Genomic DNA, 57,671 nt, shown 5'->3' with positions numbered 1-57,671 from the left:
AGTCGGTGCGCGAGCAGGCCCAGTTCGCGGTGGAGGAGTGCGACGTCATCATCTTCGTGGTGGACGCGCGCGCGGGCATGACGACGGCGGACGAGGCCGTCGCCACCTACCTGCGCAAGGCGGGCAAGCCCGTCGTCGTCGCGGCCAACAAGCTGGACAACGAGTCCGGGCAGATGCAGTCGCTGGCCGGCGAGTTCTTCCGCCTGGGCCTGGGCGACGTGAACGCCATGTCCGCCGAGCACAACCTGGGCATGGGCGGACTGATGGACTCCGTGGTGTCCAAGCTCCCGGAGAAGCAGGAGGGCGAGGACGCCGAGGCGCCGCCGGACGACGGGAAGATCCGCGTGGCCATCATCGGCCGGCCCAACGTGGGCAAGAGCACCCTGGTCAACGCCATCCTCCAGGAGAAGCGCGTCGTCACCAGCGACGTCGCCGGCACCACGCGCGACCCCATCGACTCCGAGGTCACGTACAAGGGCACGCCGCTCATCCTCACGGACACGGCGGGCATCCGGCGCAAGAAGACCATCGCGCACCAGGTGGAGCAGTACTCCGTCATCGCGGCGCTGAAGGTGCTGGAGCGCAGCGACGTGGCGGTGCTCCTGATGGACGCCACGGAGCCCGCGGTGGACCAGGACGCGAAGCTCGCGGGCCTGTCCATGGACCGCGGCCGCGCGCTGGTCATCGTGGTGAACAAGTGGGACCTCATCGCGGAGGACAAGCGCCGCCAGGAGGCCTTCCGCGAGGACCTCAAGCTCGCGCTCAAGTTCGTGGGCTACGCGCCGGTCCTCTTCACGTCCGCCCTGCACGGCACCAAGGTGGAGAAGGTGGTGGACGTGGCGGTGGAGCTGGCGAAGCAGTTCCGCTTCCGGGCGCCCACCCCCCAGCTCAACAAGCTGCTGGACTACATGGTGGACAACAACCCGGCCCCCATCGTGAAGGGCAAGCCCCTGCGCCTGTACTACATCGCCCAGGTGGCGGCGGCGCCGCCCACGTTCGCCCTCACGTGCAACGAGCCGCAGGGCGTGCCGGACATGTACAAGCGGTACATCACCAACCAGATCCGCAAGACCTTCGATTTGCGGGTTCCCATCCGCCTGCTCTTCCGCGAGCGGCCAGGCAAGGCCAAGCGCGAGGCCCGAAAGAACCCGCACCTGGCGGGGAAGGGTGGCAAGAAGGGTGGGAAGCGCGCGGGGCGGGACTGACCGCGCTCGCGCGTTGACACTCGCGGCGGGCGCTCTTTACAGTGCGCCGCTTTCCCAGAGAGAAGAGCACCGTCGAGCCGGAGAGAGGTCCCTTCATCGTGGCCCAGCAGAAGACCGAGAAGATTCGCCAGCAGGAGCTTCGCCAGCCGGACGCCTTCCAGAAGGTGGGCGCGGAGGCGCGGGACTGGCTGATGCAGCGCCAGAAGTTCCTCGCCATCGGCGCGGGAGTGCTGGTGCTGGGCGCGGTGGGCGTGGCCATCGCCAGTGAGGTCTCCAAGCGCGGCGAGCAGACCGCCTCCATGGCCCTGGGCCAGGCGCTCACCGTCCTGGACCGCCCCGTGAAGGGCGTGGACCCGGTGGACCCGTCCGCCACGGAGCCCGCGTTCGACTCGGCGCAGGCCCGCGACGAGGAGGTCGTGAAGCAGCTGGCCGCCTTCCGCAAGGAGCACGGCGGCACGCGCTCGGCGACGACGGCCGCCCTGCCGCAGGGCAAGGCCGAGTTCCGGCTGGGCCGCAACGACGACGCGCTGGCCTCCCTGGACGCCTTCCTCAAGGGCGCCCCGGAGAACGACGCCCTGCGCGCCAGCGCCCTGGAGGGCCAGGGCTACGCCTACGAGGCCAAGGGCGACTACGCCAACGCCATCAACTCCTTCGAGGCGATGGAGAAGGCGGACAGCGGCGAGTACCTGGTCGGCATGGGCGCGTACCACAAGGCGCGCATGCTGATCCTCCAGGGGAAGAAGGACGAGGCCGCGCAGGTGCTGTCCAAGATCCCCACGGACCACCCGAACAGCGCGGCGGCCCGTCAGGCCACCGAGCGCATGGCGGTGCTGGCCGCGGAGGGCGTGAAGGTGCCCACCCCGGCGCCGCCGGCCACGGACGCGGGGGAGCCGTAGCGCACTCATGACCATGCGGCTCGCTCGGTGGAAGCGGTGGGTGGGAATGGTGGCCGGAGCGGGGCTCCTGGCCGGGTGTGCGACGGCGCCGTTGTACGGCAACCCGGAGCTGCCCGCGGCGCCCCGTCAGCCGCCGGTGGAGTTCTTCCAGGTGAACTGGTGGACGGGGCTCATCGACCAGGTCCCGCTGCTGGAGTACGCGCCGCGCGAGCCCGCCTCGCCGGTGTACGACCCGGAGAGCCGGAACGTCATCACGCAGACGCGTGACGGCTATGTCCGCGCGGTGGGCCCCGACGGGAGGCTGGCGTGGTCCTTCCAGACGGGGGGCCGGCCGCTCGCGGGCGGTCTGGCCAGCGAGGGCGTCATCTACCTGCCGGGCGGTGACGGCGTGCTGTACGCGCTGGACGGCCGCACCGGCGCGGTGAAGTGGAAGTACGCCACCAACGAGTCCCTGGCCACGGTGCCGGTGCTCGCGGACGGCCTGGTGCTGGTGGCCACGGACACCGACACGCTGTTCGCGGTGAAGGCCACGGACGGCGCGTGGGTGTGGCAGTACCGGCGCGATCCGCCGTCGGGCTTCACGGTCCGGGGCGCCTCGGCGCCGAGGGTGGACCAGGGCACGGCGTACATCGGCTTCTCCGACGGCTTCCTCGTGGCCCTCAAGGTCGACGACGGCGCGGTCGTCTGGGAGAAGTCCCTGTCGGGCTCGGGGACGGAGTTCCTGGACGTGGACACCACGCCGGCCATCGACTCGGCGGGGCGGCTGTACGTGGCCTCGTACAAGAATGGCCTGTACGCCCTGGAGGCGGACTCCGGCGCGGTCATCTGGAACGCCAGCGTGGGCGGCCTGACGTCGGTGCTCGCCCGGGGTGAGGTGGTGTTCGCCGCGGGCGACGGCCGCGTGGACGCCTACCTGGGGGAGACGGGAAAGCTCATCTGGTCGCTTCCCCTCAAGGACAGGACGGCGTTCGCTCCGGTGTTGGCCCGGGGAATGCTGCTGGTGCCCAACGAGCGAGCGCTGCTGTTCGTGGACCCCACGACGGGCCGGTCGCGCCTGTCCTGGAACCCGGGCACGGGCATCTCCGCGCCGCCGTTCGTGGTGGGCTCGCGCGTGTACGTGCTGTCCAACAACGCGTACCTGTACGCGCTGGACATGAACAAGGTGAAGAAGGGGCCGCGCGGGTGACGCGCGCCGTGCCCCGGACGGTGCGGGTGGTGGCGGCGCTGATTCCCCGGCCCGGTCCGGAAGACGGCGGGCCGCGGTACCTGGTCCAGCAGCGCCTTCCCGGCGGGAGCCGCGCGCTCCTCTGGGAGTTCCCCGGCGGCAAGGTGGAGGCGGGCGAGACGGACGAAGCGGCCCTCGCGCGCGAGTGTCGCGAGGAGCTGGACGTGGAGCTGTCCGTGGGCCGCCGCCTGTGGGAGGGCCGGCACACGTACCCGGACCTCACGGTGGAGCTGGTGCTGTTCGCGGCCACGCTGGTGTCCGGTGAGCCGAAGCCGCTGGGCGCGCACCAGCTGGCGTTCCACACGCCCACGGAGATGCAGGCGCTGCCGTTCTGCGAGGCGGACGTGCCGCTCCTGGACGACCTCCTGGCGGGAAGGCTGGGTGCGCTCGATTGATGCTGCGGCACACCTTCCAGCTCATCCCCGGCGTGGGGCCGTGGCGCGAGAAGGACCTCTGGTCCAAGGGCATCCGGACCTGGGATGACTTCCCGGACGGCGGCATCGTCATCAGCCGCAAGGCGGACACGGCGGCCCGCGAGCGCATCGCGGAGGCCCGCGCGGCCCTGGAGCGGAAGGACCTGAAGGAGCTGGCCCGGATGGTGCCGCCGCGCGAGCACTGGCGCCTGTTCCCGGAGTTCCAGGACGACGCCGTCTACTTCGACATCGAGACGGACGGCAGCCAGACGCAGGTGCCCACGGTGGTGAGCCTGTTCGACGCCGAAGGGCTGCATGTCTTCATCCTGGGCAGGAACATGGACGCGCTGCCGGACGCGATGGCGAAGCGGCGGCTGTGGGTGACGTTCAACGGCTCGTGCTTCGACGTGCCGGTGCTGAAGGAGTACTTCGGCGCGAGGCACTTCCCGGTGCCGGAGGCGCACATCGACCTGCGCTTCGTCACGCGGCGGCTGGGGATGGGCGGCGGGCTGAAGGAGATTGAGGACAAGCTGGGCGTGGGCCGGCCGCCGCACCTGAAGGGCGTGAATGGCTACGACGCGGTGCTGCTGTGGCGCGCGTACCTGCGGCGCGGGGACGTGGAGGCCCTGCGCTACCTGGTGGAGTACAACCTCTACGACTCGTTCCAGCTCCGGTCGCTGATGGACCTTTCGTACAACAAGGGCGCGGACGACCTGAACCTGGACGTCCCCCGGCTGAAGGTCTTCGAGCGCGGCGACCTGCTGTACGACGTGAGCCGGCTGCTCCTGGAGCTGGGCCCCACCGAGCGCGACCTGGACACGCTCGCGCGTGTGCGGGCCATGGAGCAGGACGCCTGAGCGGCCAGGTGGTCCCCTGGGTCGGCCGGCCACGGCCCGGCACCCCATGGGGCATTCCCAGCCGCCGCGTGGCACTCACCCGGGTGACGACCCTGCCGGTGACGGACGCGGAGTGGGCGGGCGACGGCTTCGTGCTGCCTCCCACGGAGGATGCCCTGGGGCTGGCCGTGGGGGCTCGAAGGCTGGCGGTGCTCGGGGCGCGGGAGGAGTGGCCGTCCGGGCGGGTGCTGGAGCTGCCCCGGACCGCGAGGCTCGTGGCGCTGCATCCATCGCTCCAGTGCGCGGCGGTGCTGGGGCCGGGGCGCATCGAGATGGTGGGCCGGGCGAGGGATGGGCGCCCGGTGGAGACGCCGGCGCGAGCGTGGACGCGGCCCACTCAGGCCATGGGGTTCGACGTCACCGGCGACGGCCTGTGGACGACCGGCCTGGAGGACGGGCGGGTCTGCGTGCGCGTCCTGGATGCCCGAACGTTATCGGACGTCGCGGGGACGGAGGCGGGGCTTGCGCTCGATACGCCGCGACAGGGGGAGGACGACCTGGACGGGCTGCACGAATGGATGCCGCATCCGCGCCTGCCAGTGATGGGCGTGGCGGTGAGCCAGGGGCAGGACGGGACGTGGCTGACCTTCGTGGAGCGGGGCGCGGCGGGGCTCGTGCGAGGCGCGATGGTGGCTTCGGTGGACGCGCCGTTCTATCCGGCGGGCTTCCTGCCGGACGGCTCGGGCTGCATCGGCGTGGGCGGCACGTGGGTGCGGCGCTGGACGTACCCGGAGGCCACGCTGGCGGCGGAGTTCGCGCTGCCGGAGGCCGGGACGCTGGCGACGGGCTACATGGGCCTGGTGATGGAACGGGCGGTGCTGGTGGCGGTGGAGGACCTGTTGGAGGCAGGCGAGTGGTACCTGCTTCAGCTGGACCCCGGCACGCTGCGGCCCGTGTGCGCGTGGGAGCTGCCGCTGTCCACGGAGGTCGTCACGTCGGTGCACCTGTTGCCCGGGGGCTTCCTGCTGTCACCGGAGGACGGGCAGCTCTGGCGGCTGCCCGCGGAGGTCGGCATGCCGCTGGAGGAGTCTCGCGGTTAGCTGCCCCCGAGCCGGGTCCAGGAGCGGATCAGCGCCTCGGAGGCACGCAGGACGTCGTCCTCTGACGTGCCACGGCCGAGCGTGAGTCGCACGGAGCCAAGCGCGTCCTCGGGGGGGATGCCCATGGCCAGGATGACCGCGGAGGCGCTCTCGTGGCCTTCGTGGCACGCGGAGCCCGTCGAGGCAGCGACCTCGGGGGCGCCATCGAGGACCGCGCTCCCGGAGGCTCGGGGGAAGCGGACGTTGAGCGTGTTGGGCAGGCGCAGCTCGCGGTGTCCGTTGAGCGCGAGGCCGGGCACCGCGTTCGCGAGTCGCGTGCCCAGGAGATCGCGGAGCCGCCTCATGCGCGCGGCCGTCGCATCCAGGTCGCGGCCCACGGCTTCGCACGCGGTGCCGAGCCCGACGATGGACGCGACGTTCTCTGTGCCTGGACGCAGCCCGCGTTCGTGGCTGGCGCCGAGCACGAAGGGAGCCAGCGGCGTGCCGCGCTTCACGTAGAGCGCGCCGACACCCTTGGGCGCGTAGAGCTTGTGCCCGGCGATGGAGAGCAGGTCGATGTCGAGCTCGTGCACCCGGACCGGCACCTTGCCGAGCGACTGGGCGGCATCGGTGTGGATCAGGGCGCCTGCCGCGTGGGCGAGCCTGGCGAGCTCGGAGACCGGCTGCAGGACGCCGGTCTCGTTGTTCGAGTGTATGACGGTGACGAGCGCGGTATCGCCATGGATGGCTTCGCGAGCCTCGTCGAGGCGGGCGCACCCGTCGGCATCGACACCGATTCGCGTCACGCGCCGTCCGTGCGATTCGAGCCATGAACAGGGCCGCGCCGTGGCCGGGTGTTCGATGCAGGTGGTGATGACATGGCGGTTCGATTCGGGCGCCTCCGTCACGCCGCGGATGGCGAGGTTGTTTGCTTCCGTGCCGCCGGAGGTGAAGACCACCTCATCCGCGTCGCAGCCGAGGAGGGCCGCGACCTGCTCGCGTGCCCGGGCGACCGCGCTCCGGGCCCGTGCACCGTACGCGTGGCTGCTCGAGGGGTTGCCGAAGTGCTCGCGCAGGTACGGGAGCATGGCGTCGACGACCTCAGGCAGGAGCGGCGTCGTCGCGTTGTGGTCCAGGTAGATGGGGTGGGGTGTCCGCAGGGGCTCCATGCCTCACATCCTCCGCTCAAATATCGAACTGCGTACGGGAGTTCGAACACGCTTGGAATGGGCGGCAGGGCTGTCTGTAAGGTTCGGCGTCATGAGCGATCCGAATTTCGTGAATCAAGGGCCCGGAGGAGTTCCACCGCCGCCGCAACAGACCGAGCCGCCCAAGGCTCCCTCTCGGGGCAAGGTCGCGGCCATCCTGATCGCCCTGATGGTCGTGGGCGTGGTGGCGTCGTACTTCGGCTTGAAGCGCCAGTCGGAGCCGCCTCCCGTGGTGACGGCTCCGCCGGTGGTGGACGCGGGCGTGGCGGAGGCGCCACCGGAGGTGTCACTGCCGGAGAGCGACGGCCGGATCCGCGACCTGGTGGGCAAGCTGTCGGTGGACCCGGAGCTGGCCCGGTGGCTCCAGGAGCGAGACCTGGCGCGCCGGTTCACGGCGTCCGTGAGCAACATCGCCGAGGGCGAGAGCCCCCGGACCTCGCTGTCGTTCATGGCGCCCGCGGGGGCGTTCCAGGTGGGCGCGGCCAGGGCGAACGGGCGCTCGGAGATCGCGCCGCTGAGCTACGCGCGCTACGACCTGGTGGCCCGGGTGCTGGGCTCGCTGGACGCGTCCGGCGCGGCGATGGTGTACCGGGAGCTGAAGCCGCTCATCAATCAGGCCTGGCGGGAGATCGCGCCGCCGGATCAGACCTTCGAAACGGCATTCGGCCGGGCCATCCAGCATCTGCTGGCGGTGCCGGTGCCCCAGGGACCGGTCGAGGTGGAGCCGAAGGGCGCGCTGTACGCCTATGCGTCGCCGGAGCTGGAAAGCCTCAGCAAGGCCCAGAAGCATCTGCTGCGGATGGGCCCGGGGAACATGCGGATCATCCAGGCGAAGCTGCGGGAGCTGCGCACGGCGCTGAACCTGCCGACCCCGGCGCCGGCGACGCATGAACCGTTGCCGGACCAGGCGCCGGGGCAGTCAGAAGCCCAGGAATGACGGCTACCTGGACTTCTTCTTCTTGCCGCCCTTGGCGGGGGGCGGCGCAGCCGGCTTGGGCTTTTCCTTGTCGCCGATGATCTGGAACGACGCCCGGAGGTCCTCGACGTCACGGCCGAGCGAGTCCTGGAAGGCCGAGCCCGTCTGGGCGTCCACGACCAGGGTGTACGAGTAGCCGGTCTTGAGCGGCTGCGGCAGGTGGATGCGGTAGACGAGGCCGTCGTCGGCCTCGGAGACGGAGTCGTCGGAGACCATGGCCCGGTCGGCTTCGTCCATCAGCCGGACGCGGTAGTTCTTGAGGCCCAGGTTGCTGCGGAGCTCCAGGTCGGAGGTGGGCTCCACGAGCGGTTTTTCCTCCAGGGCCAGGGGGATGAGCGCGGAGCCGCCATCCGGGGACTGGTACTGGAGCGTGAAGACCACGGCCTCGGGGCCCGCGTCCGGGGCCGCCGTGGCGCTGGTGACGCCGCCGTCCGCGGGAGCCTGGGTCGTCTTTTCGGGGCAGCCCGTCAGCAGGGCCGCGGTGAGGCCGCACAGCGCGGCGAGTCCGGTTCGTCGGAAGAGGCGCATGGTGCGGCAAGGTACGTTTCGGACACGGACTCGGGAAGCACGAGATTCCACCGCCCAGCGCGGAAGTTGATGGGTGACGGTGGCGCCTCGCTGACTGGGGGCCACGGCGCGAAGAGCGCCGCGGGCTGGTTGCGGGGCGCCCGGATGGGGACCTGGGCGGGCCGGGGAAGCGCCTGGAATCTCTGGGGAACCCATGGTCGAAACGTCTGATAAGAAGCGTGGGGTCAGAGCCCTCGACTTTTGCAAGTTTTCGGCGTAAAAAAGTGCCGATTTCGGCCCGGTTCTTACCACGGCGCGCACCATGAGCGGGAAGGGCGGACGCACGGTCCTCCCAAGCCGCGAAAGCTCGCCCAAGGACAGGGGCATCCAAAGCTTCAGGGGTCCATGGGGAGCGCTCTAGAGGGCTTCCCGGTTCCACCCAGGTCCCCGCCAGAAAACCGGCTTCGGTGTTCCACCACCGCTGCTGGTTAGTCCCCAGGGTTCGAGGCGCGTCCAACGCCTCACCCTGGGGCAGTAGTTTCCTACCGCCTGCCCCTAAGCTACGTCTCCGCCCAGGCAGAATTCAAGGGCGCGCGAAATTCCCGGCTTTCGCGGCGGCGCAATGCGCCCGCCAGGAAACAACTCGGCCCGCCACCTGGTGAGGGTGACGGGCCGCGTCGTTCCGCGTGCTGGATCGACCTCAACGGGGCGGTAGCGTTTCAATCCACGCCCCTGGGCCGGGGGCGGGGGCCTCTCCAAGGTCAGGCCCCTTACTGCCACTCAAGCGGCACACGCGGCGGCCGTCCGCCCGGGTAGCCGTCCATGTTCCAGTGGGTGGGACCGCAGCCAGGCGCGCCACGGTTCCGCTTCAACCCGCGCCTAGTGCAGCGTCACGTCCGACGCCTGCCATCCCGTTTCGAGGAGCAGCAGGAGGGCAGCGGCGCGGCTCGCCACCTTCGTCCCGGCCGGGGCGCCGCATGGGATGCGCTGCGCCCAGCCGATGCCCTGGGGGTGCTGCTCAACGCGGTAGAGCCCCTCGCGGTCCTCCACGATGATCGCCGCCTCACCGTCGAGCACGTAGACCGTGGGCAGCAGCCGGGCCGCGCGAGTCTCCGCCACCAGCTCGTTCGGTGTCGCGGGGGTGTCGTCGTCATCCATGGTCGCGCACTCCAGTGCCTGCGGCGCCTGCGCACCATCCCTCTTGTGGGGGAGGGGGCAACCTCCCACGTCTCCGCGCATTGCGCCTACTCAACTTCTTCGTATTGCAGTGATATCTGGTTTCGCATGTTAAGTGCGATTCGATGGATTGCCCCAGCGTTCGGCCTGGTGGTGGCCGCCGGATGTTCGACGGCCGCGCATGAGACGGGCCGGCGCACCACGGGTGACTACCTGGCGCAAGCTGCCGATACATGCCGCCCGGGAGACTTAAGCACCGTCTGCTGCCTCAAGAAGTTCAAGTCCGCGGAGGCCTGCGGGATGACTCAAAGCGAGGCCATCACGCTGATGCAGGGCGCTCGGGAACTCCAAAAGGCCGCCGAGAAGGACGACCCGGACGAAGGGTGGCGACAGCACTGCATCGACGTCTACACGCTGTGCGCGGGCCAAAAAAAGCCCAGGTGGACGGGCGACTGCAACGCGTGCATGGAGCGGTGCAAGGGGCAGCACGCATGGCCGTTCGAGATGTGCAAGCAAGGCAAGGATGGGCGAGGGTGATTCCGGGTGACTGGGACAGGGTGCGCGAACTGGGCGCCCAGCACGCGACCGACGCAGCTCTGCCGGTGACCGATGACCTGCGCGAGCTACTGATCCGCGTGGCGCCACAGGTAGCAATCAGCACCGCAGACGCGCAGCAGGCCCTGGCCGCGCCCACTACGGCAGCCGCGTTGCTCCGCGAAGTCGCTCAGCGCATTCGCGACGGGTCGCGCCGCCTGTCGCGTGCCCTGGTGGCATCGGCCAAGCTCAAGGACGCGGGAGACTTCGCCGGCGCGCGGAAAGTGCTCGAAGAGGTCGCGGCCGTCGAGGTGGTGCCGCTCTACCTCGAGCAGGTGCAGGCCGCCCTGGACTACGTAGACGAACCGGAAGACGACGCCTAGCGCAGCGCCTGGTGCTCCGCAACGACAACGCCCCCCAGGCTGTGCGGGCCTGGGGGGGCGTTGGTGCGGCGCGGAGTCGCTCCACAGTGATGGCGTCAGCCGCCCTTGTGCTGGCCCAGGTTGGACGGGAAGGGGACACCAGCCAGGCCGAACAGCGCGACCGCGCCCGCGAGCACCAGGCCGCGCACGGGTCCGTCCGCCAGCGTCTGCGCGAACTGCGCGAGGATGGTTGCCACCGCGAGGCAGGGCACCGCAACGCTCGCCTTCACGACGGGCGCGCCCGTCGTGATGCTGGGGATGGTCGTGGCCACGCCAGCAACTGCCGCGAGGACCATCGCCAGGACGCCCAGGGCCAGGTTGTAGGGCACGGGCAGGATGCCCGCCAGGAACGCGCCGACGCTGGCCAGGGTCGCGAAGACGGCCGCCATGCGCGCGGACACCAGGCCCTGGCGCGGCTCCTCCACCGGGACCTCCGTGGTGAGCGTGCCCATGGGCTCCGTCACTGGCTCCGCCGCCAGCTCGGGCACCGGCAGCGGCTTGAACGCGCGCAGCTCCACGGCGGGGCCGCTCTCCGTCGTCGTCATCACTTCCAGTTCTTCGTTCGCTTCGATGGGCTCGGGCATCGGGGCCTCTGGGGACTACGGGAAGGGGAGGGTGCTGCTACTTCGGCTGCGGGTGGACGTGCAGGGCGCGACCGAACCGCCGGAATGCGGCCTGCACCAGGGCGAACCGGCGGGCGGTCGTGTCGCGCAGCTCCACCACCTCGGCGCGCGTGTCCTCCAGCTCTCCACCCATCTTCTTGACGGTGCGCTCCAGCTTCGCGAGCCGCCGACGGACGACACGCGTCTGCGCCAGGAAGCCGGTCATGCCGGAGCCCACCGCCATGCCGACCATCTTCAACAGCTCGGCTGTCTCGGGGCTCAAGCGGCCACCCCCAGCACGCGCAAGGCGCGCTCGTAATACTTCTTGCGGTCCTCAAGCCCGTTGGTGCCGCCGTTCACCTTCTTCGTCATCCCCACCAGGTCGCGCGCATCGGCCAGGGGGTTGATGCTCTTGCTCGTCCAGTACCAGGACGCGACGCGGAACCCGACGGCGGGCGTCTTCGCCTGGTCGGGGTTGCCCTCCAGGTCCAGGCCGAGCGCCGCACCTGCGGCGCGGTAGTTCGCGCGGCCCGTCAGCTGGATGGGGCCGCGCCCCTTGTAGCGCGCGCCGTCCCCAGGCTGCGTGTTGCCCAGGTCCTTGCGACCCTCGTACGCGGTGCCGTCGGCAATCTCTTCCATCCACCGGAACTCGCCCGACTCGTGCGCGAGCTGCGCGAGGAAGCCCGCACGGCGGAGGGGCGTGTTGATCCCCGCCTCGTTCATCGCCTTCGCCAAAAGGGGCAGGTACTCCACCGCCTTCGCTTCCGCGAGGTTCGGCATGATGGCGCGGAGCTGCGCGAGCGTGAGGCCCGCCACCAGGTCCACCTTCGGACGCACCTTGTTCACGACCTTCGGGGCGCCCGCCGCAGCAACGGCAGTGAGCCCCAGCGCTTCAAGAATCATGGGAGCACCTTCTTCACCAGGCCAAAGCCCGGGATGCTGTTGAGGCCCAGGCCGATGAGGCCCAGGCCAAGGGGGACGCCCACGACCACCAGGCCAACCTTCGCCTTGGTGGACAGCGTGAACGTTTTCTTCGCGGACTCCGCCAGCTCTGCAACGTCCTTCTTCACTTCCTCCACCACCGCTTCAGCTTGCAGCTGCACTTCAGCCGCAGTGCCCTGGACGCCGTTCAGCAACGGCGATGCGTCCCAGAACGCGCCCAGCGCGGATGCGAGTTGGGAGCCGTACGCGTCGCCCAGCTCAAGCCATTCCTTCACCGGATAGGCCCGGCCGTTGTCGTTGGTGCCGCGCTCCGCCCAAGCGCGTTGGACCGTGGTCCAGCGCGCGTACTGCTCGCGGGCCGCCTTGACGGCCCCCATCTGCTGGCGCTGCGTGTCGGTGATTGCGAGGTCACGCACGGCGCCCACGGGCGTCCAACTCGGCAGCCACCCAATCACCGCGTCCACGGTGGTGATGGTGGCGATCCACCTCTCGCCCTCCTCGATTTGCTCCAGCACCTTCTTCTGGAGCGCGTCCATCTTCTGCACGTCCGCCAGCGAGATGTTCATGGGCTTGTCCTCCTCACCACGCCTGGGCGGTGAGCCGCATCCGCCAGGCGCTGTCCCAGATGTTCCCCCCCCCTGCGTCCTTGCCCCACGGGTTGCTCGTGATCAGGCGGAACTTCGCGGCCGGGAAGAGCGGCCCGGCGCGGTCGGTGTCCGCGAGGGACTGCGACGACTCAGCCGCGCCCAGGAGGATGCTCGCGCTCCGCCGCGCCTTGCCGCCGTACACCACCGGAGCGAGCGGGGCAGGGGAGACGCCCGCGCCTCCGACGTTGCCGGCCGTGCCCGCCTTCACCGTGCGGAACGTGCGTGCGAGCAGACCCGGCGCGGCGCACAGGTCCACGGCCGGGATGATTGCCGTCTGGGGGTCGTCCGAGTAGTCCGCCGTGCACACCGACTCCACGGTGAAGAGGACATGCGAGAATCCGCGCAGGTCGAACGCGTAGCCCAGGAACGCGGCGGCCTTCTCTGCGTCCGGCCCGCCTTCGCTCCCGGTGCCCAGGCGGGGCCGCTGCGTATAGCCCGTGTCGATGTAGACGAAGTTGTTTCCCAACGTTCCCGCGTCGTCGGACTTCATCAACTTCCGCGTGTCGTCGTCGTCCGTGTCCAGGTCGAAGAGGACGTGCGGCTCTCGCGTCCCCAGCGCGAGGAACCCGTCCCTGTTGGTCCGATGCGCGGGCAGGCTCTTGTCTGCCTCCGTAGGCATCATGGCCAGGAACCACTCATCCCCCGTCTGGCCGCCGACAACCTGCACGCTCGTGATGAGCGTGCCGTGCGTGTCGAACGTGGGCCCCGCCACCGTCTCCGGCTTGTTGGCGTTGCCGTTCAACACGACGTTCACGGGATAGCGCTGCACGTTGCGCTCTCCCGGCAGCAGCCTGAACCCCACGCCCGCCACGCCGCTCCACGTCGCCTGTCCATTCGCATCCACGCTGCGCACTTCGGGCTTCTGAATCACGGTGTGCCTCCCTGCATGTTGTTCGGCGCTGGTGCCCCGACTTCGACACCTGGCCTACTTCGGGATGATGCCGAACTGCTGCCCGAGGCCCGCAGCGGCCTGGCCCACGGCGAGCCAATCCAGAATGTCGTTGGCCAGACCTCCGCGCCCGCCCTGCGTGCTCGCGTACTGCGTGGGGTTGTACGCGGGCGGCGTGTACTGCTGCGCCGGGGGCGTGTACTGCTGCGCGGTCGTCGACTTCTGTCCCGCAGCCGCAGCGGCCTGCATGGCGGCGAGCTGGGCGCGGTACTCCGCGTCCCTCGCGGCGGCCTCAATCTTCGCAGCGGCCTCCTTCTCGGCCGCCGCTGCCTTCGCGTTGGCCGCGTCAACCTCCGCTTTCGCGCTGTCCTTCGAGCGCATGACGGCCACACCAACGCCACCCGCCCCCAGGGCCGCCACAACCCCTAGGAGAATCTTCACCGTGTTGTCGCTGCTCTTCTCGCTCATGGTCCCGTGTCTCCCTCAGTACGTCGCCCACTGCTGATAGATGGGGTCGGTGGTGGTGGTGCGTGCGGAGCTGCCAGGCGCGGGGAGCTGTCGAACCGGCGGCGTCTCCTCGCCAGTCACAGGCTCCAGCGTCCCCTGCGCAATGCGCGGCGCGCGCGGCTTGATGCCACCAGGGGCCCTCAGTACGGACAGGACTGCGGAAGCGTCCGGCTCCGGCGTCGGCTCCGTCAGCTCGCCCACCGCCATGGGCTTGGACGGCGGTGCGGTCGGCTCGCCCACCGCAATCCCTCGCGGGGCCTGCTGGGTCGGCGCATCCTTCTTGAACACGATGACTTCGGCGGGCGTCGTCGCGGGCCGCATCGGTTGCGGCTCTGGCTCGTGGTGGACGACGAGGACTCTCCCCGGTGTCTGTGATTGCCGCAGCGCCATGTAGCCGAGCCCCAGCGCAAGACCAGTGGCTCCGGTGATGATAGGGAAAAGCATGTTGCCGTGCCTCCTCCTGGACTCCGCGGCGCGGGCCAGTTGTGTTGGTGAGGGTGTGCCGCCCGCCTCAGTCCACGTAGTCCCGGTTTTTCGTCGGGACGATGACGGGGGGCTTCGGCTTCGCAGGTGCCGGAGCAGGTGCCGGAGCAGGTGCCGGAGCTGGCGCGGGAGCAGGTGCCGGAGTTGGCGCGGGCGTCGTGACGGGCGCCTTCGGCTTGGGGGTGATGCGCGTGGTCCCTTCAAGCTCGGGGTCGTATGTCCCGGTGCGCTTGTCGCTCTTGATGTTGTTGACGTAGCCGCCTTCTCCGGCGCCTGTGGCCTCCTCCGTCATCCGGCGGAAGGCCCGCTCTTCCGCCGCCGCTTCCATCATTGCGATGGTCTCAGCGGGCAAGGGAGGCACCACGGTGCCGTCGTAGTCGGGATGATCCGGGCGCCAGTGATACCGGCGGAGCACGCCCTGAATGTCCCAGTAGTACCAAAGGCCGTTGGTCTTGGCCTCTGGGCCCTTGATCGCGGGTTGGCCGGTGAAGCCACCTTCTCCCATCAGCCATCCGGCAAAGTAGAAGTGGTCCTCCTCCGACGAGAGCGGGCCCCAGCCCTTCGCCATCCACGCGCGAAAACAGGCCACTTCCGTCCCGTCAATCTTCCGGCCCACCTGGAGCCGCGCCTCATTACCCGCCAGCTCAGCGCGCGCAAAGGCAGCCTCGGCCAGCTCGTACGCGCCCGCGTTCCAAAGGTTCACGCCCGCCGTCCACTGCTCCATGAATGCGACGTACCGAGCTTGCTCCAGCGCGGCGTAACGCGCGTCCGTCAGATTTTTTTGCGCTTTTTTGGCCTTGTCGTTCTCGTTGATCCACCCGCCCAGCAACTTGCCGAGCGCACCGACGAACGGCGCGAGCGGCGCGAGCGGGGTTGCAGCAAGCACCGTCGCCAGAAGGGCAGCGCCGTTCGCCACCATCGCGGGTGCGTTGCTTGGCGGGCGGAGGTCGCGCGTCGGAGGAGGAGGAAGCGGCGGGGGCGGCTCCGGGGGCGTCAGCTTCGCGGGTTCCGGCGGCGGCTCGACGGGTTGTGGGGCGGGCTGCACCGGCTCCACCGGAGCCCGTGGGGTTGGAGCTCCAGAACCATCACCGACCGACGGCGGCGCCTCCACTGGCACGGGCCTGCCGGAGCTGCGACGGCCAAAGGTCCGATGCGCCCAGTCCACCAGGATCACGAGGAATTGAGGCGCGGGCACAGGCACTCCAGGAGAGAAGAGGGGAGGAAGCTAGGCCGGGCGCCGCGAGTCGCGAGGCCCGGCCTGGTGCAACAGCGGTCGCTACTTCGCGGCGGCCCTGCGCGCGGCCATCTGCGCCGTGATGACGTTCACCTCGGCCGCGAGCTGCTTCTGGATCTCGCTGTACGTCCCGGAGGGCACGGAGAAGCCCTCCACGACGTCCACCAGGCCGCCCGGGAACTCCCGCGCGATGGCGCGGCGGATGGCCTCCACCGCACCCGTGTTGCCTTCCGGGTACTCGGGCGACGGCTGCATGGCGTCGAGCATCTGGAGCGCCGCCTTGCGCTTGCGCTCCGGGGGGATGAACACGCGCGGCTCACCGCCCGGCAGGCAGAGATAGCCGCAGAACTCGTAGAACTCCGGATCCTCGTCGGTGAAGCCCGTCCAGCCCGTGAAGGGACGCTGCTCGTCGTCGCACTCCAGCTTCTCCACCGCCGCGGTGCTCACCGCGAGGAGCTGGCGCGTGCGGGGCAGCTTCTCCGCCATCAGCGTGATCTCCGCCTTGACCTGGGCGGTGCTGGGCGTCTCGATGTAGTTGGCGATGGCGCTGAAGTCGTCCTTGCGCTTCACCTGCTTCACGAGGACGGCGCCCGTGTAGAGGTTCTTGAAGACCTTCTCCTCCACAATGAAGAGCGGGGTCCGGTCTTCCGTGTGGCCCGAGTCCTCGGTCGCGTCGGAGCCCGGCTCCAGGTCGTACTTCGCGAAGATCTCGAACGGGGTATTCGGGTCGTCGGTGACGGTCACCACGTCGTGCCCGGCGGTGAGCACCTGCACGCGCAGCGTCTCCAGCGTCGTATCCGCCAGGGCGCCCTCGTCCCAGAAGCCGACCGTCAGGCCGTCGGGCGTCCGCACGTTGTCGTTCTGGGGGTTGGTGATCTTCCGGTTGACGATGAGGCAGCCGTGCCGACGGTTCCGCGCCTTGCGCGTGCGGGGCACGAACTCCACGGCCTGGCTCTCCAGCTTCAGCTTCGCGTTCGCCGCCGCGAACGGGTCCGCGCCGCACTTGAGCTTCAGCGCCATGTCCAGGAGCTGCTCGGCGCAGACGCCCTGGAACTTCTCGCCGTCCTTCACGAAGGCCAGCGCCCCCAACGGCACGACCAGCGTGAACTTCACCACGTTCGCGCCGGGCGCGAAGGACCCGCCGAGCGTGCCGGGCGTCGTCCCGGTGAGGCCCACGTAGTCCACTTCCTGCTGAATGCGCAGGTCGTCGCGCACGACTGCGGAGCTGTGTTCCTGGTACGGCTCGATGGCCGCCACCGTCTTGCCCAGGTAGCGGCTCAGGCTCACGGTGTACGCGGACAGGAACGCCTTGCGGGCGTCCATCGACAGGGAGGCCACGGGGGACGAGTCGCTGTTCGTGACGTGGGCTGTGATGCGGCACTCGACGGCGATGCACGCCATACGCGGGCCGATCTTCATGGAGTTGCGCGCCATCGTCGCGTCGCCGCGTGCGCGCAGGTCTTTGCTGCCGTCGGGGAAGGGGACCAGGTTTTCAGGCATGGAAACGACTCCTGCGAAGAGGGAAGGGTGCGCGCCTGGTGGACGGCCCCCAGCGGGCGCGCGGCACGCTGGGGCGTCTGGTGGTGTTGGTGGTGGGGGCTGCGCTACTTCTTCGCGGCGGCCTCGCGGGCCTTCTGCGCGGTCTCACGCTCGGCCGGGGAGCGGATGCTGTCGGTGGCCTCACCGATGGCCACCGTGGCCCCGCCTCCGACGATGATTCCGGCGACAAAGGCCCCGCCGACGTGCCACGCCTTGAACTTCGCTTCCATTCATGCCTCCAGTGCTTCGAGCTGGTCCATTCGGACCGTGGTGAGGTCGGCCACGACGTGCTGGCGGGGCGGGAGCTGGGAGACGGCGCGGGCGAAGTCCTTCCCCGCGTCCTGCGCGAGGAACCGCAAATCCGTGGTCTTCACCTGGCGGAAGCTCACGACCTTCGTCGCCTGGGCCCGCGTCTCCGGCTCGTCGTCAGTCCACCGCTGCTTCAGCCAGTAGCGGCGCACGCCGTCCGCGCCCCAGGTCGCCGCGATGTCGTGGAACTCCTTCTTGAGGTACGGGCTCAACATCCCCGTCTCATCGATGAACAGGTGAAGCTCGTCGTCGGTGCGCTCGCGCAGGTACGGGAGCACCAGCCGGAACTGCGCAGCCTTCACTTCGGGCAGCGCCCGCACGTCGTCCGGCCGGATGGCGAGCGCCAGACGCGCGGCCAGGATGATGCCGGGGTCCTCCAGAAACTCAGTCACCGTCACCGTGCGCTTCAGCGGACCCAGGCTGTTGTTCTTCCTCTTGATGCCGTCCACCGCCCATTCGCCCCGGTAGTCGAGCGCGACCACGGGACGGCTCTTCTTCATGAGCCACGACGCCCACTGCTTGCCGAGGTAGCTCTTGCCCATGCGTGTCATCCCGACCACGTGGACACATTCGCTGACGTCTGGGACGTAGAACTCCAGCGACTCGCGTTCCCATGGGCGGGGCAGCGCGCGCCCGCATTCCTTGCACGCCTCCGCCTTCTTCCCGGCGTGCTCCGCGTGCTGCGTCTTCAGGCGCCTCCCCTTCATCGCCGCCGACTCCGGATGAAGCCGGACACCCGCTGCGCGACGCCCGTCACGCGCACCGCAAGGGCGGTCAGGAAGTCACCCGCCTTACTGGCGATGATGGGCGCGGCAGGTACCAGCACCAGGCCCGCCACGCCGAGCAGCTCGACTTCCGCGGGCATTCCGCCGTCAGCGTCGCTCGGCGCGCGCTTGGCCATGATGACGCCCGCCAGCTCCGCCATGCGGGCCACGGGGTCGCCCTCGTACTGGCCTTCAAACTGCGTCCCCGCGAAGAGCTTCCGGCGCGTGGGCTGGGACACGTCCACCCCGAAGCGCTTGGAGACCTCGCCCAGCACGGACGCGAAAGGCAGCGCGGCTTCCGCGAACTTGCGGACGCGCTGGAAGTCCTGGCCCATGTACTTCGGAGGCTCCGGGGGCGGAGGAGGCGGAGGCGGTGCAGCTGCGGGAGCCTGCGCGGCCGGAGCTGGAGCACCAGGCGCCGCAGCTCCGGAAGCTTGCGCGGCCGGAGCTGGAGCACCAGGCGCGGGCCGGGCCTGCGCTTTCGCCACGGGCTCGCGCTTGACGAAGGGCTGACCGCCGACGGTTCCGAACTCCTGGCGCTCAACCTGCTGCGCGTACGGCGGAATCGGCACGCCGTACTTCAGCGCCCATTCATTCGCCGTGCGGAAGTCCGCCGCCACGCGGCACGCCTTGAGCTTGTCCTTGTAGGTTCGCTCCCTGCGCTTCGGGTCGTCACCGACGGGCCGCCCCGTCTTCTTCGCCGTCGCGCTCGCTCGCGGGGGAGGCGGCGCGGCTTCTTCATCCTCCTCCGGCGGGAGCACTTCCGCCGACGCCTCAGTGACGGGGGCAGGGGATGGGGCTGGCTTCCGCTCGAAGAGGCCCGGGTTTCGCGGCGGAAGACGCTGCTCTTCCTGCGGCGCCTCCTCGGCCTGGCCCTCGTCGCTGGGCAGCTCGCCGTCCGCCGTTGCGCTCACGGCGCCCGCGTCGCCTGCGTTCTGCCCCAGCTCCTCGGCCACACGTCACCCCGCGAAAGTGGAAAGGGCTGACAGCAGCGGTGCGTGTCCTGGCGGGCCCCGCAGGGCCAAGCTGTTCCCGAACTGGTGGAACACCGCGAAAGTCGCGGTGACAGAAAGGGGCGCAACGACTCAGGACTTACGGGCGGACCCACGCACCGCCGCCGTCAGTGAGAGGGGTTGTCTCGCTTTCGCCGCCGCCATCACAGACGGGGGTTTCGCCAGGACCCGCCACGTCGGCCCGATGCGTCGCACGTTTCGCAATGGGTGACACGGCACCCATTCCGCCGCCAGCGGGCGGCCGTCCTCGCCACTTTCGCCACGCTGCGCGGCCGTCAGCCTTTGGCGATACGATCTCGCTCGTGGACCCCTCGTTACTTCCGACTTCTGGCCCGCCCGCTGAATGGCTCTCAGTCAAAGAGGCGGCGCACCGCGCGCACGTTTCGCCCCGCACCCTTCACCGCTGGGCGAAACAGAAGAAGATACTCGCGGACCGTCTGGCGTCTGGCTCTGGTGAGTGGCTGATCGCGCTCAACGCGCGGAACTTCCCCATCAGCACGACACCGTATGACCCTCGCGAGCTGCCCGCAGCGCACGCGTCCGCGTTGTGACTTCCGCCGTGCTGCTCAATCCCTTGCGCGTCCTCCGCTCGCGGCTTCCCCGTGTGGCGCGTCTCAAGCTCGCCCGGATCCTCGTGGAGCTGCTTTTCCCTTACGTCTACTTGGCACCCGACGACGCCGACGCGCTCGCGGCCCAGTTGCTCGACGTGCTCGACGCGAAAGCCACGCGGATCCATCCATGAGCTACGCGCGCTTCGGCCCTAACTCCTCCGTCTACGTGTTCCGCACCTTCGACGGACGAACCCTCGTGTGCCAGCTCTGCAAGCTGGAGCTACTGGACCAGCCGGACTTCGAGACTACGAACGCCGAGGGCATGCTTTCCCACCTCGCCGCGCACGTAGACGCCGGGCACCAGGTCCCAGAACGCGCCATCCAGCGTCTCGCGCACCAGGCGCTTGTCGATGCGCTCTTTCGCGGCGCGCCGGCTCGCCTCTCACACTAGCGAGGCATCCGCAGGCGCCAGTCCCGAGGCGCCTCTATGCGCGAAACATCCTCACCGCGCGCGAAAGCTTCCGCCACGTCCTGCCAGAACAGGAAGCGCCCCGTCAGCGCCGCGCCGAACTTGAAGCGCTCCAGGTCCTCCGCCTTCGGTGGCGGCTCCCACTGCTCCGCTTGGCGCCCGCCGTCGTCCACTTCCGGCCGCTCGGGCAGCCCCGCGCGCTCGTGCAGCTCGTGCCACGCGTCCATCACCTCGTCGGGCGGGCGAATCTCCCACGCACGTTCGTGTTGCTCCACGGTCTCCGCCGTGCGCATTGCGCGGCGGAAGCGCTCCACGTCCGCCAACTCGTCCAGCGTGAGCACCCGTGCTCGCGGCGCCTCCACCCACTCCGCCGCTCGTGCGCGGATCCAGTCCCGCGCCGCGTCTGGGAGCGGGATGTGACACGGTTCCCACGGCGGGCGCACGCGCAACCGCTCCGAGCGCAAGTCCCAGCTGTAGCGCGATAGTCGGACCCCGGTCCATGCGCTGGCTCCTTCGGTGATGCGGAGGATTCGCACCGCCCACGGCGACCACGCGCGCAACTGCCCCGTCAGCGACGGGTAATCGCGGTACTCCAGCGGCATCCCCATGGCCGCGCCGAGCTGCGCGAGCCCTTCCGCCTGCGCCTGGCGCTGTAGCTCCGGCGTCGGCGCCTGCACTAGCTCCCCAGTCCAGTCTGGATGCGTTGGCTTTCGCGCTGGTGGGAGCCAACCCTTCGTCGCGCGAAGCCGCCGCGTCTTCGGGGGCGCCCACGTCGGAAGCTGGGACGTCTTCACCACCTCGCCAACAAGGGTAGGGTGGGGCACCGCACCCTTCTCCACCTTCACGGTGTACGACGCCACGTCGCTCTTGCTGCGCGCGTGACCGATGCTGGAGCGGTGGCCCCATCCACAGTGCGCCACCAGGTCCCGCCACCAGCGCGGCCCCACGCCCCGGGCCTCCTCCGCCTCCGACGCGGGCTCCTCCCGCAGGAGCTGCGCCAGCTCAGGCGAGTAGATGATGACGTTCATGTGCGGGCTGCCGTTCCGGTGCTGCTCGACGGTGCTGACGAACTTGATCTTGCCCAGCCGCGGAACCCCGCCCGCGTCCCACCCGCGCGTCAGGTACTTCTGGAGCATCGCCCAGCGTGGTTGAAGGCATCGGTAGCGCTCGTCCAGCTCGGCGGGCGCGGTGCGCGGGTCCAGGGTGAGCACCACCAGCAGCAGCCCGGACAGATCGCACCCCTCCAGAGCCGCCATGATCCGCGAATAGTCCCGCTGGCTCACCCACCTGGCGCACGCCCCCTGATGCCGCCAGTTGCGGCACTGGTAGGGCGTGGACGTGCGTGAAAGGGGCTCGCTCCGCTTCCAGGTCCGGATGTGCCAAGCCTTGCGCTCGCAGGCCCCGCAGGACCGGGGCACCCACGGCTGGGGGGGAGGGGCTTCCGCAGGCCCGGCCCCTCTGCGCTTGTCCGACTTATCGTTACTACGACAAGCCGGGGGCGCCGCCCCCTGGACCCCGGGCAGCGGCGAGGCCAGCGCAACGCCCACCTGGGGCGCCGCTGGGGCCTCCTGGACGCGCGCAGCGCTTCGGAGCCTCACCGGGACACCCCCGGGGCTCCGCGCGCACCACGAGGCACCGACGCCAGGCCGTCACGCTTGGGCGGTTGGCATCCGGGGGGGCGGGGGTGGTGGGATTCGGACTCACAGCAGGCGGGGGGCGGGCGCCGCCCCCCGACACCGCGCGCAGCAGCTCCGCGTCCAGCTCCGTGCCGCTGCCGCTCGCCGGCCGGCACCTGGTGCTCCGCATCGCTCCCGTTGGTCGCTCCTGGCGACGTGCCGCAGTGCCTGCCGAACCGTGGGGGGCTCCAGGTCCCGGAGCCCATGGGCTTCAACGGGGGCCTGGTGGAGCTCCACCGCGCGCAATGCGCCGGAGCTCGAGCGTGCGCAATGCGCGCGCATTGCGCGGGCTGGGGGAGGGAGGCGCGAGCGTCAACCGCCGCGCCGTCCCTCCGCCAGCTCACGGGCTCATCGCTCCCGCTCCTTCCGCGCCTGGTGCTGCGCGCGCGCGTGCTCGGTCCGGGTCAGCGTGCGGTGCTCCGCAGCTCCACGCCCCGCGCACCGGATGCAGTAGCCGTGGCCGTCCACGCGTTTGACCGCGTAGCTCTTGCAGCGGCGCCCACCGCGCGTGCCTTCGCAACGACGGGTGGTCATCGGCCGCCGGCCTCCATCAGGACCAGGCCGACCGCGCTGCACACCACCAGCATCACGGCCGACAGCAGCTCGTCACGGATCACCAGCACCGGCCCCACCAGCACCACCGGCAGGCCGATGGCCAGCAGTCGCACTCGGGCGGCCCTCACCGGGTGGCCTCCGTGAGCGCTGCGGCACCGGCCCACATTTCGGCCGCCTTGCAAAGGCGCACGTCCGCCTTCGCCACCGCCGCATGCGCCGCGTTCACCGCCGCACGCGTCTCCCGCAGCTTCGTCAGCGCGTCGTGGGCCCACGAGTGATGCGGGCCCACTGCCGCAACGGCTTCCATCAGTGCCTTGCGCGCTACGACGTTCTCCGCCACCCGCTCGGACAACTGCTCGCGCTTCGCGGCGTGGTGGACGACGGCGCGCTGATACTCGACTTCCGCCATCGTCTGAGCAGGGCGGCCCCCCCAGGCCGTGGGCAGCGCCCCCGGCAGCATCATGGACGGGTCGCCGCTCATTGCCGGGGCTCCGTTGGCAGCGCCTTCGGCAGCTCATTCAGCGCGGCCAGGAGGCCCACCACCGCGAGCGCTTCCCGCGTCAGCGTTGCCTTGCGCGCGTCCATCGCGGCGAGGAGCTGGTGACGCGCCTCCAGCTCTGCCGGAGTCGCAACGCCCGAGACGTCGGCGGCGGACAGCCACGCGGTGATCGCATCAAACAGCCTGTCACCTGAATCGACGACGGCGCCCAGGCGCTGGACGTACTTGCGCACCACGCGGGACACGTCCAGCGACCCTGCGCTGAAGTCCTGCCGGATGGCCTCCAGCTCCACCGTGACAGCCACGCGGCCCGAGGCCCGCGCCGCGTCCGCGCTCGTCTCTTCGCGACGCGTCGTTGCCCTGGACCACTCAACCAGGGCGTCCTTCGTCACGTCGGCAGTGGGACCGTGCGCGACCACCGCAGCCAGGAAGGCCTGGCAGGCGGATGTCTCCACGTCGAGCGCTGCGACGATCTCCTGAAGGAGCTTGCCGTATTGGCCCGCCAGCGCTTCGACCTTCGGTGACAGCTTGACGGTTTCCATCACCGGCCCCCCACGGCGCGCTTCTTCGTGGACGCCACGCGCATGGTGCGGCCCTCCAGCTCCGCGATGCGCTCCCGCAGCCGCTGCACGGTCACGCTGGGCAGCTCCGCCGGTTCACCCGCCGGCCGCCTCTCCAGGTACTCGCCCCAATCGGCGGACACCGCCCGAACGAACGTGAGCGGCTCCGTGTTCTGCTGCCAGCGCCGCTCAGGATGCGGGAGCACCGCCGCGCCGGCCCTCACCCGGTCCCACTCGCGGCCGTTGAAGCGTGGGCTCTTCACCTCGCGGTTGACCGAAAACCTCGTGTCACTGCTCGTCGTCGTCACTGCGCACCTCCAGCCGCGCACGCGGCCTCACGAACGGGGAAGCGCACCGGCAGCCGGACCACGTTGGGTCCCAGCTCCGGCTGCGCGCACTGCATCCGCTCCTGCGGGCACGTCGGCCTGGGCAGCAGCACGGCGGGCCCGTCGTCGGGCACCTCTTCGAACTCCGACGCGTCCAGCGTCGGCACGTCGTCATCTGGGGTAGGGGACTCAGGCAGCACGAACAGCGGGAGCTGCACCGCCTTGCGCGCCTGGGAGACAGGCCTGCGGCTCGCGTCCATGCGCTCGCCCACGGCCCGATGCCGCAGGGCCCGCGCCAGTTGCTCGCCGCGGCTGATGTTCCGCCGCAGCCAGGCCCGGAGCGACTCGGCCTCCACGTCGTCGAGCGCGTGCGCATGGGAGGCATCCAGCAGCGCCGCTTTCGAGCGCGTCACGTCCTGGAGCACGGACGCGAGCAGTTCCTTCACCGTGCGGGGCTTCTGGTCACGAGGCATGGATTCCCTCGCATGCCTTCGACAGCAGCCCCAGCAGAGAGCGCGCGTCTTCGTCGAGCGCATCGCGCGCCACAGCCGCCAGCGCCTCCGACAGGGACCCCTTGCCGGAGTGCTGGACTGCATCCAGCACAGCCGCCAGCGCATGCAGCTCCCGCCGCACCACGGCCACGTCATCGTCGCCCAGCAGCTCTTCAACGAGTCCGTGGCGGGCCTCGGAGCGGATGACCGCCGCAGCCCTCCACATCGCGATGCAGAGCCCGTCGTGCGCGCCCAGCTTCGTCTTCGCGCGGGGGCTCACGGCTTCACCTTCGCCGCCAGCTCCAGGTTGTGCTTCACAATGCCGTCCAAGTCGAACCGCCGGCTCTTCTCGATGCGCTCCAGCCGATGCCACTCGGTGTTGAGCCACCCGCGCAGCTTGAGCAGTCGCGCGCACCTCGGCGCGAGCGGCGTCACGTTCATCAGCGCAACGCCGGCAAGCTCGATGTGTCTCTGTGCTGCCTCGATGTGGCGCATGGCATCGCTCACGCGCTGCGCCGCCATCGCCACGGTGTCGGGGCTCTTCGAGGGGCTCAAGGCTTCACCTCGCCCTTCGCTTCCGCCAGCTCCGCCGCTGCGCGCTCCTGCTCTCGCTGCTTCGTCCGGGTCGCCAGCAACTGGAGCGCAAGCCGGAGCGTCCGCTTCCGGTTCGCCTCCGCCATGACGCGGTATCCGTGGACGAGGACCGCCGTTCCCGCCGGCAGCTCGGGAGGCGTCTCCCTCCCCAGCAGCACCGCCAGGTCACCAAGGCAGGAGCGAGCGTGCGAGAACGCCTGCGCGGCGTGCGCGGCCAGGTCAGCAGCGTCCGTCGGGATGGGCGGGAACGACGTGCGCGGGTGCGACCGCTCCACCAGGGCCCGCACCGTGGTCGTGACGTGGCCCGTGCGCTGCTCGTGGCGGACGCGCTCAAGCGCCGGGTGCTCATCCGCTGCGGGACGGTGCGACCAATCGCACTGCGGGCAGACCCACAGCGTGGGCTGCATCGGATCCATCCGGCAGCCCGTTCCGTGCGGCCCGAGCCGGTCATCATCGGTTTGTTGCAACCTGCATTCGGGGCACTGAGGAACCGGAGGAGGGGCCTTGCCCGACGAGTTGTGTCCCGTCGCCGCGTAGTGCGCCTCAGCGGCGTCCGTGGATATGAACTGCACGCCGCACCGCAGGCAGAGCCACGGGTTTTGGTACGGGTCCATCACGATGAAGTTCGAGGGGTCGCTCATGAAGCGTCCCCCGCCAGGCGGATGATTTGGCGCTCAACGTCTCGGAGCTGGTCCGCGAGCCGGTAGGCAGTGGTCGCGGTGTCGCTGTTGCGCAGCTCGCTCCCGAGTCGCCCCGCATACGTCTCCAGGCAGTCCTTCGCGAGCGCGGCAGCCTTGCTAGCCCTGTCGAGCTGCGAAGCCCCCTTGAGCGGAACGCCAGGCATCACAGCGGGCCGCCGTGCGGTTTCGCGCAGCGCCTCAATGCTCGTCACCTTGTGCCGCTTGGTGATGCCGTGGGCGCTCACCAGCGCAGGGCTCAGCGCCAAATATCCGCAGTCCATGCAGATGCTCAGCCCCTTGAGCCGGGCCTCATCCGTGAGCGCTCCACGCAGGCTCTCCAGCGCCATCGCCGCGCCGTTCGTCGCGCTCAGCAGCTCCGCCGGATAGTCGGTCGTGTCGTCGTCGTCCTGCTCCGCGTAGAGCTTGAAAGACTCCATGACGCCCCTGGGAGTCGGGAGCGCCTGGAGCGCCGCGTCCAGCTCGTTCTGGCCCGGCGCGTTCTTCGGGAGCGCCTTCCGAATGTCCCCCAGCAAGGCGAGGACTCCCGCGTAGACGTCCGACAGCTCCCGCTCGTTGTCCTCCTTGAAGGCTTCCGAGATCTCCACGACGGACGGAATCAACGTCAGCGCCTGGTCAACGTGCTTCAGTGCTTCGTCGTACTTCGACGGGCTGTGCTTCCCCTTGAGTGGGTTCCGCAGCTTCAGCTTCTTCTTCGTGACCATGAGGTGGGGCTCCCGCGCGGCGAGTGACTGCGAGCGCTCCCCAGGCCGCGCGACGACCGGGGAGGCATGGCGAGCGGCGCGCGAGCTGGGCAGCTCCAGCACGCCGCGAAAGTCAGGAAGGGGGACGCGCGAGCCCTCAACGGTCAGCGCGAAACGAGGGGCGCCGAGCGCCCGAACGGCCGGCAAAAAGCGGCCGACATTCAACCCGAGGAGTAGTGGGAAATACTCACCACCTACAGAGTTGGAATTTGACCCCGCGAGGGGTGGGTCAAGTAACCGGGGGTGATCTGTAAACCGCCCGGAATCACACAGGAATCCGGCCTTTACGTCTGATAAGAAGCGTTATGTAAACTAAGCCTCTGGGGTGTGGGTCGATCCTCGGGAACCCCCTGTCTTCCGCGCTTCCGGTTGAGGCTCAGGCCTCCCAGGCGCCCGCGGCGCGCCGGAGGGCTTCGGCGAGTGAGTCCCGGGCCCGCCTGAGGGCCGCGTCCACGCGCCGGGTTGCGGCGGACAGCAGCCACACCGGTGGGCCTCCCGGGAGCTCCTCCTCCAGCACCAGACGCGGGTCCCCTTCCGCGAGCAGCGCCGGGAGCACGCTTCGGCCCAGGCCCGCGACGCAGGCATCCCTGATGCCGAGCAGCGTGTCGCACTCCACGAGGGACTCCGCGTCCTCAGGGACAGCCTTCCACCAGCGCATGGAGGATCGGGTGCGCAGGTTCTCTGATGGCAGGACCCAGGCCGACGGGGCCTGCCTGGCGGCCCGCGCCCGGAACACTCCGAGCCGCAGCCTCCCCAGTTGCTGTCCCCGCAGCGCACCGCCTGGCGTGTGACTCGGCCTCAAGGCCAGGTCCGTCACCCCAGGCTCCAGCGCCAGCTCGCTCTCGGAGATGCGCACCTGGACCCGCTGCGTGAAGCCGCACGTGCGCAGCGCGCCGAACAGCAGTGACGCCAGCACTTCGTTCGTGGTGATGACGAGCCGGCCTGCGCGCGCCCGGCGCTGCTCCTCCAGGAGTGCCCCCACGTCCAGGGCGTGGGGCCGCATGTGGCCCGCGCGCTCGGCAATGGCGAGGCCGAGTGGCGTCGGACGCAGCCTCGCCCCACGCAGGAAGAGCGGCGCCCCTAGCGCGCGCTCAAGAGCGTCCACCCGCCGCGAGATGGACGAGTGGCGCAGCGAGAGCTCGCGCGCCGCGCCTACGACGCTCCCCGTGCGCACCAGCGCCTCCACCGTCTGCAGGTCGTCCCAGGCGATGTGCATGAACGCACATGCTGTGCGCGTCCGCGGTAGGTCGTCAACGCAGGGGGCTGGGGCTATCTCTCGGGGCGTGGCGCGGAGCCCCCAGCAACGCGAACGAACCGGAGACGGCCTTGACGACCCCCAGAGACCCGCACGAGACACCCCCCGAGACGCAGGCGTTGTGTGACCCCGATTCGGGGACGTGCGCGCTCCCCGACGCGGCGCTGAAGCGCGCCGGGCCGAGCGCCGAAGGGCCCGTGGATGAGGTGCTCTATGTGGGGGACCCGATGTGCTCCTGGTGCTGGGGCGGCTCGCCCGGCCTCCGCCAACTGGAGGCGGAGGCGAACCGTCGGGGCATCCCCTTCCGCATCCTGGTGGGTGGGCTCCGTCCGGGAGGCGGGGACCCCTGGAACGAGCGGTTCAAGGGCTTCCTGCGCCACCACTGGGAGGAGATCGCCGAGCGCACCGGGCAGCCGTTCTCCACCCGGTTCCTCGACCGGGCGGCGTTCAACTACGACACCGAGCCTGCGTGCCGCGCGTTCCTCGTCATGCGCGGGATGCTCGAGCAGACGCCGGGACCGGAGACGCGAGCGTACGAGGTGTTCGCCTCCATCCAGCGGAAGTTCTACGCCGAGTCGGAGGACCCGACCGTGGCGTCCTTCTACGAGAGCCTCTGCGCCGCGCACGGCCTCGACTTCAGGGTGTTCCTGGTCCGGTTCGGCCATGCGGACGCGAAGCGGGCGACGGCGAACGAATTCCAGCAGGTCAGGACCCTGGGCGTGAGCGCGTTCCCGACCGTGCTCTTCCGTGGCGGCGCCGGCCTCGAAGTGCTCGCCAGCGGCTTCATGACCGGACCTCGCCTGGTCGAGGCGCTTGCCCGGGCGACGAAGCGGGCAAGGGGCGAGGCGTGAAGATCGGTCGGCAAGTCCTCGCCAGGGGCGAGGGGGCGCAGCTGAACCAGGGAGGCCTGACACTGCGCGCCTCGCAGGACTGCAGTGCGCTCTGGATTGACGTCGCGGCCTGACAGTCCAAACGAGCACTCAGAATGAAGACAGCCCGGCCCCTCGCGCTTATGTCCCATCCCCTGCCCTGCGCCGTGGCACCATCGCCGCGATTCCATCGGTTCTGATTCGCGAACGAGGCTCCCAAGACGCATGGATTCGACACCTTCCGGCGATGTCGCCCGGGGCTCGCTCGGCGAGATCGCGCGGGTCTTCCTCCGGCTGGGGCTGACGGCCTTTGGCGGCCCTGCCGCGCACATCGCGATGATGGAAGACGAGCTCGTGCGGCGGCGCCGGTGGCTGCCCCGTGAGGAGTTCCTCGACCTGCTGGGCGCCACCCACCTCATCCCGGGCCCAAACTCCACCGAACTGGCCATCCACCTGGGGCACCGGCGCGCCGGCTGGCCCGGGCTGCTCGTGGCCGGCGCGTGCTTCATCGTCCCGGCGATGCTCCTCACGCTCGCGGCGGCCTGGGCCTACGTGCGTTTTGGTTCCCTGCCGCAAGCCGACGCCCTCTTGTACGGCGTCAAACCCGTCATCCTGGCCGTGGTCCTCCAGGCCCTCTGGGGTCTTGGCAAGATGGCCCTGACGACAGCCCCCCGGGTCGTCGTGGCCGTCGGCTCGGCCGTGGCGAGCGCCCTGGGCGCCAACGAGCTGCTCATCCTGGCCGTGGCCGGTGGCGCCCTGGCGGCCTGGAGCCATGTCCGGTCCTCTCCCGCTTCGAGCTCGCCACTCCTGCTGACGCCGTTCGCCCTCCACGGCGTCACGGCCGCGACCGCGACGGCGGCCACGCCGTTCAGCCTCGGCGGCCTCTTCCTGTTCTTCCTCAAGGTCGGCAGCGTGCTGTTCGGCAGCGGCTACGTGTTGCTGGCGTTCCTCCGCGCGGACCTCGTCGAGCGCTGGGGCTGGCTCACCGAGGCCCAGCTCCTGGATGCCGTGGCCGTGGGCCAGCTCACGCCGGGCCCTGTCTTCACCACGGCGACGTTCATCGGCTATCTGGTGGGCGGCGTGCCTGGCGCCGGACTCGCCACGCTGGGCATCTTCCTGCCCGCCTTCGTCTTCGTGGCGCTCAGCGGCCCGCTGGTGCCCCGGATCCGCCGGTCCCGGACGGCGGGCGCGGTGCTCGACGGGGTCAACGCGGCCTCGCTGGCCCTCATGTCCGTGGTGACCTGGCAGTTGGGACGCGCGGCCCTGGTGGATGGCTGGACGGTGGCCCTGGCCGTGGTCGGATCCGTGTTGCTGCTCCGCTGGCGGGTCAACTCGGCCTGGCTGGTGCTGGGCGGTGCCGCCGTGGGGCTGCTTCGGGCCTGGTGACCCCGGTATGCCGGCCACCTGCGTTGGGCCTGGTGCGCGGCAGACCCAATCCCATGCGTGTGTCCCGCTTGCGTGAGAATGATACATCAAGACGCTAATTTCTATTAAATCAATATTTCACTGAGAGTCTTGCTTGTTGCTCATGAGCAGGGTTTATCTCTTTGCCCTCCCGCTTGAGATTGAACCTGCCATGACTCCTACTGTCTCCATCCGGTTGTTCCTGGTGTGTGCCCTGACCTTGTTCGGGGGCTGTTCCCCTCCCCCCGCCGATGCTGTCCCTCCACTCTTGGGTGAGGGTGACGAAGTGGCGTCCCAGGAACTCGTGACGCAGGGGGCGCCATCGCTGCATTCGGAGCGGCGTGGCATCGGCTTGAGCTTCCAATCCCCCCAGGGGGCGGTCCCCTCGGCGGGAGTGACACTGGATCCTCGCCGTTCGCTGGCCGTCACGGAGCAGGCCATCGTCAGCACCTTCACGCTGAAGCAGGTGATGGATCAGCTCGTCGCGCAGAGCGGCGTGCCGGGCCTCACCGGCTTGCAGCTCTTCCGCCAGCTCTGGGACACCCAGAACCCCAAGCCCGGCCTCGGCTTGGGGGGACACTGCAATGACCAGGTGGATGGCGGCGGCAATCCCATCTTCAACGGTCATCCCTACCTCTGCCGCCCTGCCGAGGGTTCCCAGGTCCAGGCGGATCCGTTCACGGACCCGAACTCGAGCAACGCGTACATGGCGGTGGGGCTCTTCAACCGGTTCGACCTGGCTCCGGTGAACGGCGCGGACTGTGGCGAGTACCGCATCGTCTTCGCGAAGCGCTCCGGTGCGAGCAGCGCGACGAACCGCAACTTCATCATCTTCGAGGCCTCGCTGCCCAACCCCACCCCCGCGAAGGGGCTGGAGGGCTGCCTGGCCGTCGCGCGGTTCTGGAAGGACCTGTCGGCCAACAGCGACCTCGCCTCCCGCGCCGCCGCGCTCCGGCAGTTCTACTTCCAGGGCCTGCCCGGCTTCCGGCCCGTGGTGCACATCGACAACTACGGTGCGGAGGCTGGCCGGGGCACGGGGCAGATCCGCACCAACATGTTCATGCAGTCCAACTGGATGCTGCGCGAGTTCAAGCTCCAGAAGACCTGCGGCGGCACTGGCTGCACCTCGCTCAAGGCCGTGGTCGTGACGGACAAGGTGAACCCCTTTGGAGGGCTGTTCAGCCCCACGTCGACGCACCCGCTGGCGGCGGACTTCCGTGCCTTCCTCCCCAGCCAGGTGGCGGCGCTGGCGGTGGCGGACCTCAACCTCTTCAACTACGAGGTGCCGGACCGCTTCAACGGGGGCCAGAGCCAGTCGCAGGGCTCGGAGAACAACTACACCGTCCAGTTTGGCAGCGGAGGCACGCTCCGGACGGCGCTCCAGGCGGAGCTCACGCGCATCAACAGCCCGCTGACGCCGGACCACATCATCCAGCGCGCGAAGGCGCTGTCGTGCGCGGGCTGCCACGACCTGAGCAACGGCGCCAACGTGGGCCTGTTCCAGACGTGGCCCCGGTCGCTGGGGTTCACCCACACCAGCGAGACCACGGAGGCGGGGCCGGAGGGCCCGCGCTTCCTGCTGTCCCCGGCGGTGGTGAACGTCTTCCTGCCCCATCGCGCGGCCGTGCTCGAAGCCTTCCTCAACCGTCCGCGTCCCTGCCCCGACATGGGGTGCATCGCGGCGGGCATTTTTCACTCGTTGGTCGCGCGTCCCGATGGGACGGTCTGGGCCTCGGGCTCCAACAGCGACGGTCAGCTGGGAAACGGCACGACGCTCAAAAGCACCACGCCGGTCCAGGTGTCAGGTCTGAGTGGGGTCATGTCCGTGGCCGCGGGCTCCAATCATTCCCTGGCCCTGCGTGCTGACGGCACGGTGTGGGCATGGGGCCGCAACGACGCTGGCGAGCTTGGCGACGGCACGACGTTTCGCCGAACCACGCCGGTGCAGGTCCCTGGCCTGACGGGAGTCACGGCCGTCGCGGCACGCGGTGCAACCTCCGTGGCGCTACGCGCTGATGGCACGGTGTGGGCCTGGGGCAGCAATTCCCAGGGACAGCTCGGTGACGGCTCGACGATCTCCCGCTCGTTGCCCGGCCTCGTCCCTGGCGTGAACGGAGTCACTTCTGTCGCCGTAGGTCTTGGCCATGTCCTGGTCCTGCGCTCGGACAGGACGCTCTGGGCCTGGGGACGCAACAACTCCGGGCAGCTGGGGGATGGCACCACCACCCGCCGGCTCACGCCGCAGCCCGTTGCTGGAATGACGGATGTCGCGGCCTTGGCCGCGGGCTCCTCCAGCTCCGTGGTGGCTCGCTCGGACGGCACCGTCTGGTCCTGGGGCTCAAGGTTGATTCAGCAGGGTGCCGATGGGAGTTGGAGCTCGGTGCTCGAAAAGTCACCCGTGAAGGTCGCGGGCTTGACCGCGGCCGTCGCAGTGGCCGCGGGTGGAGACTCTGCGATGGTGTTGCGTTCGGACGGCAGCCTCTGGGCCTGGGGACGCAACACCAGTGGTCAGCTGGGAACGGGGAACCGGCGGGGAGTCACGGTGCCCCAGCCCGTGTCCGGCCCCCCGGGTGGCTTCGTTTCCGTGAGCGTGGGCGACGACCACGTCCTGGCGATGCGCTCGGATGGCTCGGTCTGGAGCTGGGGCGAAAACCGAGATGGCCAGCGCGGCGATGGAACCACGAGCGCACGGACCACTCCGGGACAGGTGCCGGGGATGGATTCCGTGACGGCGGTGGTGGCGGGTGGAAACCACATCCTCGCGCAGCGCATCGATGGCACCGTCTGGGCCATGGGCGACAACAGCGTGGGCCAACTCGGACTGTCAGGCCCCGCTCCGCGCTCGGCTCTGACCCGGATCGAGGGATTGAACGATGTCGGCGCGATCTCCGCGGGCGGATACCATTCCCTGGCCATGCTCAACGATGGGACCGTCTGGAGCTGGGGAGACAACGCGTATGGGCAGCTGGGCCTGGGCACGACGAATGCGTACTCGGGACTCGCGCAGGTTCCGGGGCTGGATGGGATTGTCGCGGTGGCAGCGGGCGAAAATCACTCACTGGCGCTGCGCTACGATGGGACCGTCTGGGCCTGGGGCTTCAACGTGTGGGGTCAACTGGGGAACGGGTCCACGGCCTGGGTGCAGCCCCTTCCCGTCCAGGTGCCGGGCTTGAGCGGCATCGGGGCCATCGCCGCTGGCGCCGACTTCTCTCTTGCCTTGCACGATGACGGGAGCGTCTGGGCCTGGGGCAGCAACCTGGTTGGACAATTGGGCGATGGCACCACGGTGGGGCAGCGCAACAGCCCCATCCAGGTACCGGGATTGAGCAATGTCGTCTCCCTGGATGCGGGAGAGAGCCACGTGCTCGCCGTGCGCGGGGATGGCACGCTTTGGGCGTGGGGCTCCAATGGTTCTGGAGAGCTGGGAACCGGCAGCCCGCTGTCGTCACCGCTCCCGGTGCAGGTGACTGGGTTGAGTGGCGTCGTGAGGATGTCCGCGGGAAGCGGTTATTCCATGGCGGTGCGCTCCGACGGCACCGTGTGGACCTGGGGCTCGAACTCCGAGGGCGAATTGGGAACCGGCACCCTCGTCTCCAGTGCCGTTCCCGTCCAGGTCCCCAACCTGAGTGGGATTCAGAGCGTGGCCTCGGGCCTGTCCGGCCGTCAGTTCGAGTCCTTCTCCCTGGCGCTGGGCAACGACGGAACGCTCTGGTCCTGGGGCAACAACACCGATGGCCAGCTCGGCCTCGGTGGTCCGACCCGCTACAGCTCCGTGCCCGCTCGCAGCCTCTTCTAGTTTGCGGCGAGGCTCGTAGAGGGCGCCCGGAAGGGCACGACATCGCGGACTTCCGGGCCGTGCTCGGCACCACCCCCGGCGCGTGGGCGCGCGCACGGGCGGCCTGAGCCGACCCGGACGCGCTGCGTCGGGACGCTGCGGATGGGAAAAAGCGCCTGCCTGGTGGGCCTCCCAGGAATCGTTCGGGCGCCCGGGCGTTGTGCTTCCGGCGGAGGCGTTTTCCCAGCTTGACCGACGCTGGGCCATCCCTCACAAACGCCCCGTCCCCGCGGGCCCTCCGTCCCGCGGCCCCGAAAGGATTTCACTCATGAAGCGATTGGTCGTCATCGCCGCCCTCGTGGGTGCCGCTCCGGCGCTCGCCGATGAAGGCATGTGGACGTACAACAACTTCCCCGCCGCCAAGGTGAAGGAGAAGTACGGCTTCGAGCCGAACCAGCAGTGGCTGGAGAAGCTGCGCCTGGGCGCGGTGCGTCTGGCCGGCGGCTGCTCGGCCAGCTTCGTGTCGCCGGATGGTCTGGTGATGACGAACCACCACTGCGCGCGCGGCTGCATCGAGCAGCTCTCCAGCGCGAAGCAGGACTACCTGGCCAACGGCTTCTACGCGAAGACCCAGGCCGAGGAGAAGCAGTGCCCGGCGATGGAGGTGAACCAGCTCGTCGAGATCACCGACGTCACGGAGCAGCTCAACAAGGCCACCCAGTCGCTGACCGGCAAGCAGTACTCGGACACGCTGAAGGCGGAGATGGCCAAGGTGGAGAAGGCCTGCGCCAACGGCGACGACAAGGTGCGCTGCGACGTCGTCACGCTGTACCAGGGCGGCAAGTACAACCTCTACAAGTACCGCCGGTATCAGGACGTGCGCCTGGTGTTCGCGCCGGAGCACGCCATCGCCTTCTTCGGCGGTGACCCGGACAACTTCGAGTTCCCCCGCTACGACCTGGATGTGTCCTTCGTGCGCATCTATCAGGACAAGCAGCCGGTGAAGACGCCGGACTACTTCAAGTGGTCCGAGCACGGCGCGAAGGACGGCGAGCTCACGTTCGTGGCCGGCAACCCGGGCCGCACCTCGCGCGCGCTGACCATCGCGGAGCTGGAGTACATCCGCGACGTGTCCATGCCCAAGACGCTCATGCAGCTGTCCGAGCTGCGCGGCATGATCACCGAGTTCCAGAAGCGCGGCCCCGAGCAGAAGCGCATCTCCAGCAACCTGCTGTTCGGCGTGGAGAACGCCCTCAAGGCCTCCAAGGGCCGCGAGGAGGCGCTGGTCGACAAGAAGTTCTTCGCCTCCAAGGTCGCCGCGGAGCAGGAGCTGCGCAAGAAGGTCGACGCGAACCCCGAGCTGAAGAAGAAGTACGCCGGCGCGTGGGATGAGATCGCCAAGGCGGAGGAGCAGCTCAAGACGATCCGCAAGGACCTGAACTTCATGGAGCAGGGCTCGGGCTTCTCCTCCACCCTGTTCAACATCGCCAAGACGCTGGTGCGCGCCGGCGAGGAGCTGCCCAAGGACAACGGCCAGCGCCTGCGCGAGTTCAACGACGCGAACCAGCCCGCGCTCAAGGCGCAGCTCTTCAGCCCCGCGCCCATCTATCCGGAGCTGGAGATCGCCCGCCTGACGTTCGGCCTCACCAAGCTGCGCGAGGAGCTGGGCGCGAAGCACCCGTTCGTGAAGAAGGTGCTGGGCAAGGAGTCCCCCGAGCAGCTGGCCACCCGCGTGGTGAAGGGCAGCAAGCTGGCGGACGTGAAGACGCGCCAGGCGCTCTTCGACGGCGGCAAGAAGGCCGTGGATGCGTCCAAGGACCCGATGATCCAGCTGGCCGCGCTGGTGGACCCGGACGCGCGCGCCATCCGCAAGAAGTACGAGGATGACGTGGAGTCCGTCATCCGGAAGAACAGCGAGCTGGTCGCCAAGGCGAAGTTCGAGATCTACGGCACCAGCCAGTACCCGGACGCGACGTTCTCCCCGCGCGTGTCCTTCGGTTCCGTGAAGGGCTACACGGAGGACGGCCAGCAGGTCGCCCCCATCACCCAGATGTCCGGCACCTTCGAGCACGCCACGGGCCAGGATCCGTTCGCCCTGCCCAAGTCGTGGGTGAAGTCGGAGAAGATCATCGACGGCAGCACGCCGATGAACTTCGTCACCAACAACGACATCATCGGCGGCAACTCCGGCTCGCCCGTGGTGAACAAGAACCACGAGATCGTCGGCCTGGTGTTCGACGGCAACATCCAGTCGCTGGGCGGTGAGTACGGCTTCGACGAGTCCGTGAACCGCACGGTGGCCGTGCACTCGGACGCCATCATCGAGGCGCTCCAGAAGGTGTACGGCGCCAACCGCGTCCTGGAGGAGCTGCGCCCCGGGAGCACCAAGGTGGCGCCGGTGAAGGCGAGCCCGGCGGGGTAGTCTTCCCACCGGCTTCTTGAAGCACCCGAGAGGCTGTCCGGTTCACACCGGGCAGCCTCTTCGTTCATCCGCACCCCCTTGCCCGGACCCCCCATTGCGCCTCCACCCTGCCCTGTTCGCCGTGACGACCACCGCCGCGCTCGGGCTGACCGCCTGCGCCGCGAGGCGCCCTCCGGAGGCGCCCCCCGCCCCCGTCCAGGACGTGGTCTCCACCGTGGACGTGGATCACTTCTGGGAGGCCTACGACGCCGTCCGGAGCACGACCGCGCCGGCCGAACAGCTCGCCCGCTTCCAGGCGCTCTACGTGGATCGGGGCTCGCCGGGGCTGCACAGCTTCATGCGCGCGAAGCGCTACACGGCGCAGGGCTACGTGGACGCCATCCGTGACCACCCCCGGTTCTGGGAGTCCGTGCGTCCCCTGACGGCGCTCGCCAGGGAAGACGCGGCCCGCGTGGCCCCCGTGCTGGAGCGCTTCCGCGCCCTCTACCCCCGGCTTGGCACCGCGGAGGTGTACTTCACCGTGGGCGCGCTCCGCTCGAGTGGCACCGCGCTGGACGGCCGGGTGCTCCTGGGCGCGGAGCTGGCCACCGGCGACGCCCGGGTGGACGTCTCCGAGCTCCCGCCCAAGCTGCGCGAGGCGCTGGGCACCTACTTCCAGAGCCGGCCCCATGAAGGCCTGGACCTGCTCATCGCCCACGAGGCCGTGCACACGCGCCAGAAGGTCCCCTCGGACGTGCTGGTGGACTGGGTCGTCTACGAGGGCGTGGCGGACTTCGTGGCCGAGCAGGTCACCGGCCGGCTGCCCGCGCTGGCCTACGTCACCTATGGCCCTCAGCACGACGCGGAGCTGCGCGAGCGCTTCCGGGAGGCCCAGGACGCGACGACCTTCGAACCCTGGCTCTGGTCAGGCCCGGGCAACGCGGACGGCGTGGCGGACCTGGGCTATTACGTGGGCTACGCCATCGCCCGCGCCTACCATGCGAAGGCCCCGGACAAGCAGGCGGCGCTCCAGCGGATGATTGAACTGGACTACGCGGACACCGCCGCGGTGAAGAGCTTCGTCAGGGAGAGCGGCTACCTGCGGTGATGCCGGGGACGGGAGCATCCATGGACGACGCGCGTGCGGAGCAGTTCATGCGGGACGGGTTCCTGCGCATCGACGGGGCCTTCCCCCGGGAGCTCGCGGACGAGGCGCGGGCCGTCCTCTGGCGGGACACCGGGTGTGATCCGGACCGGCCCTCCACCTGGGCCCGGCCCGTCATCCGCCTGGGCATGTACACCCAGCGGCCCTTCGTGGACGCCGCGAACACGCCCGTGCTGCATGCGGCCTGCGACGCGCTCGTGGGCGCCGGGCGGTGGCTGCCGCTGAAGGCCATGGGCACGTTCCCCGTGCGCTTCCCTTCCCGGGAGGATCCAGGCGACACGGGATGGCACATCGACATGGGGTTCGATTTCGACAAGCCGGACTTCATGGAGTGGCGCGCCAACGTCGCCTCGAAGGGCCGGGCGCTGCTCATGCTCTTCCTCTTCTCCGACGTGGGCGAGGACGACGCGCCCACCCGCATCCGCGTGGGCTCGCACCAGGACGTCGCGCGGCTGCTGGGGCCCGCCGGTGAAGCGGGCCTCACGCTGCGCCAACTGGCGGCGAACGGCTTCGAGGAGTCCGCCTACCGGCGGGAGGTCCTGGCCATGGGCGAGGCGGGCACCGTCTACCTGTGCCACCCCTTCCTCGTGCACTCGGCGCAGGCCCACCGGGGGACGCGGCCGCGCTTCATGGCGCAGCCTCCGCTCCTGCCCCGGGAGCCGCTGAGCCTGGCCCGGCTCCCAGAGGATACGTCGCCGGTGGAGGAGTCCATCCGGCGCGCGGTGACTTGAGGCGCTACGGCGTCACTCCCACTCGATGGTGGCGGGCGGCTTGGAGGAGATGTCGTAGACGACGCGGTTGATGCCGCGGACCTCGTTGGTGATGCGCGAGGAGATCTTCTCCAGCAGCGGGAACGGCAGGCGCGCCCAGTCCGCCGTCATGCCGTCCACGCTGGTGACGGCGCGCAGCACGCAGGTGGACTCGTAGGTGCGCTCGTCGCCCATCACGCCCACGCTCTGCACCGGCAGCAGGACGGCGAAGGCCTGCCAGACCTCCTTGTACATGCCGGCCTTGTGGATCTCCTCCTGCACGATGGCGTCCGCGCGGCGCACCAGGTCCAGGCGCTTCTCCGTCACCTCGCCCAGCACGCGGATGGCCAGGCCCGGGCCCGGGAAGGGCTGGCGGGAGACCATCTCGTCCGGCAGGCCCAGCTCGCGGCCCAGGGCGCGGACCTCGTCCTTGAAGAGCTCGCGCAGGGGCTCCACCAGCTTGAGCTTCATCTGCTCCGGCAGGCCGCCCACGTTGTGGTGGCTCTTGATGGTGACGGACGGGCCCTTCCACGACACGGACTCGATGACGTCCGGGTACAGCGTGCCCTGCGCCAGGAAGCCCGCGTCCTGCACGTCGCGCGAGGCCTCCTCGAACACGGCGATGAACTCCCGGCCGATGATCTTCCGCTTCTGCTCCGGATCCGTCACGCCGGCCAGCTTCGACAGGAAGCGCTCCCGCGCATCCACCGTCTTCAGCGGCACGTGGAAGCGGTCCACGAAGAGCGCCTCCACCTGCGCCCGCTCGTTCTGACGCAGCACGCCATTGTCCACGAAGATGCACTGGAGCCGCGGCCCGATGGCCCGGTGCAGCAAGAGCGCCGCCACGGAGCTGTCCACGCCGCCGGAGAGGCCGCAGATGACGCGGCCCTCGTCGCCCACCTGCTTGCGGATGCTCTCCACGGCCTCGTCGATGAAGCCCTTCATCGTCCACGACCCGGTGACCTTGCAGTCGTTGAAGAGGAAGGCGCGCAGCATGGCCTTGCCCTGCGGCGTGTGGACCACCTCCGGGTGGAACTGGAAGCCGTACCAGGGGTTCGTCGCGTGGGCCGCCGCCGCGAAGGGCGAGTTGCCGCTGCGGCCAATGGCCTCGAAGCCCGGCGGGAGCATGTCCACCCGGTCGCCGTGGCTCATCCACACCTGCACCTGGTCGCCCGGGCGGAACTCCGCGAAGGGGCCCCGCGCGGAGAGCACCTCCACCGCCGCGCTGCCGAACTCGCGGTGGGCGCTCCGGTCGATGCGGCCGCCCAGGAGCTTGGAGATCAGTTGGAGGCCGTAGCAGATGCCCAGCACGGGGACGCCTGCTTCGAAGACGTAGGGGTCGCAGCGCGGGGAGCCGGGCGCCTCCACGGACGCCGGCCCGCCGGAGAGGATGATGCCCTTCGGGGCGAACTGCCGGATGTCGGCGGCGGGGAGGTCCGGGCGATGGATCTCGCAGTACACGCCCAGCTCGCGCACCCGGCGGGCGATGAGCTGGGTGTACTGGCTCCCGAAATCAAGGATCAGGATCTTCTCGGAGTGCAGGTCCACCGGCGATTCTCCCAGGGGGCGTCGTTGACGGGTGGGGGCCCTTATCGCTACAAACTTCGGGAAATCAACGCTGAAAGGCCGTCAATTGTTCGTGCGCCGCCTGTCCGCTTCCACTGCAGCAGCCATGCTCCTCCTGTCCTCCGCGGGGTGCGTGAAGGAGATCACCTCCGACGAGCGTCTGGAGCGTGACACCCGCAGCGTCGCGGTGAAGGACGCCCCCGGGGTCGACGCGCTGTCCAAGCTCACCTGCGACGACACCTCCGCGCCCCTCAACAAGGCGCGCGACGTGAACCGCCCGGAGTCCGACCGGCTGGTGGACTACGTCAACCTGTACTCGTCCCTGAAGGACCGGACCCACACCTTCGAGGAGGCCATGGCCCGCAACCCGGACCTGAGCTACCGCGAGGGCAGCCAGAACCTGGTCAACGCCAAGGACACCTGCATCCAGCAGACCGCGGACATCCGGGTGGAGTTCGAGACCTACCTGCGCGAGCTGGTGGAGGTGCCCACGGTGCAGGAGATCAAGGGCGGCAACACCGTCACGGTGGCCCGCCTGGACTTCAGCACCCTGAAGAAGGCCATCGAGACGCTGGATCCGGACGACCGCGAGTCGCTCCTCCAGCGCGTGAACGCGGCGGAGAAGCGCGTGTCCACCACCGCTGCTCCCGCCGAGGACTCGTCCAGCGGCAGCACCGGCGGCAAGCGCCGCGGCAAGTAGCCCTGGCTTCCCTCCCCCGGCTCGGCTGACCGGGGGAGTCGCACCGCCCCGAGGCCCCCCTCGAGGGAGAGGCCCGGGGCGAGCCGGCGGCCCTACTCCATCCGGTAGTTGGGCGCTTCCTCGGTGATGATGACGTCGTGCACGTGGCTCTCCTTGAGCCCGGCGGACGTGATGCGGACGAAGTTGGCCTTCGTGCGCAGCTCCTCGATGGTGGCGCACCCCACGTAGCCCATGCCGCTGCGGATGCCGCCCAGCATCTGGTGCACGTTCATGGAGAGCGTGCCCTTGTACGGGACGCGGCCCTCGATGCCCTCCGGCACCAGCTTCACGGCCTCCACGTCGGACTGGAAGTAGCGGTCCTTGGCGCCCTGCTTCATGGCGCCCAGGCTGCCCATGCCGCGGTAGCTCTTGTAGCTGCGGCCCTGGTACAGGATGACGTCGCCGGGCGCTTCTTCCGTGCCGGCGAACAGCGAGCCGATCATCACGGAGCTGGCGCCCGCGGCGAGCGCCTTCACGATGTCGCCCGAGTACTTGATGCCGCCGTCGGAGATGATGGGGATGCCGTGCTTGTCCGCCTCGCGGGAGCAGTCATCCACCGCCGTCACCTGGGGCACGCCCACGCCGGCCACCACGCGGGTGGTGCAGATGGAGCCCGGGCCAATGCCCACCTTCACCGCGTCCACGCCCGCTTCAATCAGGGCGCGCGTGCCCTCTGCGGTGGCGACGTTGCCGGCGATGAGCTCGAAGCCCTTGAAGTTCTTGCGCGTGTCGCGCACGCCCTCGATGACGCCCTTCGAGTGGCCGTGCGCGGTGTCCACCACGATGACGTCCACGCCGGCCTTCACCAGCGCGTCGATGCGGGCCTCGCGGTCCGCGGACACGCCCACGGCGGCGGCGCAGAGCAGGCGGCCCTTCGCGTCCTTGGCGGCGTACGGGTGGGTGCGGCGCTTCTCGATGTCCTTGATGGTGATGAGGCCCTTGAGCTCGTAGGCCTCGTTGACGACGAGGAGCTTCTCGATGCGGTGCTCGTGCAGGAGCTTCTGGGCGTCGTCCTGGGTGATGCCCTCGCGGCCGGTGACGAGCTTCGTCGTCATCACGTCCTCGACCTTCTGGGAGAAGTTCTTCTCGAAGCGCACGTCGCGGCTGGTGAGGATGCCCACCAGGCGCTTGCCCTGCACCACGGGCACGCCGGAGACGCCGTGCTGCTTCATCACCTCCAGCGCGCGGGAGAGCGGCGCCTTCGGGTCGATGGTGATGGGGTCCACCACCATGCCGCTCTCGAACTTCTTGACCTTGAGGACCTCCAGGGCCTGCTGCTCGGGCGTCATGTTCTTGTGGATGACGCCGATGCCGCCTTCCTGCGCCATGGCGATGGCGGTGCGCGCCTCCGTCACGGTGTCCATGGCGGCGGACAGCAGGGGCACGTTCAGGCGGATGTTGCGGGTCAGGCGGGTGGTGAGGTCGGCATCACGCGGGGTGACGGCGCTCTCACCCGGCAGCAGGAGCACGTCGTCGAAGGTGAGGGCCAGCCGGATATCGGGGTTCAACATGGGGGCTCCCGGAGGCCCCGCGGGGCACCAGCGCCCGGCGGGTGCGTGTCCATACGGTTTGCGCGGCTGCCGCGCAATGGAAGAAGGTTTTTTGCCGCCCGTTCCCTGGCACTTCGGGTGATACTCGGCGTCCCACACTCACCCCTTGGGACTGGGACGGGGCCTTGGCGGATTTGAATCAAGCGGGGGCGGTCGGGCTGGTGGTGAAGCTTCCGTTCGCCACCCCCGAGGAGTTCCTCGCGAAATACGGGGGCAACATCACCCGGGGCGGCATCTATTTGCGCGCCAAGGCCGTGCGCCCCCCTGGCACGGCTGTCACCCTGGACCTCCGCCTGGCGAGCGGCGACCGGCTGCTCTACACGGCGGCGATCGTCCACTTCGTCACCGGGCAGCAGGGCCAGGGCATCTCCGGCATGGGCCTGAAGTTCGGGGAGGCGGACCCGGCGACGCGCCGGTTCCTGGACGCGGCGGTGGCCATCCTGCCGCACGCCCAGTCTGACGTGCCGCCCCTGCCCCACGGCGTGGGCCCGGCGGATTTCACGGTCCCCGCCGCTGCCGCCGCCCCTTCCCTGCCCCCGGCCGCGGTCGCGGAGCCGGGCGCCACGCCCCGGGCGGAGGCGCCGGCCGCTCCGCCCGCCCCCGCCCTGGAGATGGTGACGGACGCCGCGCTGGAGCTGGGCACGGAGGAGCCGCCCCGGACGGGGCCTGTCATCGGCATCGACCTGGGGACGACGAACTCGTGCGCCGCGTTCGTGCGGAACAACAAGCCCGGGGTGCTGCACAGCCGCGAGGGCCACAACACGGTGCCCTCCATCCTCGCGTTCAACCAGCGCGGCAAGCTGGTGGTGGGCCACCCCGCGAAGGGGCAGATGCTCACCAACCCGCGCCAGACGGTGTATGGCGCCAAGCGGCTGGTGGGCCGGCCCTACGCGTCACCCATCGTGGGGCAGATCAAGGGCCGCTTCCACTACGAGATCGCCGCGGGCCAGAACGGTGAAGCGGCGGTGCGCCTGGGTGACCGCATCTATTCGCTCCAGCAGATCTCCGCGCTGATCCTCCGCGAGGTGCGCGAGGTGGCGCAGAACCAGCTGGGCCAGCCCATCTCCCGGGCGGTCATCACGGTGCCCGCCTACTACAACGACAACCAGCGGCACGCGGTGCGCGAGGCGGGCAAGCTCGCGGGCCTGTACGTGGAGCGCATCCTCAACGAGCCCACGGCGGCGGCGCTGGCGTACGGCTACGGCAAGAAGCTCAACCAGCGCGTGCTGGTGTACGACCTGGGCGGTGGCACGTTCGACGCGTCGGTGCTGGAGCTGCACGACACGGTCTACGAGGTCATCTCCACCGGCGGCGACACGTTCCTGGGCGGCATCGACTTCGACAACGCCATCGTGGAGTACCTCCTGGAGGAGTTCCAGCGGCAGACGGGCCGCGCCTTCCAGGGGGACCGGGTGGCCCTGCAGCGCATCAACGACGCGGCGGAGCGGGCCAAGTGCGCCCTGTCCGAGCGCTCGGAGATGCGGGTGCACGTGGCCTTCATCACGATGATCGACAACAAGCCGTATGACCTGGACGTCACGCTCACGCGGCAGAAGTTGATCGCGCTGACGGAGGGCCTGGTGGACCGCACGGTCCAGGTCTGCGACGAGGTGCTGCAAGCCAAGGGGCTGAAGCCGCAGGACATCGACGAGGTGATCCTCGTCGGCGGGCAGAGCCGCTTCCCGCTGGTGCACGAGAAGATCACGAAGTTCTTCGGGCGGCCGCCCAGCAAGGGCGTGCACCCGGACGAGGCCGTGGCGCTCGGCGCGGCGCTGCTGGCGCACAGCCTGGGGCAGGTGGAAGGCGTGGTGCTCATCGACGTGCTGCCCATGGCCATTGGCGTGGCGCTGCCGGGTGGGCGCTTCAAGCCGGTCCTGGAGCGCAACGTGTCGCTGCCGGCCGCGAAGAGCTACACGCTCTCCACGCATCGGGACGGGCAGACGGAGCTGGAGCTCACCGTCTTCCAGGGCGACTCCGAGCGCGCGCAGGACAACGAGTACCTGGGCACGCTGCGGCTCGCGGGCCTGCCGAAGAAGCCTCGCGGCGCGGTGCAGGTGACGGTGACCTTCGAGGTGAACAACGAGTCGCTGCTGAAGGTGACGGCCCGGGAGGGCACCACGGGGCGCGAGGTGGTGAGCACGTTCACCACTCGCGACACGCCGGAGGCGGTGAAGGCGCGGCTGGCGCAGGAGGAGGCCGCTTCGGCTCCGGTGCCTCCGGTGGTGACGCCGGGGGGCGCGCCCCCGGGACGCAAGGCCGCGGTGTCCGCGCCGGTCGTTCCGGAGGCCGCGCCGGATGCGGCCGTCGTGTCCAGGCAGAAAGGTTTCATGGGGTGGTTGAAGGGGCTGTTCGGCCGCGCGTGATGGCGTGGCGGGTCCCTGCTTCGCGAGCAGGCTTGCGTCAAAGACTCCCGTGTTTCATCACCGGGAGTCCCTCGGGACAGAGCATCCAGGCTGCTATGAAGTGTCGCCGTTGTTTCGACACATGGATGGCCACCCGTGCACGACCTTTCGCGAACCCTCCCCGGTGTCCTGCTGAAGCTTGTCCAAGGGCCTTCCGCACGCGCGCCGCTCTACACGTTCCTGGGTGAGACCGACGGCGAGGAGACCGTCTGGAGCGCGTTGGACCTGGACGTGCGCGCGCGGCGGATCGCGGCGGCGCTGCGCGAGCGGGGCGCGGTGGGCGAGCGCGTGTTGCTGCTGTACCCGCCGGGGCTGGACTACATCGCGGGCTTCTTCGGCTGTCTGTACGCGGGCGCGGTGGCGGTGCCCGCGTATCCGCCGGCCCCGATGCGGATGGAGCGCACCCTGCCCCGCCTGCGCGCCATCATCCAGGACGCGCGCGCGTCGGTGGTGCTCACCACGTCCGGCATCCTGGAGTTGGCGGACTTCGTCTTCGCGCAGGCGCCGGACTTCCGCGCGCTGCACTGGATGGCGACGGACACGCTCGCGGAAGGCGGCGAGCGGGACTGGGTGGCGCCGGAGGGGCTGGGCGCGGAGTCGCTCGCGTTTCTTCAGTACACGTCCGGGAGCACGGGCACTCCGAAGGGCGTGATGCTCACGCATGGCAATCTGTTGCACAACCTGTCGTTGATCCACGGCGCCTTCGGGGCGCGGACGGACAGCGTGGGGGTCATCTGGCTGCCGCCGTACCACGACATGGGGCTCATCGGCGGCATCCTGGAGCCGCTGTTCGGCGGGTTCCCGGTGGCGCTGATGTCGCCGATGGCGTTCCTCAAGCGGCCCATGGCCTGGCTGGAGGCGGTGTCGCGTTTCGGGGGCACCATCAGCGGCGGGCCGAACTTCGCGTTCGACCTGTGCGTGAGGAAGAGCACGCCGGAGCAGCGGCGGGCGTTGGACCTGAGCCGGTGGGAGGTGGCCTTCTGCGGCGCGGAGCCGATCCGCCCGGAGACGCTGGAGCGCTTCGTGGAGGCCTTCGGCCCGAGCGGCTTCCGGCGCGAGGCGTTCTATCCATGCTACGGCCTGGCGGAGGGCACGCTCATCGTCTCCGGAGGCGAGAAGCCGGCGCCGCCGGTGTCGCTGACGCTGTCGGGCGCGGCGCTGGAGCGGCACCGCGCCGAGGAAGTGGACGCGGCGGAGCCCGGGGCCCGGACCCTGGTGGGCTGTGGCCGGACGCTGGCGGAGCAGCGGATCGCCATCGTGGATCCGGAGACGCTGGAGCGCCGCGCCCCCGGTGCGGTGGGTGAGATCTGGGTGTCGGGGGCGAGCGTGGCCCAGGGGTATTGGGGCCGGGAGGATGCGACGCGCGAGACGTTCCAGGCGCGCATCGCGGGTGAGGACGGCGGGCCGTACCTGCGCACGGGGGACCTGGGGTTCCTGCGGCCGGACGGTGAGCTGTACGTCACGGGGCGGCGCAAGGACCTCATCATCCTGCGCGGGCGCAACCACTATCCACAGGACCTGGAGGCGACGGTGGAGGCGGCGCACCCGGCGCTGCGGCCCGGGGGCGGCGCGGTGTTCTCGGTGGAGGTGGCGGGCGAGGAGCGCGCGGTGGTGGTGCAGGAGGTCGACGTGCGGCGGCTGGGGGGGCTGCGCGAGCAGCTCGCGGCGGCGGACGCGGCGGTGGGAGTCATCCGTCAGCGGTTGGCGGAGTCGCATGAGGTGCAGGCGCAGGCCGTGGTGCTCATCGAGCCGGGCAGCCTGCCGAAGACTTCGAGCGGCAAGGTGCAGCGGCATGCGTGCCGCGCGGCGTTCCTCGCGGGCACGTTGCAGGAGGTGACGGCGTGGCGGCAGGAGGTACCTGTGAGCGCGGATCCGACGTCGGGAACGCCCCTTCCATCGGCTGCGGCGTCGGAGGGGCCCCTTCGTTCGGCTGCCAGCGTTGCCGCTGGCGCTCAGCCCGAAGCGCCTGAGGCGCTGACCTCGAGGCCGGACGCGGAGGCGCTGGTGGCCTGGCTGCGCGACACCGTGGCCCGGCACGTGCGCGTGGGGCGTGAGGAGATCGACGTCGATGCTCCGGTGACGCGCTACGGGTTGGACTCGCTGGGCGCGGTGGAGCTGGCCCATGCGGTGAGCACGGGGACGGGGCTGACGGTGCCCATGGAGTGGCTCCTCCAGGGGCCGAGCATCACGTCCTTCGCGCGGCAGTTGGTCTCGCTCCGGGAGGCGTCGGGTCCCGCGGCCAGCGCGCTGCGTCGCAGGGATGTGAGCGGTGACCGGGCGGTGTCCTTCGCGCAGGCGAGGCTGTGGTTCCTGGACCGGTACGCGCCGGGTGACGTGACCTACAACCTCCCCGCCGCCGTGCGCCTGGAGGGCGACCTGGAGGTGGCCGCGCTGGAGGGCAGCCTCCAGGCCCTCGCGGCGCGCCATGACTCGCTGAGGACGTCCTTCCGCGAGAGGGATGGACGGCCGCTGCAGGTCATCTCCCGGGACGCCGTGCTGCCGCTGGCGCGCGTGTCGCTGGAGTCCCTGCCGCTGGAAGACCGTGAGGCGGAAGCATCCCGCCTCACGCACGATGAGGCCCGCCGCCCCTTCGAGCTCACGCGAGGGCCGCTGGTGCGCGCTACGTTGCTGACGCTCGATGCGCGCACGCACGTGCTGGTGCTCGTGATTCACCATGCCGTGTCGGACGGCACGTCGATGGCCGTGCTGGTGCGCGAGGTCTCCGCGCTCTACGCGGCGCTGCGCGAGGGCCGGCCATCGCCGCTGCCCACGCTGCCGTTGGGGTACGCCGATTACGCGGAGTGGCAGCGGGAATTGCTGAACGGGACCGCGCTGGCGTCCCAGCTGGATTACTGGCGCCGGCAGCTCGCGGGCGCTCCCCGGCTGCTGGAGCTGGCGACGGACCGGCCCCGCCCCGCCGAGCGTGGGACGCAGGGGGCCCGGGTGCCGGTGGTGCTGGACGCCTCACTGGCCGACGCGGTGCGGGCGCTGGCGGTGCGTGAGGGCGTCACGCCCTTCATGGTGCTGCTGGCCGGCTTCCAGGCGGTGCTCGCTCGCCGGTCGGGACAGGACGACGTCAGCGTGGGCACGGCCATCGCGGGCCGGGGCCGCGCGGAGCTCCAGGGCCTGGTGGGCTTCTTCGTCAACACGCTGGTGATGCGCACGCGGCTGTCCGGCGCTCCCACCTTCCGGGAGCTGCTGGGCCGGGTGCGCGCGACGGCCATGGGCGCGTACGCGCACCAGGACGTGCCCTTCGAGAAGCTGGTGGAAGCGCTCCAGCCCACGCGCGAGCGCGGGCACACGCCCCTCTTCCAGGTGATGTTCATCCTCCAGGGCGCACAGGTGGGGGCTCCGGTGCTGCCGGGTCTCCAGTCGCGGCTCGTGGACGTGCACACCGGCACGGCGATGTTCGACCTGACGCTCTCGCTCTCCGGATCCGCCCGAGGCTTCGAGGGCTGGCTGGAGTACGCCACCGAGCTCTTCGATGCGAACACCGTGGCCCGCATCGCCGGCCATCTGCGCGTGCTGCTGGAGGCCGCCGTCGCGGATCCCTCGCGCACGGTGGATGCGCTGCCGTGGCTGGAGGCCGCGGAGGCGGAGCACCTGCTCGCGTTGTCTCGCGGGCCTGACGTCGAGTTCCCATCGGACGCGACGGTCTCGTCTCGCTTCGCGGCGCAGGTGGCCCGGACTCCGGACGCCGTGGCGCTCGTCGCCGGAGACGAGCGGCTGACGTACCGGGCACTGCGGGCTCGGGTCCGGGCCCTGGCGCATACGCTGCGGCAGCGCGGCGTGGGCCCTGAGTCGGTCGTGGGCCTGTGCGTGGATCGCTCGGTGGAGCTGGCGGTGGGGATGCTCGGGATCCTGGAGGCGGGGGCGGCCTACCTGCCGTTGGATCCGGCGTACCCGGCGCAGCGGCTCGCCGCGATGTGGGAGGACTCGGGGGCGAAGGTCCTGGTGGGGCCCCGCCGCCTGGAGGACGTCATCACAGTGCCGGCCGAGCGCCGGCTCTTCCTCGACGACGTGGACGCTTCCGTGGGTGCGGACTTCGTGCGGTCCGCGAGCGATGCGCGGACGCTCGCCTACGTGCTCTACACGTCGGGTTCGACGGGGCGGCCCAAGGGCGTGGGCGTGCCGCACCGGACGGTGATGAACTTCTTCCGCGCGATGGACGCGCACGTCTCGCCCATCCCCGGCACGTGGCTGGCGATGACGAGCATCTCCTTCGACATCTCCGTGCTGGAGCTGCTCTGGTCCTGGACGCGCGGCTTCCAGGTGGTGCTCGCGCCCACGGGCCTGGAGCCCGCCGCGTTCGCGGACCTGCTGGAGCGCCATGCCGTCACCCACTTCCAGTGCACGCCGTCGTACGCCCGCGCGCTCGTGGAGGAGCCTCGCGCGCTGCGTGCGCTGGGCGGGCTGCGCCAGTTGCTCGTGGGCGGCGAAGCGCTTCCGGGGCACCTGGCCGCGCGGCTGCGGGCGCATGTCCCCGCCTTGCTCAACCTGTACGGCCCCACCGAGACGACCGTGTGGTCGTCCATGCATCGCGTGGACTCGGACACGTCCGGTACGGTGTCGCTGGGCCGGCCGTTGGCGAACACGGGCCTGCACGTCTTGGATGCGCAGCTGCGGCCGGTGCCGGTCGGTGTCCCTGGCGAGCTGTTCATCGGCGGCGAGGGCGTGGTGCGCGGCTACCTGGGCCGGCCGGACCTGACGGCGGAGCGCTTCGTGCCGGATGCGTTCCGTGACACGCCGGGCGCGCGGCAGTACCGCACGGGCGACCGCGTGCGCTGGCTCGCGGACGGGACGCTGGAGTTCCTGGGCCGCGTCGACCACCAGGTGAAGCTGCGCGGCTTCCGCATCGAAACGGGTGAGATCGAAGCCGCGCTCCGCGCGCACCCCGGCGTCCGTGAGGCCGTGGCCACCGTGCGCGAGGACGTGCCTGGTGAGCCGCGCCTCGTGGCGTATGTCGTCCCTGCCTTCGTGGAGGCGGATGCCCTGCGCGAGCACCTGCGCTCGCGCCTCCCCGGGTTCATGGTGCCCTCGGCGTTCGTCGGCCTGGACGCCCTGCCCCTCACGCCCAACGGCAAGGTGGACCGCGGCGCCCTGCCTGCCCCCACGGTCATCCCGGCCGCCAGCGAGGACGCTGGACCCCTGACGCCGGTCCAGGAGCAGTTGGCCGCGCTGTTCCAGGACGTGCTGCACGTGGAGCGCGTGGGCGCGCACGATGACTTCTTCGCGCTCGGGGGGCATTCGCTGCTGGCCACCCAGCTTGTCACCCGCGTGGCGTCCCGCTTCGGCGTGGACCTGCCCGTGCGCGCGCTGTTCGACGCGCCCACCGTGGCGCGGCTCGCGGAGCGCATCGAGGCGCTCCCCTTCCGGCGCCCCACCGAGCCCATCCCCGCCGTGTCCCGCGACGGGGCGCTGCCGCTGTCGTTCGCGCAGCAGCGCATGTGGTTCCTGGACCGGCTGGAGCCCGGTCAGGCGCTCTACAACATCCCCCTGGCCCTGCGGCTCTCCGGCCCGCTGGACGTGGAGGTGCTGCGGCGCACGTTCGCGGAGGTGGTCCGGCGACACGAACCGCTGCGCACCACGTTCGAGGAGCGCGACGGTCAACCGCTCCAGCGCATCCATGCGCCGCCGGTGGAGTGGTCCCTTCCAGTGGAGACGCTCCCCGAAGGCGCGGAGCGCGACGCCACGCTGCACCAGCGGATGCGCGAGGACGCGACCTGGCCGTTCGACTTGAGCACCGGCCCGCTGCTGCGCACGCGGCTGCTCCGGCTGGCCCCGAATGAGCACGTGCTGCTTCTGTGCATGCACCACATCGTCACGGACGGCTGGTCCATGGGCGTGCTGGTGGATGAGGTGGCGCGGCTCTACCCGGCGTTCCTGGAGGGCCAGACGTCGCCGCTTCCGGCGCTGGAGGTGCAGGCCGCGGACTTCGCCGCATGGCAGCACCAGCAGGAGGCGTCCGAGCCAGCCCGGGAGCAGCTGGAAGCGCTGCGCGAGTCCCTGAAGGACGTGCCCGTGCTCACCCTCCCCGCGGAGCAGGGGCTGCCCGGGACGCGGTCCACGCGCGGGGGCAGCCATGTCTTCACGCTGCCCGCGTCCCTGGTGCGGTCGCTGGAACAGGTGGGCCGTGACCGCGACGCCACGCTGTTCATGGTGCTGATGGCCGGGTACCAGGCCGTGCTGTCGCGCTACTCCGGGCAGGAGGACTTCGCCGTGGGCACGCCCGTGGCCCACCGCACCCGGCCGGAGCTGGAGCCCCTCATCGGCGTGTTCCTCAACACGCTGGTGCTGCGCGCGCGCCTGGAGGGCGCGCCCCGCTTCTCGGAGCTCCTGGACCGCGTGCGCGAGTCCTCCCTGGCCGCGTTCGCGCACCAGGACGTGCCCTACGAGAAGCTCGTGGAGGCGGTGGCGCAGGCGCGCGGCGGCGACCGCGCGTCGCTGTTCCAGGTGATGTTCGTGCTCCAGAACGCGCCGCTGTCCACGCCCGCCCTGCCCGGCGTCCGCGTGGAGCGGCTGCCCACCTCCACGGAGACGGCGCGCTTCGACCTCATCCTGTCGCTCACTCCCGGGGATGACGGGCTGGAGGGCGCGCTCGAATACAGCCGCGACCTCTTCTCCGACGATGCGGCGGCGCGCTTCGCCACCCACTTCCGGATCCTGCTGGAGGCCGTGGTTCGCGACGCGGCGACGCCCGTGTGGCGGCTGCCCCTGATGGATGCGGCGGAGCGGGCGCAGGTGCTCCATGTCTTCGGCGCGCCGGACCTCCGGCCGTTGCGTGAGCCGCCCCTCCTGGAGTGCTTCGAGGCACAGGTCCAGCGGGCTCCGGACGCCGTGGCCGTGGAGCATGAAGGCCGGACGCTGACGTATGCGCAGCTGGATGCGCGCGCGAACCAGCTGGCCCGGCATCTGCTGGCGCGGGGCCTCCAACTCGAGGGCCGCGTGGGCCTGTGCCTGGAGCGCGGGCTGGACCTCATCGTGGGCATGCTCGGCGTCGTCAAGGCGGGCGGCTGCTACGTGCCTTTGGATCCGGCCTATCCGGCGTCGAGGCTGGCGTTCATGTTCCAGGACGCGGGGCTGTCGCTGGTGGTGACGGAGCGCTCGCTGCCTTCGGCCGTCCAGGACATGTCCTGGCCCACGGTGAGCCTGGAGGCGGACCGGGACGCGATTTCACGCCACGACACGGCCGCTCCCGGGGTGAGGCTGCTGCCCGAGCAGTGGGTCTACGTGCTCTACACGTCGGGCTCCACGGGCACGCCCAAGGGCGTCGGTGTCTCGGCCGCGTCCATCGTCCACCTGCTGCGGGACACGAACTACGTGCGGCTGGGACCGGACGACCGCATGGTGCAGGGCGGGACCCCGTCGTTCGACATCGCCACCTTCGAGGTCTGGGGCGCGCTGCTCAATGGTGCCCGGCTGATCATCCTGCCGCGCGAGGTGACGCTGGCGCCGACGGAGCTGGCGCGCGCGCTGCGCGAGACGGGCGCCACCACGGCCATGTTCGCCACGGCGCTGGTCCACACGGTGGCGCGCGAGGTGCCCGACGCGTTCGCCACGATGCGCGTGGTCTTCTGCGCGGGCGAGGCCGCGAACGCGGATGCGATGCGCGCCGTGTTGCGCGCGGGGCCGCCGGGCCGGCTGGTGAACTTCTACGGCCCCACGGAGACCACCGTGGGGGCCACCACGCATGACCTCAACGATCTGCCGGAGCACGTGACGTCGGTGTCCATCGGCCGGCCGATGACGCGGGTCCAGGCGTACGTGCTGGATTCGCACGGGCAGCCCGTCCCGGTGGGCGTCCCCGGCGAGCTGTACCTGGGCGGAGACGGCGTCGGCCGGGGGTACCTGGGCCGGCCCGCGCTGACGGCGGAGCGCTTCGTGCCTTCCCCCTTCGGTGACGTGCCCGGCGCGCGGCTGTTCCGCACGGGCGACCGCGTGCGCTGGCGGGCGGACGGGACGCTGGACTTCCTGGGCCGCATGGACACGCAGGTGAAGCTGCGCGGCTTCCGCATCGAGTTGGGCGAGGTGGAGTCCCTTGTCCGGCAGCACCCGGCGGTGAAGGCCGCGGTGGCGGGCGTGCTCGATGATGGCACGGGCGATCCGCGCCTCGTGGCGTGGTACGTGCCGCGGACTCCGGTGGATGCGGCGGAGCTGCGTGCCTTCGTGGCCGAACGGCTGCCCGCGCCGCTGGTGCCCTCCGCGTTCGTGCCGCTGGACGCCCTGCCCCTCACCCCGAGCGGCAAGGTGGACCGCAAGGCGCTGCCCACGCCGGGGGCGGGCTCGGTCGCGATGGCGCCCGCGAAGCCGCAGCGGATGACGCCCTTCCAGCAGCGGGTCGCGGACCTGTTCCGCGAGGTCCTGCGCGTGCCCCGGGTCGGCGTGCACGATGACTTCTTCGCCCTGGGTGGCCACTCGCTGCTGGCCACGCGGCTGCTGTCCCGCGTGCGGTCCACGTTCCAGGTGGAGCTGCCCCTGCGCGGCCTCTTCGAGGGTGCCACCGTCGCGGACGTCACCGAGCAGGTGGAGGCCCAGCTCCTCACGCGCTCGGACCTTCCGCGCGTGCCGGCGCTCCGGAGGGTGGCCCGCGACGCGGACCTGCCCCTGTCCTTCGCGCAGCAGCGGCTTTGGGTGGTGGAGCAGCTCCAGCCCGGAGCCACGCCCTACGTCCTGGTGGGGGCCGTGCGGCTGGAGGGCCCGCTGGACGTGGAGGCCCTGCGCCGCGCGCTGGAGGTGCTCGTCGAACGCCATGAGGCGCTCCGCACCACGTTCGCGCTCAAGGGCCGCGAGCCGGTCCAGCTCATCCAACCCGCGCCCGTCTGGGCGCTGCCCGTGACGAACCTGGACCCCATTCCGCCCGGCGAACGCGAGGCCGAGGTTCACCGGCTGGCGCGCGAGGAGGCAGGCCGGCCGTTCGACCTGGGCGTGGGACCGCTGCTGCGCACGCGCCTGCTGCGGCTGTCGTCCTCGCACCACGTGTTGCTCCTGGGCATGCACCACGTCGTCTCCGACGGGTGGTCCCTGGGGGTGATGGTGCGGGAGGTGGCCACGGCCTACGCGGCGTTCGCTTCCGGCGCGGCACCGGCCCTGCCCGCCCTGCCCGTGCAGTACGCGGACTTCGCGGCGTGGCAGCGCGGCTGGCTCCAGGGCGACGTGCTCGCGGACGAGGTGGCCTGGTGGAAGGAGCAGCTGGCGGGTGCGCCCCGGGTCCTGGACCTGCCCACCGACAAGCCGCGCCCCACGACGCGTTCACCGCACGGCGCGCTCCTGCCCGTGCATGTTCCGAGTGCGCTGACGGATCGCCTGGTGGGGATCGCCCGGCACGAGGGCGCTACGCCGTTCATGGCGCTGCTCGCCGTGTGGCAGGTGCTGCTGTCGCGGTACAGCCGGCAGGAGGACCTGCTCGTCGGCGCTCCCATCGCGGGGCGCACGCACGGCGACGTGGAGGGGCTGGTCGGCTTCTTCGTCAACACGCTGGTGCTGCGCGCGCGCATCGCCCCGGAGGCGTCGTTCCGCGCGCTGCTGGGCCAGGTCCGGGACACGACGCTCGCGGCCTATGAGCACCAGGACCTCCCCTTCGAGAAGCTGGTGGAGGAGCTCCAGGTGCCTCGCGACCTGGCGCGCACGCCGCTCGTGCAGGCCGTCTTCGCGCTGCAGAACGCGCCGGCCGGGGTGCTCGAAGCGCCGGGGCTGCGGATGGAGTTGCTGGAGGTGGACGCGGGCACGGCGCACTTCGACCTGGGCCTGCTCCTCACCGAGACGCCGGACGGCCTGCGCGGATCCGTCGAGTACAGCACCGACCTCTTTGAGCGCGACAGCATGGCCCGCCTCGCAGGCCACCTGCGTGTGCTGCTGGAGGCCGTTGTCTCCTCGCCGGACGCGCCGATCTCCGGGCTGCCCTGGCTCACGCCGGAGGAGCACCGGCAGGTGATCGTCGCGTGGAACGACACCGCCCTGCCCTACCCCTCCGACAGCACCGTCGCGGCGCGCTTCGAACTGCACGCCGCGCGGCAGCCGGACGCCATCGCGGTGGAGGATGGCGAGGAACGGCTGACGTATGCGCAGTTGGATGCCCGGGCCAACCAGCTCGCGCACCTGCTGCGAGCCCGGGGCGTGGGTCCGGACGTGCCGGTGGCGCTGTGCCTGGAGCGCTCCGTGGGCTTCGTGGTCGCGGTGCTCGGCATCCTCAAGGCGGGCGGCGCTTACGTGCCGCTGGATGCGTCGTATCCCGCGCAGCGGCTGAGCTTCATGCTGGAGGACGCCCGGCCGCACCTGCTCGTCACCACGCACGCGCTGCATGCACGGCTGCACCTCCCCGACGCGTCCCTGCCGTGCCTGTTCTTGGAGGAGCTGCCGCTCGATGGCCAGCCCACCACCGCGCCAAGGACGGGCGTGGGGCCGCGCAACCTGGCCTACGTCATCTTCACCTCCGGCAGCGGCGGACGGCCCAAGGGCGTGGGCATCGAGCATCGCGGGCTGCTGCGCCTGATGCACTCGGCGCCGTACACGCGCTATGGGGCTCGCGACACGGGGCTGCTCTTCGCGCCCGTGTCCTTCGATGGCTCCGTGCTGGAGCTGTGGACGCCGCTGCTGCACGGCGGCCGGCTCGTTGTCTTCCCGGGGCATGTGCCCGCCGGCGACATGGACACGCTGGCCCGCGTGGTGGAGCGCCACGGCGTCGCGTTCGTGCACCTGCCCTCGGGCCTCTTCTCGCAGTTGATGGAGCACCGTCCGGACATCCTCGGGCGGCTGCGGGAGCTGCATGCGGGCGGCGACATCGTCTCCGCGCCGCACGTGCGCAAGGCGGTGGAGGCACTGGGCATCCCCTTCACCAACGCCTACGGCCCCACCGAGTGCTCCGTCGTCGCCACCACTTTCACGGTGGAGCGGCCGGAGCAGGTGGGCCTGTCGGTGCCCATCGGCGCGCCGCTCGCCAACACGTCGGTGTACGTGCTGGACGCGCGGCTGCACCCGGTGCCCGTGGGCGTGCCGGGCGAGCTGTTCCTCGGCGGTGACGGCGTGGCGCGTGGCTACGTGTCGCGGCCGGACCTCACGGCGGAGCGCTTCGTCCCGGACGCGCAGGGTTCGACGCCCGGTGCCCGGCTGTACCGCACCGGAGATCTGGTCCGCTGGCGCCCGGACGGGACGCTAGAGTTCCTGGGGCGCGCCGACCACCAGGTGAAGGTGCGCGGCTTCCGCATCGAGCTGGCGGAGGTGGAGGCCGCCCTGCGCGACCTGCCCGAGGTGCAGGAGTCCGCGGTGGTGGTTCGCGAGGACGTGCCCGGGGACAAGCGGCTCGTCGCCTACGCGACGCCTCGCGCGGGGCGCGTGCTGGAGGCCCCGGCGATGCGCGCGGCGCTGCGGCAGCGGTTGCCGGAGTACATGGTGCCGTCGGTGTTCGTGGCGCTGGCCACCCTGCCCCTCAATCCCAGCGGCAAGGTCGACCGCAAGGCGCTGCCCGCGCCGGATGCCGCGACCACCGGACGCAGTGGCCGCTTCGTGGAGCCCTCGCATCCGCTGGAGCAGCGGCTGGCGCCCGTCTTCGCCCGCGAGCTGGGCACGGACCGCGTGGGCGCGCAGGACCACCTCTTCGAGGACCTGGGCGCCACGTCGCTGACCGTGGTGCGGCTGGCCGCGCGCCTGCGCGAGGAGCTCCAGCGCGAGGTGCCCGTGGTGTGGCTGTTCGAGCACCCCACGCTCGAGGGGCTCGTCCAGCGCCTGGAGCGCGAATCCCAGGGCTCGAACGCTTCCCCTCCGGTCTCCGCGTCGCCCGGCCATCGTCCTCGAGAGGTTCCGACGTCCGTTGCGTCCGGCGGCATCGCCATCATCGGCATGGCGGGACGCTTCCCGGGCGCGATGACAGTGGCGGACTTCTGGCGCAACCTGCGCGGGGGCGTGGAGTCCATCACCCGCTTCACGCCGGACGAGCTGGAGCACATGCCCGTCCTGCCGGAAGGGGTGGAGCTCTGGCACCACCCGGCCTTCGTGCCGGCCGCGGGCGTGCTCGACGGGGTGGACCGGTTCGACCCCGCGTTCTTCGACATGTCGCTGCGTGAGGCGCAGTTCACGGATCCGCAGCAGCGGCTCTTCCTCCAGACGGCGTGGGCCGCGCTGGAGGACGCGGGCATCGATCCGGACCGCTTCCCCGGCGCCATCTCGCTGTACGCGGGGGCCACGGGCTCCGGGTACACGGACGCCGTGCGCCAGGCGATGCCGCTGGACGCCGCGTCGTTCATGGAGCTGCACGGCACCGCCACCCATGAGAGCCTGGCGACGAAGACGTCCTTCAAGCTGGGGCTCACGGGCGAAAGCACGCTGCTCTACACCGCGTGCTCCACGGGCCTGGTGGCGGTGCACCTGGCCTGCCAGAGCCTGCGCACGGGCCAGTCCGACGTGGCGCTCGCGGGCGCGACGCGGCTGTCCCTGCCACAGCGCACGGGCTACGTGGCGCAGGAGGGGCTCATCTTCTCCGCGGACGGCCACTGCCGCGCGTTCGACGCGAAGGCCGGGGGCACGCTCGCGGGCAACGGCGTGGGCGCGGTGGTGCTCAAGCGGCTGGAGGATGCGCTGCGGGACGGTGACGCCATCTACGCCGTCATCCGGGGATCGGCGCTCAACAACGATGGGCGCAACAAGTCTGGCTTCACCGCACCCAGCGTGCAGGGACAGGCGGCCGTGGTCTCCCAGGCGCTGGCCAACGCGGGCGTCTCGCCGGAGGCGGTGGGCTACGTGGAGGCCCACGGCACCGCGACGCCGCTGGGCGATCCCATTGAAGTGGCGGCGCTGACGCGCGCGTACGGCCTTGGCGCCGAGCACCGGGGGCGCATCGCGCTGGCGTCGCTGAAGACGAACGTGGGCCACCTGGACACGGTCGCGGGGCTCGCGGGCCTGATGAAGGCCGCGCTGTCGCTCCACCACGGGGAGATTCCCCCCAGCCTCCACTTCGAGCGGCCCAACCCGCAGATCGACTTCGACGCGGGCCCGTTCTTCGTCAACACCACCTTGCGGCCGTGGCCCAGGGGCGAGACGCCCCGCTTCGCCGCGGTCAGCTCCTTCGGCATTGGCGGCACCAATGCCCACGCGATCCTCGAGGAAGCCCCCATGCGGCAGAGTGGTTCCACCACGCGGTCCCACCAACTCGTCGTGCTGTCCGCGCGCTCGCCGGAGGCATTGCAGGCGGCGGCGCGGCAGCTGGACGGGCACGTGGCGGAGGGCGTGGATGCACAGA

At 70.5% G+C, this 57,671-nt stretch carries 49 protein-coding genes (2 of these 49 cut by a window edge); 20 read left to right on the top strand and 29 right to left on the bottom strand.

Annotated elements, in window-relative coordinates; all coding sequences use genetic code 11:
• The 6 genes from der to KYK13_RS21010 all read left to right on the top strand — a co-directional run.
• Window positions 1-1,205, top strand: partial view of a ribosome biogenesis GTPase Der gene (gene der / locus KYK13_RS21035; RefSeq protein WP_223632066.1) — the 3' portion only. Its footprint begins 208 nt before the window's first position; 1,205 of the gene's 1,413 nt are visible here — the last part of the coding sequence; its start codon lies off the left edge, out of view; its stop codon occupies window positions 1,203-1,205.
• 95 nt (window positions 1,206-1,300) lie between these two features.
• The gene (locus KYK13_RS21030) at window positions 1,301-2,101 is read left to right on the top strand and encodes a tol-pal system YbgF family protein (RefSeq protein WP_370645435.1); all 801 of its coding nucleotides are present in this window, start codon (window positions 1,301-1,303) and stop codon (window positions 2,099-2,101) included.
• Between the two features lie 7 nt (window positions 2,102-2,108).
• Window positions 2,109-3,287, top strand: coding sequence for a PQQ-binding-like beta-propeller repeat protein (locus KYK13_RS21025; RefSeq protein ID WP_223632062.1), 1,179 nt, complete (start codon window positions 2,109-2,111; stop codon window positions 3,285-3,287).
• Window positions 3,284-3,721 carry a (deoxy)nucleoside triphosphate pyrophosphohydrolase gene (locus KYK13_RS21020; RefSeq protein WP_121713228.1) on the top strand — a complete coding sequence of 146 codons (438 nt, stop codon included), beginning with the start codon at window positions 3,284-3,286 and terminating at the stop codon, window positions 3,719-3,721. Before KYK13_RS21025 ends, KYK13_RS21020 begins: the two co-directional genes overlap by 4 nt.
• Entirely contained in the window at window positions 3,721-4,596 is an 876-nt protein-coding gene (locus KYK13_RS21015; protein WP_223632061.1) for a ribonuclease H-like domain-containing protein, read from the top strand. The genes KYK13_RS21020 and KYK13_RS21015 overlap by 1 nt, the downstream gene beginning before the upstream one ends.
• A 68-nt stretch (window positions 4,597-4,664) precedes the next feature.
• Entirely contained in the window at window positions 4,665-5,675 is a 1,011-nt protein-coding gene (locus tag KYK13_RS21010; RefSeq protein ID WP_223632059.1) for a hypothetical protein, read from the top strand.
• On the opposite strand, the gene KYK13_RS21005 is transcribed toward KYK13_RS21010, so the two are convergent.
• Entirely contained in the window at window positions 5,672-6,823 is a 1,152-nt protein-coding gene (locus tag KYK13_RS21005; protein WP_223632057.1) for a cysteine desulfurase family protein, read from the bottom strand. The genes KYK13_RS21010 and KYK13_RS21005 overlap by 4 nt on opposite strands.
• Window positions 6,824-6,914: 91 nt before the next feature.
• On the opposite strand from KYK13_RS21005, the gene KYK13_RS21000 reads away from it, so the two are divergent.
• Window positions 6,915-7,799: a DUF3014 domain-containing protein gene (locus KYK13_RS21000; protein WP_223632055.1), complete on the top strand. Its 885-nt coding sequence runs from the start codon at window positions 6,915-6,917 to the stop codon at window positions 7,797-7,799.
• A 3-nt stretch (window positions 7,800-7,802) separates the two neighbouring features.
• Here the strand turns inward: KYK13_RS21000 and KYK13_RS20995 are convergent, their stop codons facing one another.
• Both KYK13_RS20995 and KYK13_RS20990 read right to left on the bottom strand, forming a co-directional pair.
• Window positions 7,803-8,366, bottom strand: a complete 564-nt coding sequence (locus KYK13_RS20995) for a hypothetical protein (protein WP_223632053.1) — start codon at window positions 8,364-8,366, stop codon at window positions 7,803-7,805.
• Window positions 8,367-9,224: 858 nt separating this feature from the next.
• A complete protein-coding gene (locus tag KYK13_RS20990; protein ID WP_223632051.1) occupies window positions 9,225-9,503 on the bottom strand; it encodes a hypothetical protein in 279 nt (92 codons plus the stop codon).
• 126 nt (window positions 9,504-9,629) lie between these two features.
• Here KYK13_RS20990 and KYK13_RS20985 point away from each other — a divergent pair, with 126 nt between their 5' ends.
• Both KYK13_RS20985 and KYK13_RS20980 read left to right on the top strand, forming a co-directional pair.
• Window positions 9,630-10,058 (top strand): hypothetical protein, encoded by a 429-nt coding sequence (locus tag KYK13_RS20985; RefSeq protein ID WP_223632049.1) that lies wholly within the window; start codon window positions 9,630-9,632, stop codon window positions 10,056-10,058.
• The gene (locus KYK13_RS20980) at window positions 10,055-10,438 is read left to right on the top strand and encodes a DUSAM domain-containing protein (protein ID WP_223632047.1); all 384 of its coding nucleotides are present in this window, start codon (window positions 10,055-10,057) and stop codon (window positions 10,436-10,438) included. Before KYK13_RS20985 ends, KYK13_RS20980 begins: the two co-directional genes overlap by 4 nt.
• A gap of 95 nt (window positions 10,439-10,533) precedes the next feature.
• Here KYK13_RS20980 and KYK13_RS20975 read toward each other — a convergent pair whose 3' ends face one another.
• The 12 genes from KYK13_RS20975 to KYK13_RS20920 form a co-directional block, all read right to left on the bottom strand.
• The gene (locus KYK13_RS20975; protein WP_223632045.1) at window positions 10,534-11,061 is read right to left on the bottom strand and encodes a hypothetical protein; all 528 of its coding nucleotides are present in this window, start codon (window positions 11,059-11,061) and stop codon (window positions 10,534-10,536) included.
• Between the two features lie 37 nt (window positions 11,062-11,098).
• Window positions 11,099-11,362, bottom strand: coding sequence for a hypothetical protein (locus tag KYK13_RS20970; protein ID WP_223632043.1), 264 nt, complete (start codon window positions 11,360-11,362; stop codon window positions 11,099-11,101).
• Window positions 11,359-11,982 (bottom strand): glycoside hydrolase family 19 protein, encoded by a 624-nt coding sequence (locus KYK13_RS20965; protein ID WP_223632042.1) that lies wholly within the window; start codon window positions 11,980-11,982, stop codon window positions 11,359-11,361. The genes KYK13_RS20970 and KYK13_RS20965 overlap by 4 nt, the downstream gene beginning before the upstream one ends.
• Entirely contained in the window at window positions 11,979-12,587 is a 609-nt protein-coding gene (locus tag KYK13_RS20960) for a hypothetical protein (RefSeq protein WP_223632039.1), read from the bottom strand. Before KYK13_RS20960 ends, KYK13_RS20965 begins: the two co-directional genes overlap by 4 nt.
• A gap of 13 nt (window positions 12,588-12,600) precedes the next feature.
• The gene (locus KYK13_RS20955; protein WP_223632037.1) at window positions 12,601-13,539 is read right to left on the bottom strand and encodes a hypothetical protein; all 939 of its coding nucleotides are present in this window, start codon (window positions 13,537-13,539) and stop codon (window positions 12,601-12,603) included.
• 54 nt (window positions 13,540-13,593) lie between these two features.
• A complete protein-coding gene (locus tag KYK13_RS20950) occupies window positions 13,594-14,025 on the bottom strand; it encodes a hypothetical protein (protein WP_223632035.1) in 432 nt (143 codons plus the stop codon).
• Window positions 14,026-14,040: 15 nt separating this feature from the next.
• A complete protein-coding gene (locus KYK13_RS20945) occupies window positions 14,041-14,508 on the bottom strand; it encodes a hypothetical protein (RefSeq protein WP_223632033.1) in 468 nt (155 codons plus the stop codon).
• A gap of 67 nt (window positions 14,509-14,575) precedes the next feature.
• Complete coding sequence (locus tag KYK13_RS20940) at window positions 14,576-15,466, bottom strand: hypothetical protein (RefSeq protein ID WP_223632031.1); 891 nt, start codon at window positions 15,464-15,466, stop codon at window positions 14,576-14,578.
• A gap of 357 nt (window positions 15,467-15,823) precedes the next feature.
• Window positions 15,824-17,281 carry a hypothetical protein gene (locus tag KYK13_RS20935; RefSeq protein ID WP_223632029.1) on the bottom strand — a complete coding sequence of 486 codons (1,458 nt, stop codon included), beginning with the start codon at window positions 17,279-17,281 and terminating at the stop codon, window positions 15,824-15,826.
• 104 nt (window positions 17,282-17,385) lie between these two features.
• Complete coding sequence (locus KYK13_RS20930; protein WP_223632027.1) at window positions 17,386-17,550, bottom strand: hypothetical protein; 165 nt, start codon at window positions 17,548-17,550, stop codon at window positions 17,386-17,388.
• Window positions 17,551-18,336, bottom strand: a complete 786-nt coding sequence (locus tag KYK13_RS20925) for a hypothetical protein (protein ID WP_223632025.1) — start codon at window positions 18,334-18,336, stop codon at window positions 17,551-17,553.
• On the bottom strand, window positions 18,333-19,307 hold the full coding sequence (locus tag KYK13_RS20920; RefSeq protein WP_223632023.1) for a hypothetical protein: 975 nt from the start codon (window positions 19,305-19,307) through the stop codon (window positions 18,333-18,335). Before KYK13_RS20920 ends, KYK13_RS20925 begins: the two co-directional genes overlap by 4 nt.
• Window positions 19,308-19,965: 658 nt before the next feature.
• Between KYK13_RS20920 and KYK13_RS20915 the strand changes: the two genes are divergently transcribed.
• Window positions 19,966-20,148: a hypothetical protein gene (locus KYK13_RS20915; RefSeq protein WP_223632021.1), complete on the top strand. Its 183-nt coding sequence runs from the start codon at window positions 19,966-19,968 to the stop codon at window positions 20,146-20,148.
• A complete protein-coding gene (locus KYK13_RS20910; RefSeq protein WP_223632019.1) occupies window positions 20,145-20,408 on the top strand; it encodes a hypothetical protein in 264 nt (87 codons plus the stop codon). The genes KYK13_RS20915 and KYK13_RS20910 overlap by 4 nt, the downstream gene beginning before the upstream one ends.
• Here KYK13_RS20910 and KYK13_RS20905 read toward each other — a convergent pair.
• The 12 genes from KYK13_RS20905 to KYK13_RS20850 form a co-directional block, all read right to left on the bottom strand.
• Entirely contained in the window at window positions 20,405-21,682 is a 1,278-nt protein-coding gene (locus KYK13_RS20905; protein WP_223632017.1) for a hypothetical protein, read from the bottom strand. The two genes, KYK13_RS20910 and KYK13_RS20905, sit on opposite strands and share 4 nt — an antisense overlap.
• Before the next feature lie 768 nt (window positions 21,683-22,450).
• Window positions 22,451-22,636 carry a hypothetical protein gene (locus KYK13_RS20900; RefSeq protein WP_223632015.1) on the bottom strand — a complete coding sequence of 62 codons (186 nt, stop codon included), beginning with the start codon at window positions 22,634-22,636 and terminating at the stop codon, window positions 22,451-22,453.
• Window positions 22,633-22,785 (bottom strand): hypothetical protein, encoded by a 153-nt coding sequence (locus KYK13_RS20895; protein WP_223632013.1) that lies wholly within the window; start codon window positions 22,783-22,785, stop codon window positions 22,633-22,635. The genes KYK13_RS20900 and KYK13_RS20895 overlap by 4 nt, the downstream gene beginning before the upstream one ends.
• On the bottom strand, window positions 22,782-23,138 hold the full coding sequence (locus tag KYK13_RS20890) for a hypothetical protein (protein WP_223632008.1): 357 nt from the start codon (window positions 23,136-23,138) through the stop codon (window positions 22,782-22,784). The genes KYK13_RS20895 and KYK13_RS20890 overlap by 4 nt, the downstream gene beginning before the upstream one ends.
• Complete coding sequence (locus KYK13_RS20885) at window positions 23,135-23,698, bottom strand: hypothetical protein (protein WP_223632006.1); 564 nt, start codon at window positions 23,696-23,698, stop codon at window positions 23,135-23,137. The genes KYK13_RS20890 and KYK13_RS20885 overlap by 4 nt, the downstream gene beginning before the upstream one ends.
• Window positions 23,698-24,024, bottom strand: a complete 327-nt coding sequence (locus tag KYK13_RS20880) for a hypothetical protein (RefSeq protein ID WP_223632004.1) — start codon at window positions 24,022-24,024, stop codon at window positions 23,698-23,700. Before KYK13_RS20880 ends, KYK13_RS20885 begins: the two co-directional genes overlap by 1 nt.
• Window positions 24,021-24,515 (bottom strand): hypothetical protein, encoded by a 495-nt coding sequence (locus KYK13_RS20875; protein ID WP_223632001.1) that lies wholly within the window; start codon window positions 24,513-24,515, stop codon window positions 24,021-24,023. Before KYK13_RS20875 ends, KYK13_RS20880 begins: the two co-directional genes overlap by 4 nt.
• Window positions 24,505-24,813 carry a hypothetical protein gene (locus tag KYK13_RS20870; RefSeq protein WP_223631992.1) on the bottom strand — a complete coding sequence of 103 codons (309 nt, stop codon included), beginning with the start codon at window positions 24,811-24,813 and terminating at the stop codon, window positions 24,505-24,507. Before KYK13_RS20870 ends, KYK13_RS20875 begins: the two co-directional genes overlap by 11 nt.
• Complete coding sequence (locus KYK13_RS20865) at window positions 24,810-25,088, bottom strand: hypothetical protein (RefSeq protein ID WP_223631990.1); 279 nt, start codon at window positions 25,086-25,088, stop codon at window positions 24,810-24,812. Before KYK13_RS20865 ends, KYK13_RS20870 begins: the two co-directional genes overlap by 4 nt.
• Entirely contained in the window at window positions 25,085-25,543 is a 459-nt protein-coding gene (locus KYK13_RS20860) for a hypothetical protein (RefSeq protein ID WP_223631988.1), read from the bottom strand. Before KYK13_RS20860 ends, KYK13_RS20865 begins: the two co-directional genes overlap by 4 nt.
• A 221-nt stretch (window positions 25,544-25,764) precedes the next feature.
• On the bottom strand, window positions 25,765-26,529 hold the full coding sequence (locus KYK13_RS20855; RefSeq protein ID WP_223631986.1) for a hypothetical protein: 765 nt from the start codon (window positions 26,527-26,529) through the stop codon (window positions 25,765-25,767).
• 415 nt (window positions 26,530-26,944) lie between these two features.
• Entirely contained in the window at window positions 26,945-27,784 is an 840-nt protein-coding gene (locus KYK13_RS20850; protein ID WP_223631984.1) for a LysR family transcriptional regulator, read from the bottom strand.
• Window positions 27,785-27,894: 110 nt separating this feature from the next.
• On the opposite strand from KYK13_RS20850, the gene KYK13_RS20845 reads away from it, so the two are divergent.
• The 6 genes from KYK13_RS20845 (at window position 27,895) to KYK13_RS20820 (ending at window position 38,168) form a co-directional block, all read left to right on the top strand.
• Window positions 27,895-28,674 carry a DsbA family protein gene (locus KYK13_RS20845; RefSeq protein ID WP_223631982.1) on the top strand — a complete coding sequence of 260 codons (780 nt, stop codon included), beginning with the start codon at window positions 27,895-27,897 and terminating at the stop codon, window positions 28,672-28,674.
• Between the two features lie 243 nt (window positions 28,675-28,917).
• Complete coding sequence (gene chrA, locus KYK13_RS20840) at window positions 28,918-30,078, top strand: chromate efflux transporter (protein WP_223631980.1); 1,161 nt, start codon at window positions 28,918-28,920, stop codon at window positions 30,076-30,078.
• A gap of 412 nt (window positions 30,079-30,490) precedes the next feature.
• Window positions 30,491-33,892, top strand: a complete 3,402-nt coding sequence (locus KYK13_RS20835; protein ID WP_223631978.1) for a hypothetical protein — start codon at window positions 30,491-30,493, stop codon at window positions 33,890-33,892.
• A gap of 307 nt (window positions 33,893-34,199) precedes the next feature.
• Window positions 34,200-36,293: a S46 family peptidase gene (locus KYK13_RS20830; protein WP_223631976.1), complete on the top strand. Its 2,094-nt coding sequence runs from the start codon at window positions 34,200-34,202 to the stop codon at window positions 36,291-36,293.
• 94 nt (window positions 36,294-36,387) lie between these two features.
• On the top strand, window positions 36,388-37,380 hold the full coding sequence (locus KYK13_RS20825) for a DUF2268 domain-containing putative Zn-dependent protease (protein ID WP_223631974.1): 993 nt from the start codon (window positions 36,388-36,390) through the stop codon (window positions 37,378-37,380).
• Between the two features lie 20 nt (window positions 37,381-37,400).
• Window positions 37,401-38,168 carry a phytanoyl-CoA dioxygenase family protein gene (locus tag KYK13_RS20820; protein WP_223631972.1) on the top strand — a complete coding sequence of 256 codons (768 nt, stop codon included), beginning with the start codon at window positions 37,401-37,403 and terminating at the stop codon, window positions 38,166-38,168.
• Window positions 38,169-38,180: 12 nt separating this feature from the next.
• On the opposite strand, the gene guaA is transcribed toward KYK13_RS20820, so the two are convergent.
• Complete coding sequence (guaA, locus tag KYK13_RS20815; protein WP_223631970.1) at window positions 38,181-39,734, bottom strand: glutamine-hydrolyzing GMP synthase; 1,554 nt, start codon at window positions 39,732-39,734, stop codon at window positions 38,181-38,183.
• A gap of 124 nt (window positions 39,735-39,858) precedes the next feature.
• On the opposite strand from guaA, the gene KYK13_RS20810 reads away from it, so the two are divergent.
• Window positions 39,859-40,452 carry a hypothetical protein gene (locus tag KYK13_RS20810; RefSeq protein WP_223631968.1) on the top strand — a complete coding sequence of 198 codons (594 nt, stop codon included), beginning with the start codon at window positions 39,859-39,861 and terminating at the stop codon, window positions 40,450-40,452.
• Window positions 40,453-40,544: 92 nt separating this feature from the next.
• Here KYK13_RS20810 and guaB read toward each other — a convergent pair whose 3' ends face one another.
• Complete coding sequence (gene guaB, locus KYK13_RS20805) at window positions 40,545-42,002, bottom strand: IMP dehydrogenase (RefSeq protein WP_223631965.1); 1,458 nt, start codon at window positions 42,000-42,002, stop codon at window positions 40,545-40,547.
• A gap of 164 nt (window positions 42,003-42,166) precedes the next feature.
• Here guaB and KYK13_RS20800 point away from each other — a divergent pair, with 164 nt between their 5' ends.
• Together KYK13_RS20800 and KYK13_RS20795 are read left to right on the top strand one after the other, a co-directional pair.
• Entirely contained in the window at window positions 42,167-44,404 is a 2,238-nt protein-coding gene (locus KYK13_RS20800) for a TIGR02266 family protein (protein WP_223631963.1), read from the top strand.
• A 135-nt stretch (window positions 44,405-44,539) separates the two neighbouring features.
• A protein-coding gene (locus KYK13_RS20795) for a non-ribosomal peptide synthase/polyketide synthase (RefSeq protein ID WP_223631961.1) crosses the window boundary here: on the top strand, window positions 44,540-57,671 show its 5' end (the start). Its footprint extends 23,882 nt past the window's final position; only the first 13,132 of its 37,014 coding nucleotides appear in the window; the start codon lies at window positions 44,540-44,542; its stop codon lies off the right edge, out of view.

The sequence above is a fragment of the Corallococcus sp. EGB genome (assembly GCF_019968905.1).
Taxonomy (GTDB): Bacteria; Myxococcota; Myxococcia; order Myxococcales; family Myxococcaceae; genus Corallococcus.
Note: the sequence above shows the minus strand (reverse complement) of the source record. Positions and strands in the feature narration are given on the sequence as shown.

Bases quoted from the DNA above. Each gene is read 5' to 3' on its own strand.
- KYK13_RS21025 (WP_223632062.1), top strand. From the start codon at position 2,109: ATGACCATGCGGCTCGCTCGGTGGAAGCGGTGGGTGGGAATGGTGGCC.
- KYK13_RS21015 (WP_223632061.1), top strand. From the start codon at position 3,721: ATGCTGCGGCACACCTTCCAGCTCATCCCCGGCGTGGGGCCGTGGCGC.
- KYK13_RS21005 (WP_223632057.1), bottom strand. From the start codon at position 6,823: ATGGAGCCCCTGCGGACACCCCACCCCATCTACCTGGACCACAACGCG.
- KYK13_RS21000 (WP_223632055.1), top strand. From the start codon at position 6,915: ATGAGCGATCCGAATTTCGTGAATCAAGGGCCCGGAGGAGTTCCACCG.
- KYK13_RS20995 (WP_223632053.1), bottom strand. From the start codon at position 8,366: ATGCGCCTCTTCCGACGAACCGGACTCGCCGCGCTGTGCGGCCTCACC.
- KYK13_RS20990 (WP_223632051.1), bottom strand. From the start codon at position 9,503: ATGGATGACGACGACACCCCCGCGACACCGAACGAGCTGGTGGCGGAG.
- KYK13_RS20985 (WP_223632049.1), top strand. From the start codon at position 9,630: ATGTTAAGTGCGATTCGATGGATTGCCCCAGCGTTCGGCCTGGTGGTG.
- KYK13_RS20975 (WP_223632045.1), bottom strand. From the start codon at position 11,061: ATGCCCGAGCCCATCGAAGCGAACGAAGAACTGGAAGTGATGACGACG.
- KYK13_RS20965 (WP_223632042.1), bottom strand. From the start codon at position 11,982: ATGATTCTTGAAGCGCTGGGGCTCACTGCCGTTGCTGCGGCGGGCGCC.
- KYK13_RS20960 (WP_223632039.1), bottom strand. From the start codon at position 12,587: ATGAACATCTCGCTGGCGGACGTGCAGAAGATGGACGCGCTCCAGAAG.
- KYK13_RS20950 (WP_223632035.1), bottom strand. From the start codon at position 14,025: ATGAGCGAGAAGAGCAGCGACAACACGGTGAAGATTCTCCTAGGGGTT.
- KYK13_RS20945 (WP_223632033.1), bottom strand. From the start codon at position 14,508: ATGCTTTTCCCTATCATCACCGGAGCCACTGGTCTTGCGCTGGGGCTC.
- KYK13_RS20940 (WP_223632031.1), bottom strand. From the start codon at position 15,466: ATGGTGGCGAACGGCGCTGCCCTTCTGGCGACGGTGCTTGCTGCAACC.
- KYK13_RS20935 (WP_223632029.1), bottom strand. From the start codon at position 17,281: ATGCCTGAAAACCTGGTCCCCTTCCCCGACGGCAGCAAAGACCTGCGC.
- KYK13_RS20930 (WP_223632027.1), bottom strand. From the start codon at position 17,550: ATGGAAGCGAAGTTCAAGGCGTGGCACGTCGGCGGGGCCTTTGTCGCC.
- KYK13_RS20925 (WP_223632025.1), bottom strand. From the start codon at position 18,336: ATGAAGGGGAGGCGCCTGAAGACGCAGCACGCGGAGCACGCCGGGAAG.
- KYK13_RS20910 (WP_223632019.1), top strand. From the start codon at position 20,145: ATGAGCTACGCGCGCTTCGGCCCTAACTCCTCCGTCTACGTGTTCCGC.
- KYK13_RS20905 (WP_223632017.1), bottom strand. From the start codon at position 21,682: ATGGCGGCTCTGGAGGGGTGCGATCTGTCCGGGCTGCTGCTGGTGGTG.
- KYK13_RS20900 (WP_223632015.1), bottom strand. From the start codon at position 22,636: ATGACCACCCGTCGTTGCGAAGGCACGCGCGGTGGGCGCCGCTGCAAG.
- KYK13_RS20890 (WP_223632008.1), bottom strand. From the start codon at position 23,138: ATGAGCGGCGACCCGTCCATGATGCTGCCGGGGGCGCTGCCCACGGCC.
- KYK13_RS20885 (WP_223632006.1), bottom strand. From the start codon at position 23,698: ATGGAAACCGTCAAGCTGTCACCGAAGGTCGAAGCGCTGGCGGGCCAA.
- KYK13_RS20875 (WP_223632001.1), bottom strand. From the start codon at position 24,515: ATGCCTCGTGACCAGAAGCCCCGCACGGTGAAGGAACTGCTCGCGTCC.
- KYK13_RS20860 (WP_223631988.1), bottom strand. From the start codon at position 25,543: ATGGATCCGATGCAGCCCACGCTGTGGGTCTGCCCGCAGTGCGATTGG.
- KYK13_RS20855 (WP_223631986.1), bottom strand. From the start codon at position 26,529: ATGGTCACGAAGAAGAAGCTGAAGCTGCGGAACCCACTCAAGGGGAAG.
- KYK13_RS20850 (WP_223631984.1), bottom strand. From the start codon at position 27,784: ATGCACATCGCCTGGGACGACCTGCAGACGGTGGAGGCGCTGGTGCGC.
- chrA (WP_223631980.1), top strand. From the start codon at position 28,918: ATGGATTCGACACCTTCCGGCGATGTCGCCCGGGGCTCGCTCGGCGAG.
- KYK13_RS20830 (WP_223631976.1), top strand. From the start codon at position 34,200: ATGAAGCGATTGGTCGTCATCGCCGCCCTCGTGGGTGCCGCTCCGGCG.
- KYK13_RS20820 (WP_223631972.1), top strand. From the start codon at position 37,401: ATGGACGACGCGCGTGCGGAGCAGTTCATGCGGGACGGGTTCCTGCGC.
- KYK13_RS20810 (WP_223631968.1), top strand. From the start codon at position 39,859: ATGCTCCTCCTGTCCTCCGCGGGGTGCGTGAAGGAGATCACCTCCGAC.
- guaB (WP_223631965.1), bottom strand. From the start codon at position 42,002: ATGTTGAACCCCGATATCCGGCTGGCCCTCACCTTCGACGACGTGCTC.